The sequence below is a fragment of the Planotetraspora mira genome, from assembly GCF_016863275.1.
GTDB lineage: Bacteria > Actinomycetota > Actinomycetes > Streptosporangiales > Streptosporangiaceae > Planotetraspora > Planotetraspora mira.
In genome coordinates this window covers 1-55,259 of the sequence record NZ_BOOO01000050.1, presented here as the reverse complement: position 1 = coordinate 55,259, position 55,259 = coordinate 1, and the positions used below count along the sequence as shown (strand labels likewise).

Annotated in this window: 52 protein-coding genes and 2 pseudogenes (1 of these 54 running past the window's edge); 29 read left to right on the top strand and 25 right to left on the bottom strand. The window is 70.3% G+C overall.

The genetic code is table 11. The annotated features are described in order from the left end of the window. Positions 1–338, top strand: the 3' portion of a protein-coding gene (locus Pmi06nite_RS38790; RefSeq protein WP_203958236.1) for a TetR/AcrR family transcriptional regulator. 256 nt of this gene lie to the left of the window's left edge; 338 of the gene's 594 nt are visible here — the last part of the coding sequence; its start codon lies off the left edge, out of view; the stop codon is at positions 336–338. Here Pmi06nite_RS38790 and Pmi06nite_RS38785 read toward each other — a convergent pair. Further along, positions 325–1,548 carry an RNA polymerase sigma factor gene (locus Pmi06nite_RS38785; protein WP_203958235.1) on the bottom strand — a complete coding sequence of 408 codons (1,224 nt, stop codon included), beginning with the start codon at positions 1,546–1,548 and terminating at the stop codon, positions 325–327. The genes Pmi06nite_RS38790 and Pmi06nite_RS38785 overlap by 14 nt on opposite strands. 168 nt (positions 1,549–1,716) lie before the next feature. Between Pmi06nite_RS38785 and Pmi06nite_RS38780 the strand changes: the two genes are divergently transcribed. Then, positions 1,717–2,232, top strand: coding sequence for a P-loop nucleotide/nucleoside kinase family protein (locus Pmi06nite_RS38780; RefSeq protein WP_203958234.1), 516 nt, complete (start codon positions 1,717–1,719; stop codon positions 2,230–2,232). 80 nt (positions 2,233–2,312) lie between these two features. Next, on the top strand, positions 2,313–3,248 hold the full coding sequence (locus Pmi06nite_RS38775; RefSeq protein ID WP_203958233.1) for a hypothetical protein: 936 nt from the start codon (positions 2,313–2,315) through the stop codon (positions 3,246–3,248). 31 nt (positions 3,249–3,279) lie between these two features. Here the strand turns inward: Pmi06nite_RS38775 and Pmi06nite_RS38770 are convergent, their stop codons facing one another. After that, a complete protein-coding gene (locus tag Pmi06nite_RS38770; RefSeq protein WP_203958232.1) occupies positions 3,280–3,828 on the bottom strand; it encodes a dihydrofolate reductase family protein in 549 nt (182 codons plus the stop codon). Positions 3,829–4,055: 227 nt separating this feature from the next. On the opposite strand from Pmi06nite_RS38770, the gene Pmi06nite_RS38765 reads away from it, so the two are divergent. Beyond that, positions 4,056–4,709: a TetR/AcrR family transcriptional regulator gene (locus tag Pmi06nite_RS38765; protein ID WP_203958231.1), complete on the top strand. Its 654-nt coding sequence runs from the start codon at positions 4,056–4,058 to the stop codon at positions 4,707–4,709. A gap of 86 nt (positions 4,710–4,795) precedes the next feature. Beyond that, entirely contained in the window at positions 4,796–6,316 is a 1,521-nt protein-coding gene (locus tag Pmi06nite_RS38760; protein WP_203958230.1) for an MFS transporter, read from the top strand. Positions 6,317–6,449: 133 nt separating this feature from the next. Here Pmi06nite_RS38760 and valS read toward each other — a convergent pair whose 3' ends face one another. Continuing rightward, positions 6,450–8,963, bottom strand: coding sequence for a valine--tRNA ligase (gene valS, locus Pmi06nite_RS38755; protein WP_203958229.1), 2,514 nt, complete (start codon positions 8,961–8,963; stop codon positions 6,450–6,452). A gap of 359 nt (positions 8,964–9,322) precedes the next feature. On the opposite strand from valS, the gene Pmi06nite_RS38750 reads away from it, so the two are divergent. The 3 genes from Pmi06nite_RS38750 to Pmi06nite_RS38740 all read left to right on the top strand — a co-directional run bounded on the left by Pmi06nite_RS38750 (position 9,323) and on the right by Pmi06nite_RS38740 (position 12,888). Next, positions 9,323–10,519, top strand: a complete 1,197-nt coding sequence (locus Pmi06nite_RS38750) for an NBR1-Ig-like domain-containing protein (RefSeq protein ID WP_203958228.1) — start codon at positions 9,323–9,325, stop codon at positions 10,517–10,519. A 128-nt stretch (positions 10,520–10,647) separates the two neighbouring features. After that, on the top strand, positions 10,648–11,067 hold the full coding sequence (locus Pmi06nite_RS38745; RefSeq protein WP_203958227.1) for a hypothetical protein: 420 nt from the start codon (positions 10,648–10,650) through the stop codon (positions 11,065–11,067). Positions 11,068–11,187: 120 nt separating this feature from the next. Continuing rightward, positions 11,188–12,888, top strand: a complete 1,701-nt coding sequence (locus tag Pmi06nite_RS38740) for an NlpC/P60 family protein (protein ID WP_203958226.1) — start codon at positions 11,188–11,190, stop codon at positions 12,886–12,888. Positions 12,889–12,952: 64 nt separating this feature from the next. On the opposite strand, the gene asnB is transcribed toward Pmi06nite_RS38740, so the two are convergent. The 3 genes from asnB to Pmi06nite_RS38725 all read right to left on the bottom strand — a co-directional run bounded on the left by asnB (position 12,953) and on the right by Pmi06nite_RS38725 (position 16,735). Next, a complete protein-coding gene (gene asnB, locus Pmi06nite_RS38735; protein WP_203958225.1) occupies positions 12,953–14,791 on the bottom strand; it encodes an asparagine synthase (glutamine-hydrolyzing) in 1,839 nt (612 codons plus the stop codon). Positions 14,792–14,885: 94 nt separating this feature from the next. After that, entirely contained in the window at positions 14,886–15,752 is an 867-nt protein-coding gene (locus tag Pmi06nite_RS38730) for an ABC transporter permease (RefSeq protein ID WP_203958224.1), read from the bottom strand. Next, the gene (locus Pmi06nite_RS38725) at positions 15,749–16,735 is read right to left on the bottom strand and encodes an ATP-binding cassette domain-containing protein (protein WP_203958223.1); all 987 of its coding nucleotides are present in this window, start codon (positions 16,733–16,735) and stop codon (positions 15,749–15,751) included. Before Pmi06nite_RS38725 ends, Pmi06nite_RS38730 begins: the two co-directional genes overlap by 4 nt. A 67-nt stretch (positions 16,736–16,802) precedes the next feature. Between Pmi06nite_RS38725 and Pmi06nite_RS38720 the strand changes: the two genes are divergently transcribed. After that, positions 16,803–17,459 carry a TetR/AcrR family transcriptional regulator gene (locus tag Pmi06nite_RS38720; RefSeq protein ID WP_203958222.1) on the top strand — a complete coding sequence of 219 codons (657 nt, stop codon included), beginning with the start codon at positions 16,803–16,805 and terminating at the stop codon, positions 17,457–17,459. A 33-nt stretch (positions 17,460–17,492) separates the two neighbouring features. Further along, positions 17,493–18,983 (top strand): arabinosylfuranosidase ArfA, encoded by a 1,491-nt coding sequence (gene arfA / locus Pmi06nite_RS38715; RefSeq protein WP_203958221.1) that lies wholly within the window; start codon positions 17,493–17,495, stop codon positions 18,981–18,983. Positions 18,984–19,010: 27 nt separating this feature from the next. Here the strand turns inward: arfA and Pmi06nite_RS38710 are convergent, their stop codons facing one another. After that, the gene (locus tag Pmi06nite_RS38710; protein ID WP_239114494.1) at positions 19,011–20,423 is read right to left on the bottom strand and encodes a HAMP domain-containing sensor histidine kinase; all 1,413 of its coding nucleotides are present in this window, start codon (positions 20,421–20,423) and stop codon (positions 19,011–19,013) included. A 217-nt stretch (positions 20,424–20,640) separates the two neighbouring features. On the opposite strand from Pmi06nite_RS38710, the gene Pmi06nite_RS38705 reads away from it, so the two are divergent. Beyond that, a complete protein-coding gene (locus Pmi06nite_RS38705; protein ID WP_203958220.1) occupies positions 20,641–21,177 on the top strand; it encodes an NUDIX hydrolase family protein in 537 nt (178 codons plus the stop codon). Positions 21,178–21,181: 4 nt separating this feature from the next. Here the strand turns inward: Pmi06nite_RS38705 and Pmi06nite_RS38700 are convergent, their stop codons facing one another. Next, the gene (locus Pmi06nite_RS38700) at positions 21,182–21,640 is read right to left on the bottom strand and encodes a MarR family winged helix-turn-helix transcriptional regulator (protein WP_203958219.1); all 459 of its coding nucleotides are present in this window, start codon (positions 21,638–21,640) and stop codon (positions 21,182–21,184) included. A 58-nt stretch (positions 21,641–21,698) separates the two neighbouring features. On the opposite strand from Pmi06nite_RS38700, the gene Pmi06nite_RS38695 reads away from it, so the two are divergent. Then, a complete protein-coding gene (locus tag Pmi06nite_RS38695) occupies positions 21,699–22,100 on the top strand; it encodes a VOC family protein (RefSeq protein WP_203958218.1) in 402 nt (133 codons plus the stop codon). Between the two features lie 42 nt (positions 22,101–22,142). Here Pmi06nite_RS38695 and Pmi06nite_RS38690 read toward each other — a convergent pair whose 3' ends face one another. Next, positions 22,143–22,706 carry a carboxymuconolactone decarboxylase family protein gene (locus Pmi06nite_RS38690; protein WP_203958217.1) on the bottom strand — a complete coding sequence of 188 codons (564 nt, stop codon included), beginning with the start codon at positions 22,704–22,706 and terminating at the stop codon, positions 22,143–22,145. A gap of 138 nt (positions 22,707–22,844) precedes the next feature. On the opposite strand from Pmi06nite_RS38690, the gene Pmi06nite_RS38685 reads away from it, so the two are divergent. After that, complete coding sequence (locus Pmi06nite_RS38685; RefSeq protein WP_203958216.1) at positions 22,845–24,509, top strand: sensor histidine kinase; 1,665 nt, start codon at positions 22,845–22,847, stop codon at positions 24,507–24,509. A gap of 156 nt (positions 24,510–24,665) precedes the next feature. Here the strand turns inward: Pmi06nite_RS38685 and Pmi06nite_RS38680 are convergent, their stop codons facing one another. Continuing rightward, complete coding sequence (locus Pmi06nite_RS38680; protein WP_203958215.1) at positions 24,666–25,151, bottom strand: MarR family winged helix-turn-helix transcriptional regulator; 486 nt, start codon at positions 25,149–25,151, stop codon at positions 24,666–24,668. A 73-nt stretch (positions 25,152–25,224) separates the two neighbouring features. Between Pmi06nite_RS38680 and Pmi06nite_RS38675 the strand changes: the two genes are divergently transcribed. The 3 genes from Pmi06nite_RS38675 to Pmi06nite_RS38665 all read left to right on the top strand — a co-directional run bounded on the left by Pmi06nite_RS38675 (position 25,225) and on the right by Pmi06nite_RS38665 (position 29,255). Further along, positions 25,225–26,670, top strand: coding sequence for an MFS transporter (locus Pmi06nite_RS38675; RefSeq protein WP_203958214.1), 1,446 nt, complete (start codon positions 25,225–25,227; stop codon positions 26,668–26,670). A 76-nt stretch (positions 26,671–26,746) separates the two neighbouring features. Beyond that, on the top strand, positions 26,747–27,097 hold the full coding sequence (locus Pmi06nite_RS38670) for a DUF1801 domain-containing protein (protein ID WP_203958213.1): 351 nt from the start codon (positions 26,747–26,749) through the stop codon (positions 27,095–27,097). 115 nt (positions 27,098–27,212) lie between these two features. Next, positions 27,213–29,255: a catalase gene (locus Pmi06nite_RS38665; RefSeq protein WP_203958212.1), complete on the top strand. Its 2,043-nt coding sequence runs from the start codon at positions 27,213–27,215 to the stop codon at positions 29,253–29,255. Positions 29,256–29,291: 36 nt separating this feature from the next. Here the strand turns inward: Pmi06nite_RS38665 and Pmi06nite_RS38660 are convergent, their stop codons facing one another. Then, positions 29,292–30,179, bottom strand: coding sequence for a DMT family transporter (locus Pmi06nite_RS38660; RefSeq protein WP_203958211.1), 888 nt, complete (start codon positions 30,177–30,179; stop codon positions 29,292–29,294). A gap of 257 nt (positions 30,180–30,436) precedes the next feature. On the opposite strand from Pmi06nite_RS38660, the gene Pmi06nite_RS38655 reads away from it, so the two are divergent. Next, positions 30,437–31,696, top strand: coding sequence for an extracellular catalytic domain type 1 short-chain-length polyhydroxyalkanoate depolymerase (locus Pmi06nite_RS38655; protein ID WP_203958210.1), 1,260 nt, complete (start codon positions 30,437–30,439; stop codon positions 31,694–31,696). Between the two features lie 273 nt (positions 31,697–31,969). After that, positions 31,970–32,905 (top strand): sulfite exporter TauE/SafE family protein, encoded by a 936-nt coding sequence (locus tag Pmi06nite_RS38650; RefSeq protein ID WP_203958209.1) that lies wholly within the window; start codon positions 31,970–31,972, stop codon positions 32,903–32,905. 263 nt (positions 32,906–33,168) lie between these two features. Here the strand turns inward: Pmi06nite_RS38650 and Pmi06nite_RS38645 are convergent, their stop codons facing one another. Next, positions 33,169–34,425 (bottom strand): MFS transporter, encoded by a 1,257-nt coding sequence (locus Pmi06nite_RS38645; RefSeq protein ID WP_203958208.1) that lies wholly within the window; start codon positions 34,423–34,425, stop codon positions 33,169–33,171. Between the two features lie 118 nt (positions 34,426–34,543). Here Pmi06nite_RS38645 and Pmi06nite_RS38640 point away from each other — a divergent pair, with 118 nt between their 5' ends. Then, positions 34,544–35,644, top strand: a complete 1,101-nt coding sequence (locus tag Pmi06nite_RS38640) for an ROK family protein (protein WP_203958207.1) — start codon at positions 34,544–34,546, stop codon at positions 35,642–35,644. Between the two features lie 24 nt (positions 35,645–35,668). On the opposite strand, the gene Pmi06nite_RS38635 is transcribed toward Pmi06nite_RS38640, so the two are convergent. After that, on the bottom strand, positions 35,669–37,000 hold the full coding sequence (locus Pmi06nite_RS38635) for a phytase (RefSeq protein ID WP_203958206.1): 1,332 nt from the start codon (positions 36,998–37,000) through the stop codon (positions 35,669–35,671). Between the two features lie 105 nt (positions 37,001–37,105). Further along, the gene (locus Pmi06nite_RS38630; RefSeq protein ID WP_203958205.1) at positions 37,106–37,687 is read right to left on the bottom strand and encodes a TetR/AcrR family transcriptional regulator; all 582 of its coding nucleotides are present in this window, start codon (positions 37,685–37,687) and stop codon (positions 37,106–37,108) included. Between the two features lie 84 nt (positions 37,688–37,771). Between Pmi06nite_RS38630 and Pmi06nite_RS38625 the strand changes: the two genes are divergently transcribed. Both Pmi06nite_RS38625 and Pmi06nite_RS38620 read left to right on the top strand, forming a co-directional pair. After that, positions 37,772–38,965: an FAD-dependent monooxygenase gene (locus tag Pmi06nite_RS38625; protein WP_203958204.1), complete on the top strand. Its 1,194-nt coding sequence runs from the start codon at positions 37,772–37,774 to the stop codon at positions 38,963–38,965. Between the two features lie 176 nt (positions 38,966–39,141). Next, the gene (locus tag Pmi06nite_RS38620) at positions 39,142–39,753 is read left to right on the top strand and encodes a hypothetical protein (RefSeq protein WP_203958203.1); all 612 of its coding nucleotides are present in this window, start codon (positions 39,142–39,144) and stop codon (positions 39,751–39,753) included. 156 nt (positions 39,754–39,909) lie between these two features. On the opposite strand, the gene Pmi06nite_RS38615 is transcribed toward Pmi06nite_RS38620, so the two are convergent. Next, positions 39,910–40,560 carry a DsbA family oxidoreductase gene (locus Pmi06nite_RS38615; protein ID WP_203958202.1) on the bottom strand — a complete coding sequence of 217 codons (651 nt, stop codon included), beginning with the start codon at positions 40,558–40,560 and terminating at the stop codon, positions 39,910–39,912. A 14-nt stretch (positions 40,561–40,574) separates the two neighbouring features. Further along, entirely contained in the window at positions 40,575–40,748 is a 174-nt protein-coding gene (locus Pmi06nite_RS38610) for a hypothetical protein (protein ID WP_203958201.1), read from the bottom strand. Between the two features lie 75 nt (positions 40,749–40,823). Here Pmi06nite_RS38610 and Pmi06nite_RS38605 point away from each other — a divergent pair, with 75 nt between their 5' ends. Together Pmi06nite_RS38605 and Pmi06nite_RS38600 are read left to right on the top strand one after the other, a co-directional pair. Next, positions 40,824–41,213 carry a winged helix-turn-helix transcriptional regulator gene (locus Pmi06nite_RS38605; RefSeq protein WP_203958200.1) on the top strand — a complete coding sequence of 130 codons (390 nt, stop codon included), beginning with the start codon at positions 40,824–40,826 and terminating at the stop codon, positions 41,211–41,213. Positions 41,214–41,265: 52 nt separating this feature from the next. After that, a complete protein-coding gene (locus tag Pmi06nite_RS38600; protein ID WP_203958199.1) occupies positions 41,266–42,270 on the top strand; it encodes an endonuclease/exonuclease/phosphatase family protein in 1,005 nt (334 codons plus the stop codon). A 59-nt stretch (positions 42,271–42,329) separates the two neighbouring features. On the opposite strand, the gene Pmi06nite_RS38595 is transcribed toward Pmi06nite_RS38600, so the two are convergent. From Pmi06nite_RS38595 to Pmi06nite_RS38585, 3 genes are read right to left on the bottom strand one after another with little or no spacing between them, the layout of a single operon-like run. Beyond that, positions 42,330–42,926, bottom strand: coding sequence for a peroxiredoxin-like family protein (locus Pmi06nite_RS38595; protein ID WP_239114493.1), 597 nt, complete (start codon positions 42,924–42,926; stop codon positions 42,330–42,332). 35 nt (positions 42,927–42,961) lie between these two features. Continuing rightward, a complete protein-coding gene (locus Pmi06nite_RS38590) occupies positions 42,962–43,828 on the bottom strand; it encodes an SDR family oxidoreductase (RefSeq protein WP_203958198.1) in 867 nt (288 codons plus the stop codon). Then, positions 43,825–44,838, bottom strand: a complete 1,014-nt coding sequence (locus Pmi06nite_RS38585; RefSeq protein WP_239114492.1) for a haloalkane dehalogenase — start codon at positions 44,836–44,838, stop codon at positions 43,825–43,827. Before Pmi06nite_RS38585 ends, Pmi06nite_RS38590 begins: the two co-directional genes overlap by 4 nt. A gap of 227 nt (positions 44,839–45,065) precedes the next feature. Between Pmi06nite_RS38585 and Pmi06nite_RS38580 the strand changes: the two genes are divergently transcribed. After that, complete coding sequence (locus Pmi06nite_RS38580) at positions 45,066–45,947, top strand: RNA polymerase sigma-70 factor (RefSeq protein WP_203958197.1); 882 nt, start codon at positions 45,066–45,068, stop codon at positions 45,945–45,947. A 57-nt stretch (positions 45,948–46,004) separates the two neighbouring features. Here the strand turns inward: Pmi06nite_RS38580 and Pmi06nite_RS38575 are convergent, their stop codons facing one another. After that, positions 46,005–46,388 (bottom strand): DUF427 domain-containing protein, encoded by a 384-nt coding sequence (locus Pmi06nite_RS38575; protein WP_203958196.1) that lies wholly within the window; start codon positions 46,386–46,388, stop codon positions 46,005–46,007. A gap of 429 nt (positions 46,389–46,817) precedes the next feature. Between Pmi06nite_RS38575 and Pmi06nite_RS38570 the strand changes: the two genes are divergently transcribed. Next, on the top strand, positions 46,818–48,323 hold the full coding sequence (locus tag Pmi06nite_RS38570) for a glycosyltransferase family 39 protein (protein WP_203958195.1): 1,506 nt from the start codon (positions 46,818–46,820) through the stop codon (positions 48,321–48,323). 9 nt (positions 48,324–48,332) lie between these two features. On the opposite strand, the gene Pmi06nite_RS38565 is transcribed toward Pmi06nite_RS38570, so the two are convergent. After that, positions 48,333–49,325 (bottom strand): GlxA family transcriptional regulator, encoded by a 993-nt coding sequence (locus tag Pmi06nite_RS38565; protein WP_203958194.1) that lies wholly within the window; start codon positions 49,323–49,325, stop codon positions 48,333–48,335. 161 nt (positions 49,326–49,486) lie between these two features. On the opposite strand from Pmi06nite_RS38565, the gene Pmi06nite_RS38560 reads away from it, so the two are divergent. Continuing rightward, the gene (locus tag Pmi06nite_RS38560) at positions 49,487–50,134 is read left to right on the top strand and encodes an HD domain-containing protein (RefSeq protein ID WP_203958193.1); all 648 of its coding nucleotides are present in this window, start codon (positions 49,487–49,489) and stop codon (positions 50,132–50,134) included. 21 nt (positions 50,135–50,155) lie between these two features. Here the strand turns inward: Pmi06nite_RS38560 and Pmi06nite_RS38555 are convergent, their stop codons facing one another. Continuing rightward, positions 50,156–50,407, bottom strand: a complete 252-nt coding sequence (locus Pmi06nite_RS38555) for an SHOCT domain-containing protein (protein ID WP_203958192.1) — start codon at positions 50,405–50,407, stop codon at positions 50,156–50,158. A 251-nt stretch (positions 50,408–50,658) separates the two neighbouring features. Between Pmi06nite_RS38555 and Pmi06nite_RS42370 the strand changes: the two are divergent. Next, positions 50,659–51,147, top strand: a pseudogene (locus Pmi06nite_RS42370) (FAD/NAD(P)-binding protein); the annotation flags it as partial. 914 nt (positions 51,148–52,061) lie between these two features. Here the strand turns inward: Pmi06nite_RS42370 and Pmi06nite_RS38550 are convergent. After that, the gene (locus Pmi06nite_RS38550) at positions 52,062–52,928 is read right to left on the bottom strand and encodes a helix-turn-helix domain-containing protein (RefSeq protein WP_203958191.1); all 867 of its coding nucleotides are present in this window, start codon (positions 52,926–52,928) and stop codon (positions 52,062–52,064) included. A gap of 101 nt (positions 52,929–53,029) precedes the next feature. Here Pmi06nite_RS38550 and Pmi06nite_RS38545 point away from each other — a divergent pair, with 101 nt between their 5' ends. Further along, positions 53,030–54,031, top strand: a complete 1,002-nt coding sequence (locus tag Pmi06nite_RS38545) for an aldo/keto reductase (protein ID WP_203958190.1) — start codon at positions 53,030–53,032, stop codon at positions 54,029–54,031. Positions 54,032–54,038: 7 nt separating this feature from the next. Here the strand turns inward: Pmi06nite_RS38545 and Pmi06nite_RS38540 are convergent, their stop codons facing one another. Next, positions 54,039–54,353 carry a hypothetical protein gene (locus Pmi06nite_RS38540; protein WP_203958189.1) on the bottom strand — a complete coding sequence of 105 codons (315 nt, stop codon included), beginning with the start codon at positions 54,351–54,353 and terminating at the stop codon, positions 54,039–54,041. A gap of 85 nt (positions 54,354–54,438) precedes the next feature. Beyond that, complete coding sequence (locus Pmi06nite_RS42815; protein WP_275409650.1) at positions 54,439–54,570, bottom strand: hypothetical protein; 132 nt, start codon at positions 54,568–54,570, stop codon at positions 54,439–54,441. Positions 54,571–54,691: 121 nt separating this feature from the next. On the opposite strand from Pmi06nite_RS42815, the pseudogene Pmi06nite_RS38535 reads away from it, so the two are divergent. After that, a pseudogene (locus tag Pmi06nite_RS38535) lies at positions 54,692–55,259 on the top strand (hypothetical protein); the annotation flags it as partial.

The following is a 55,259-nucleotide window of genomic DNA, read 5'->3' as shown; positions in this document are numbered from 1 at the left end:
GGGCCGCGATCCTGGAACTCCTCCCGCTCGACGACGAACGCCGTTCGGAGGCCCGCATCGGCCTCGCCTTTCTGGCCCGATCAGTCGTCGCCGACGAACCGGCGGATCTGCTCCGCCAGGCCCTGCCGTACGTCATCGGCTTCTATGCCGAGCAGATCCGCGCCGCGCAGGAACTCGGCCAGGTGCGCGCGGACCTCGACGCGGGGATCGAGGCGGTGATCCTGTACACGATGGCCCAGGGGCTGGTGAACCCCGCCCTGATCGGCCACCTCTCCCCGGAGGAGGTGGTCGCGACGGTCGACTACCACCTCGACCGGCTCTTCCTCACATCCGGGTGATCGCGTCGCGGCGGCGGATCAGGAAGGCGCGCTCCGCGGCGTTGTCCGCGCGGGCGATCGCCGCCTCGTAGGCCCGCACCGCCTCCGCGGCGCGACCCAGGCGCCGGAGCAGGTCGGCGCGTACGGCGTGGAACAGGTGATACGCGTCCAGATCAAGACCGTCCACGAGGGCGAGCGCCGGCTCCGGGCCGTCCACCTCGGCCACGGCGACCGCGCGGTTGAGAGCCACGACCGGGGTCGGGGCGACCGTCAGGAGCAGGTCGTACAACTCGAGGATCTGCCGCCAGTCGGTGGCGGACGCGGTGTCCGCGTCGCTGTGGACGGCGTTGATCGCCGCCTGGATCTGGTACGGCCCGGGCCTGTCCCGGCGGAGGCACCGGCGGACGAGGTCCTGTCCCTCGGCGACGAGGTCGCTGTCCCACCGGCCGCGGTCCTGATCGGCCAGCAGGACGAGATCGCCGGCCACAGTGGTGCGGGCGTGGCGGCGGGACTCGACGAGCAACATCAGCGCGAGGAGCCCCATGGCCTCCGGCTCGTCGGGCATGAGTTCGGCCAGGAGCCGTCCCAGCCGCACGGCCTCGGCGCAGAGGTCCTCACGGACCAGACGATCGCCGGAACTGGCCGTGTAACCCTCGTTGAAGATCAGGTAGATCACGGCGAGCACGGCCTGGAGCCGCCCGGGGAGGTCGGCCTCCCTCGGGACCCGATACGGGATGCGCGCGTCACGGATCTTGCCCTTGGCCCGGACCAGCCGCTGGGCCATGGTCGGCTCGGGCACCAGGAAGGCCCCGGCGATCTCGGCGGTGGTCAGCCCGCCCAGGAGTCGCAGCGTCAGCGCCACCTGGGAGGCCGGGGCGAGCGCGGGGTGACAGCAGGTGAAGATCAGACGCAGCCGGTCGTCGTGCACGGGCCCCTCCTCGGCCGGTTCGTTCCTGGCGTGCAGCAGGGCCGCCTGTGCGTGCCGGTCCTCGCGGGACGCCTCACGCCGCAGGCGGTCGATCGCCCTGTTCCGCGCGGTGGTGATGATCCACCCCGCCGGGCTGGGAGGCGGGCCGTCGGAGGGCCAGCGTTGCACCGCCGTGGTGAAGGCGTCCTGGACGGCCTCCTCGGCGACGTCGATGTCGCCGAAGGCACGGACCAGCACGGCCACCGCCCGGCCGTACTCCCGGCGGAACACGCCGTCGATCTCCGAGGTGGACGGATGCGCCATGGCGGATGTCAGTCCTCCTTGTCCCCCTGGACGACCCCGCTTCCATCGGATGTGATCCTCCCGGACATCGGCGGGGCCCGCCTCTCACTGTCCATACGAACGGCCTGTGCCCGGATCGACAGTTCCGCCCGCCGGACGGGATCGCCGCCTCTCGGGCAGGATGTGCTGATGATGATCCTGCTGTCCGGGTTGCCGGGAACAGGCAAGAGCACACTGGCGCAAGCACTCGGCCGCGCGCTTCCCGCGGCGGTGTTCTCCGTGGACCCGATCGAGTCGGCCCTGCTGGCCGCCGGATTGCCACGAGGGTTCACCACCGGCCTGGCCGCGTACGGCGTGGCCCAGCGCATGGCCGATGACCACCTCGCCCTCGGCCAGGCGGTGGTGGCGGACGCCGTGAACGACGCCGATGAGGCGCGGGACGCCTGGCGCGAGATCGCCGCCAGGAACGACGTGCCGCTGGGCGTCGTCGAATGCGTGTGCTCCGACGCACGACTGCACCGGGAGCGCCTGGAAACACGCGATCGCGGGCTGGCCATTCCGGAGCCGACCTGGGACTCCGTACAGCGACGGCGGGGCGATTGGACGCCCTGGCCCGAACAGGCCATGGTGGTCGACTCGGCGCGGCCCCTGTCCGAGAACCTCGCCCGGGTCCTCGCGGCCCACCGGCCGACGGCCACGACGTAGGGGCGCCGTCGCCCAGGGCCTTTCCACACCGACTCTCCCGCCGGCCGGGTTTTGTCGGGGGCGTCTGGCAGGTTCAGCGCATGATCTTCTTCGTCTACCGCACCCCCTACGAAGGCCCGCTCAGCAAGAGGGTCCGCCGGCTGCCCGACGCCACCGTGCTCGGCTGGTTTCGCCGTGGGTGGGCCGAAGTGGTGACCGGCCAGAACCAGGCTGTCGGCACCTGGCTCGGGGCGGAGCTCGGCGGTGACGTGTACGGTCTGCACACGATCTTCGATCGGGCCCGCGAACACGGCCTCGCCGCGCCGGAGTCCTGGCAGGAACTGCGCGACCTCCTCCAGGAGCATCTCTACTTCGAGGGCGAGTTGCGTGTCGACGCACACAGCGTGCGGGTGCTGACCGACGACGACGAGGTCACGTTGCCGTACTTCTTCTTCGACGACACCCGCACCGGCGAGGTGGCGTACATGCTGCACGATTGGCCGCTGCCGTCCGACGCCGCCGAAGTGCCGGGCGCCGGCGCCACGCATGCCGTCCTGCTGACCTTCTACGACGGCGACAGCATCTGCCAGGAGCCGCCGTTCACCTTCCCCGGCATCCGCCTGCCCGGACTGGCGGCGCACCTTCGCACCACGACCGACGACCTGAAGAGGTGGCCGGTCGAGCTGCTGGAACTCCGCGCCCTGGTCGCCCCTGAAGACGACGACCTCGGCCCCGCGCTCGAACGACGCAACGTGTGGCCCTCCTTCGAGGACAGGCCGGCCGAGCTGTACGGCGAGCACGGCGAGGCGCACCGCTTCGCACTCGCGCAGTTGGCGGACCCCGGCGTGTTCTCCGGCCGGGATCCGGGCCGCACGCTCATGCGCAGCGACGAGCACCTGGCGCAGTTGTCGATCCACCTGAGCGGCTTCTTCGGGCACCAGCAGTGGTTCCTCTTCGACGACATGTGGATCGCCCGGCATGAGGACCTCGCGCGTTCGCTCCTGCGGTACGCCACGGCGTGGGACCCGTTCGAGTAGCGAACCGCCTGCCGGAGGACGCCCGCGCCGATCACTTCTCCGCGGGCTCGTAGATCAGGGAGAGCACACCGGTCTTGAAGGTCGTCGAAGAGGTGAGCTTCAGCGGGATCTGCTGCCCCTCCTCGAACAGCCGCTGCCCCTTGCCGACGGCGATCGGGTGGACCAGGAGACGCAGTTCGTCGAGCAGGCCGTGGCGGAGGAGCGATCGGACGAGCGTGGTGCTGCCGCTCATGCTGATGTTCTTGCCCGGCCGGTTCTTCAGCTCGGTGATCTGCTCGACGAGGTCGCCGCGGAGCAGCGTGGTGTTCTCCCAGTCGGCGGACTCGAGCGTGTTCGAGACGACGTACTTGCCGATGGTGTTGATGTATCCGGCGAACGGGTCGTCCTCGGCGGTCTTGCCGGGCCAGTAGGCGGCCCATTCCTGGTACATGACCCGCCCCATGAGGAGCGCGTCCGACTCCTCCATCTGGGCGCCGATGGCCGCGCCCATGTCATCGTCGAAGTAGGGGAAGTGCCACTGGTCAGGCGCCTCGACGACGCCGTCCAGCGAAATGAAGAACCCAGCGATGATCTTGCGCATGTCAGGTTTCCCGTCTCTCGTGGTGTGACATCACCTTCCCACCGACAACTTGAATCGTCAAGACAGTTTTTTCGTTCGGTGATGCGTGTGACACAGCTCATAACGGCCTCACGAAATAACCGGGGACGGTCTCCCTGTTTGCACGTACGTCACAGAAACGGGGAGAACTTCCCCACTTATGTACGACAGATGACGAAAGTCCATACAAGAGGTAACGGAGGGTCGCCGTGGGTGCCGCGAGCACGACCGTCGAGCGGAGCGGTGCTCCCCGGCTGCGGGCGGACGCGTCGCGCAATCGGGAGCGGATCGTGGCAGCCGCACGTGAGGCGTTCGTGGAGTTCGGCGCGGACGTGACCCTCGATGAGATCGCGCGGCGGGCCGGGGTGGGGAACGCCACCATCTACCGGCACTTCGCCGATCGCACGGAACTGATCCGTCAGGTGACCCTGGAGGTCATGAACCGAATCGTGAAGCTGGCGGAGTCGGCGCTCACGGACGAGCCCGACGCGTTCGAGGCGCTGCGGCGCTTCGTCCACGGCGCGGCCGACGAGCGGATCGGGGCTCTGTGCCCGATCCTGTCCGATGTCTGCCCGCCGATGCCGACGGAGTTCACGGACAAACGTGATCGTCTCGAACAGGCGGTGCAGAGCATCATGGACCGGGCACGCGACGCAGGGGTGCTACGCCCCGACGTCGGCCCCGGAGACGTCCTGATCGCGCTGCCGCAGCTCACCCGCCCACTGCCCGGCACCGGCTGCCTGAACCTCGGCCGGTTCATCGATCGTCACCTCGAGCTTTTCCTCGACGGGCTCCGCGCTCCGGCGCGATCCCCCCTGCCCGGCGCGGCCGCGACGTTCGAGGACCTTCGCGGCCAGAACTGACCACGCCGACCACCCTTCAGCTCTTCGTCCCTCATCTGTTGTCCACCTGCAATTTCGCCTTTCTTACATCGTTAGTGAGTATCTCCATGCCTGAAACGGCCCAGGTCCAGCCGGACCCGCGGCGCTGGAAAGCCCTTGCGTTCATCGCCATAGCCCAGCTGATGGTCGTTCTCGACGGAACCATCGTGAACATCGCGTTGCCCTCCGCCCAGGTCGATCTCGGCATCTCCGACACCAACCGCCAGTGGGTCATCACGGCCTACGCCCTGGCATTCGGCGGGCTGCTGCTCTTCGGCGGCCGCATCTCCGACCTGTGGGGACGCAAGCGCGCCTTCACCATCGGTCTCATCGGTTTCGCCACCGCCTCGGCCATCGGGGGCGCCGCGGCCAACGAGGCGATGCTGCTCGGCGCCCGCGCGCTGCAAGGTGCGTTCGGCGCGTTGCTCGCACCGGCCGCGCTTTCGCTGCTCGCGGTCACGTTCACCGAGGTGAGGGAGCGCGCGAAGGCGTTCGGCATCTACGGTGCCATCGCCGGCGGCGGCGGCGCCCTCGGTCTGATCCTCGGCGGCTTCCTGACCGAGTACCTCGATTGGCGCTGGACGTTCTTCGTCAACATCCCGTTCGCGGCCGTCGCCGCCACCGGCGCGGTCCTCGTCATCCGCGAGCCTGCGGGCAGCCGCAACAGCAACGGCCTGGACATCCCCGGCGTCATCCTGGCGACCCTCGGTCTCGTCTCCCTGGTCTACGGCTTCACCCGCGCGGAGACCGACGGCTGGACCGCGGGCGTGACCATCGGCCTGTTCGTCGGGGCCGTCGTGCTGCTCGCCGCGTTCGCGCTGGTCGAGGGCAAGGTGCGGTCTCCGCTCCTGCCGCTGCGTGTGGTGACCGACCGCAACCGCGGCGGCGTCTACCTGTCGCTCGGCCTGGCCATCATCGCGATGTTCGGCCTGTTCCTCTTCCTGACCTACTACCTGCAGGTCGTCAAGGGGTACTCGCCCGTCCAGACGGGCTTCGCCTTCCTGCCGATGATCGCCGGAATGATCACCGGTTCGACGCAGATCGGCGCACGCCTCATGACCCGGGTGCCGCCGCGCCTGCTGATGGCGCCGGGCTTCCTGACCGCCGCGATCGGCATGCTGATCCTGACCCAGATGCAGACCGACAGCTCCTACGCGGGCCTGGTGCTGCCCGCACAGATCCTGCTCGGCCTCGGCATGGGCACGGCGTTCATGCCAGCGATGAGCCTCGCGACGTACGGCGTCCAGCCGCGCGACTCGGGCGTCGCCTCCGCGATGGTGAACACCTCGCAGCAGGTCGGCGGCGCCATCGGCACCGCTCTGCTCAACACCATCGCCGCGAGCGCCGTGACCAGTTGGGTCGCCTCCCACGGCGCCCAGGCGGCCACCCTCGGCAAGGTCGGCTTCGCCAACGAGGCCGCGGTGCACGGGTACGCCACCGCGATCTGGTGGGCCGTGGGCATCCTGCTGGTGTCGGCGATCATCGCCGCCACCTTCATCAACACCGGGCGCCAGGGCGCCACCGTCGTGTCGTCCTCGAGCGAGGACGGCCAGCAGGACTCGTCGACGGTCCCGGTGATGGCGCACTGACCATGTTCCGTACGGCCCGGCCGTACAGGACATAGAGCCGTACAGGACATAGAACTGAGGGGCCCGGCATGAGCCGGGCCCCTCACTCGTTCATCCGGGGCGGGAAGCCGATGGACCGGCGCCTTCCTCCGGCTCAGGCCAGGACGACCTCGATCGCGAGGTCTCCGCCGTTCTCGGCCAGGACGAGATCCCCGATGTTGCCGGCGGCGCGCACGTCCTGCTCGCCCAGACGGACGAGACCGGCCCCACGCCCGCTGACGGTCACGCCGGAGACCTCGGCGCGCATCGACACCTTCGCCTCGGACTTCGCCTTGCGCACGTGCCTGAGCACCTCCCCCGCCGCCGACAACACGGCGGGGTCGCCCGCGCCGCGCTCCGGCGCCGGCCACGGCGCGCGGTGGACGGAGCCCTCACGCCACCACGACCAGACCTCCTCGGTGACGAACGGCATGAACGGGGCGAACAACCGCAACAACGTGTCGAGCGCCTGCCGCAGGGCCGCGCGGGCCGACGCGGCCGGAGCGTCGGCCCCGCCGTACGCCCGTCCCTTCACCAGTTCCAGGTAGTCGTCGCAGAACATCCAGAAGAAGCGCTCGACCACCTCGATCGCGCGGGTGTGGTCGTAGGCCTCGAAGGCGTCCGTCGCCTCGCGCACGACATCCGCCAGTTGCGCCAGCATGGACAGGTCGACCGGCTCCGTGATCTCCCCGTCGCCGTCGCCCAGCCCGAGCACGAACCTCGACGCGTTCAGGATCTTGATCGCCAGCCGCCTGCCGATCTTGAGCTGCCCGGCGTCGAAGGCGGTGTCCACGCCGTAACGGCCGTTGGCCGCCCAGTAGCGCACCGCGTCCGAGCCGTGCTGCTCCAGCAGGTCCATCGGGGTGACGACGTTGCCCTTGGATTTCGACATCTTCTTGCGGTCGGGGTCGAGGATCCACCCGGAGATCGCGACGTCGCTCCAGGGCAGGCCGCCGAACTCCAGGTCCGACCTGACCACCGTCGCGAAGAGCCACGTCCGGATGATCTCGTGCGACTGCGGGCGCAGGTCGGCGGGGAAGACCCGTCCGAACAGATCCCCGTCGGTCTCCCAGCGGCCCGCGATCTGCGGTGTCAGCGACGAGGTGGCCCAGGTGTCCATCACGTCGGGGTCGGCCATGAACCCGCCGGGCACTCCGCGCTGGTCCTCCCTGTAGCCGGGCGGCACGTCCGAGGTGGGATCCACCGGCAACGTCCCCTCCGGGGGAGTGATCGGCTCGTCGTAAACCGGCTCTCCGGCGGCGTCGAGCCGGTACCACACCGGGAACGGCACGCCGAAGAACCGCTGCCGGGAGATCAGCCAGTCTCCCGCGAGACCTTCGACCCAGTTCTCGTAGCGCACGCGCATGTGCCGCGGATGCCAGGACAGCTCGCGCCCCCGGTCCAGCATCCGCTCCCGCAGGCCCGCGTCCCGCCCGCCGTTGCGGATGTACCACTGCCGGGTGGTCACGATCTCCAGCGGCTTGTCTCCGCGCTCGTAGAACTTGACCGGGCGGGACACCGGCCGCGGCTCGCCGTCGAGGTCGCCGGACTCGCGCAGCAGTTCCACGATCCGCTCGCGCGCGCTGTGCACGGTCTTGCCCGCCAGTTCCTTGTACGGCTCGGCCGCCACGCCCGCGGGCGGGTCCGCGAGCAGCCTGCCGTCCCACCCGATGACCGGGCGGGTCGGCAGCCCCAGCTCCCGCCACCAGGTGACGTCGGTGACGTCGCCGAACGTGCAGATCATCGCGATGCCCGAACCCTTGTCCCGCTCGGCCAGGCGATGGGCGAGGACCGGCACCTCCACGTCGAACAACGGGGTGCGCACACTCGTGCCGAACAGCGGCCGGTAACGCTCGTCGTCGGGATGCGCGACCAGTGCCACACAGGCGGGGATCAGCTCGGGTCGGGTCGTCTCGATCCAGACGGGCCCCCGGTCTCCGCGGAAGGAGACGCGGTGGAAGGCGCCCGGCCATTCCCTGTCCTCCAGCTCGGCCTGGGCGACGGCCGTACGGAACGTCACGTCCCACAACGTGGGAGCCTCGGCCAGGTAGGCCTCGCCCCGGACCAAGTTCCGCAGGAAGGCCCGCTGCGAGACGGCCCGCGCCTCGTCGCTGATCGTCGTGTAGAGCAGCGACCAGTCGACCGACAGGCCGACCCGCCGCCAGACCGCCTCGAACGCCTGCTCGTCGATGGCGGTCAGCTTGTGGCAGAGCTCCACGAAGTTGCGCCGCGAGATCGACACGTCGCGCTTGCCCGGCTTCTCCGGCGGCACGAAGTCCGGGTCGTAGAGAAGCGACGGGTCACACCGCACGCCGTAGACGTTCTGGACGCGGCGCTCGGTGGGCAGGCCGTTGTCGTCCCACCCGATCGGATAGAAGACCGACTTGCCGTTCATCCGCTGGTAGCGGGCCATGAGGTCGGTATGAGTGAAGGAGAACACGTGGCCCACGTGCAGCGAGCCGGACACGGTGGGCGGCGGGGTGTCGATCGAGTAGACCTGTTCGCGCGGCTTCGACCGGTCGAACCGGTAGGTCCCCTCGGCCTCCCAGCGGGCTACCCATACCGACTCCAGGCCGTCGAGAGTCGGTTTCTCGGGCATGGAGGCGTGGAGCCGTCGCTGTTCGGTCATGCGTCAACGATAGGGCCCCGTCGCCACACCATCCCGTGCCATCGCCGAGTCGCGTCGCGATGTCTCCCGTGAACCTCCGGCGGTCTGACAGACGAGTCAGGAAGACCTCCCGGCCGTGCGGGCACCAGTGGGCGGCGATCGGCGTGAAGAGGCGGCGGAGCGGAACGGCCGCTCGATCGACTGAGCCTTACACCGTTGGCGGAATCGGCCCCGGTGCACGGCCCTGCGGACGCGTCCGGCATGATCGACACGACCTCTGACACGGCCCTTTCAAGCCGGTTTGATCGCTTAAAAGGCAGGGGCTAGATTCTCGGCGGTCGCGGAACACTTGTGATCGGACAGCCAGGACGGAGGCCGCTGTGCATGATGCGGTGTCAGGCAAGCGGGAACGTCAGGAGCGCTTCGCCAAGGAACTGCGGGGGCTGCGTGCGGAGGCGGGGAACCCGTCGTTCCGGGTGATGGCCGCCAAGTCGCGCACCGTCAGCCACGCGACGCTGCACGAGGCGGCCAAGGGGACGCGTTTCCCCAGTTGGCTGACCACGGAGGCGTTCGTCGAGGCGTGCGGCGGAGACGTCGACGACTGGCGGACGCGGTGGCGCGAGGCACTGGGCGAGCCCGAAACGGCCACGCCCGAACCACGCACACCCGAAACGGCCACGCCCGAGCCACGGACGGCGGCCGATGAGCCGGAGACGCCCTCGCACAAGCCGGAGAGCACGCCGGACGGCACCGCGGACGAGAGCGATGACCTTTCTGACGAGCCGCACGGCCAGGGAGGCGATCCGGAGGTTCCGGCGGACGGGCCGCACAGCCACGGGGGCGCCGCGGGACCACACGGGCACGGGGGCTCGGACGTGCCGCAGGCCGACACCCGAGAAGCCGCCCCGGACCTCCTGACGGGCACTCCGGCAGTCCCCATCGGCGAACGGGGATCCGGCGCACCGCCGGCCGCGACCGCGGACGCGACCGCGGCCGATCCGGTCCCCACGCGAAGGCGGCACCGGCGCGCGGCGCTGATCCTGGCGGGATGCACGGCGGTGGCCGCCGCCGGCACCGTGGCCTATCTGCAGCCGTGGCACGGCCAGAGGACACCGATTCGCGCCAAATCGAGTCCGCAGCCGACGACGACATGGGCGACGGCACCGGCGACACCGTCGACGACACCGGCGGCCGCGACACCGGAGTTGACGGTTCCCCGGATAAAGGGCGACCAGAGCCTGTTCGTGGCCGACGTCACGATTCCCGACGGCACCGTCGTGGAGCCCGGGCAGCAGTTCACGAAGACCTGGGAGATCGCCAATATCGGGACCGTCCCGTGGCACGGCCGCTTTCTTGAGCGCGTCGCGCTGCCCGCCGACAACGGGACGTGCTCCACGCCGAGCAAGGTTCCGATTCCGGACACGAAGCCGGGCACGCACGTGCGCATCAGCGTGACGGTCATGGCCCCCGACACTCCTGGCTCCTGCTGGGTCGGCTGGAAGATGGTCGACGGGGAGGACCGCCCGTTCCTCCCCGGCTCACGCCCGGTCTACTTCGTCGTCAACGTCGCGCAATGACGGGTGTCAGAGCATGTCAGAACCTGTAAGACGCGCTACCTGACAACGAAGATCGCCGCCCATGATGACTCCGACCCTTGACCGGCCGACAGACGGCCGGGGAGTCCATCGCCAGAAAGGCGGCACCTTTGAAGGCAGGACGTTTCGCGAAGGGCGCGATCATCGCGCTGCTGTGCGCTCCGGCGGTCGCCGGGATCTCGGGGACCGCCCACGCGGAATCGGCTCCGGGATGCAGCGGGACCACGCAGATCGGTTCGACCGCCTACATCACCTCGGGCGGCACGACCTTCGCGTCGGTGAAGCAGTTCAAGGGGTGCGGGAAGAACTGGGCCTACCTCTACGTGTGGGAGGGCTACCGGAGCACGCACAGCACGTGGGACGCGTGCGTCGCCGTCGGCACGCCCGGAAACAGCACCCTGAACGGCACCCAGTGCAGGACCCACACGACCGAGATCTGGTCACTCGGCACCAACACGCTGTCGGTGTGCACGCAGGCCATCGGCTGGATCCCCGACGGGGCGAGCGCCAAGACGAGCGAGCGCTGCTGACGAGGGCCTCCGGCGCCGGACGGTTCCCCATCGCGGCCGCCGGCGCCTCCCACGAGCACGCCCGCTCCCAAGCGGGCGACGTTCTCCGCGGCTGACGCCGCTCTTGTGAAAGGACCCCCCTTGAAGTCTGGACCTTCGCGGCTGCGCAAATTATGCGCACCGCTGGTCGGCGCGGCGACGTTGTTCGTCGCGCTGTTCGTGGCGCCCGGCGCGGCCGAGGCCGCCGTCGGGTCGCACTCCTACACGGTCACCGCGACCCTGGACGGGCGCACGGCCAAGGACCTGAACAACCACGCGTACCCCAACAAGTACGCGAACGGCAGCACCATCACGGTCACCTGCCAGGACAGTGGGCCCGACGCCTACGGGAGCACGGTCTGGGACCGCACCTCCGACAGCCTCTGGGTCCCCGACTTCTACGTGAAGACCGGGCACTCGGGCTTCACCGACGAGGTGCCCCGCTGCGTCAACGGCAACACGCCGGGCAGCGGCACCGGCCGGCCGTACACCGTCTCGGCCACCCTCGACGGGCGCACCGAGCGTGACGTCAACAACCACGCGTATGTGAACAAGTACCTGAGCGGCAGCGTCGTCTGGATCACCTGCCAGACCACGGGCCCCGACGCGTACGGCAGCAACCTGTGGGACCTCACCGACGACAACCTGTGGGTCCCCGACTTCTACGTCAAGACCGGCTACAGCGGCCCCACCCCGCAGCTTCCGCGTTGCGGCGGCGACGAGGTCGACCCGCCCGCGACCGGCCCGCACTCGTTCCCGGTGACGGCAACGCTCGACGGCCGCAGCGTCAAGGACGTCAACAACCACGCCTCCGTCGACCGGTACTTCGAGGGCCAGTACGTCGAGATCAGCTGCCAGGACAGCGGCCCCGCCGCCTACGGCAGCACGATCTGGGACCTCACCGCCGACGGCTGGTGGCTCCCCGACTTCTATGTCAAGACCGGCTACAGCGGCTTCTCCCCCGCCCTGCCCCGCTGCACCTCCGGGGGCGGCTCCACCGGCGGTCACTCGTACGTCGTGACGGCCACCCTCGACGGCCGTACGGCCAAGAGCCTCAGCAACCACGCCTACCCGGACAAGTACCCGTCGGGCAGCACGGTGACGATCACGTGCCAGGCGTACGGTGAGTTCACCTACGGCGGCTCGGCCATCTGGGACAAGACCACCGACGGGCTCTGGGTCGCCGACTACTACGTCAAGACGGGCACGGACGGCTTCGTCGCCGGCCTGCCGCGTTGCGACAACACGCCTCCGCCCGCCGGCGGCGACCCGTCCGGCTGGGACCCCGGCTCACCGGCTCCGCCGTCCTCCACTCACCAGGAGAAGGTCAACGCGGCGATCGCGGCCGCCCGCGCCGAGATCACCAACCACCCGCTGTACGCGTGGGGCGGCGGCCACGGCGCCCACCCGGGCCCGACCCGGGGGTACTGCGACGGCATCAACGGCTACGACGCCACGGGCGCGTGCGCCGCGGACAAGCGGATCGGCTTCGACTGCTCCGGGCTCATGCGCTGGGCCTTCTACCAGGGGACCGGCGTCGACATCGGTCCCGTGACGACCTACAACATGTACGACCACCGGCCGTCCATCTTCGCCTACACCATTCACCGGGTCTCCGACCTGCAGCCGGGCGACCTGATCCTCAGCCGCCCCGACGAGCACAACAGGCCCTCCCACACGGTGATCGTCTCGAAGGTGAGCGGCTCGACGATCACGATCATCGAGGCTCCGCGGACGATCATCCCCCTGCGGGAGACGACGTTCCCGACCGAGACCTTCATGGTCGCCTACCGCCTCGCGTAACCTCTCCGCGAACGATCGGGCCCCCGCACTCCGTCGAGTGCGGGGGCCTCGTCGTCTCCGTGCCCTACGACGTCGTGATGACCGGCCGGTACATCCGGAGCCAGAGGGACAGGTCGAGGGCGCGCTCGAACAGGCGGCGGGCGAGAGGCACGACCCGCGGGTCCTTCGCGTCGACGGCGCGGCGCAGGCCGTCGCGGTCGATGAGCCCGAACACCGGGTCGGCCGGGTCGGCGAGCAGGTCGCGCGCGTTGCCGCGCATCGTGGCCGTGTACGCCGGATCCTGCGTGGACGGATAGGGGCTCTTCGTCCTGTCCACCACCGACTGCGGCAGCAGGTCGGCGGTCGCGCCGCGCAGGAGGCTCTTCTCGCGCCCGTCGTACGACTTGAGCGCCCAGGGGACGTTGTAGACGTACTCCACGAGCCGGTGGTCGCAGAACGGCACCCGCACCTCGAGGCCCACGGCCATGCTGGCGCGGTCCTTGCGGTCCAGCAGGACGCGGACGAACCGGGTGAGGTAGAGGTAGGAGATCCGGCGCATCCGGTGCTCGAGGTCGCTCTCGCCGTCCAGCCGCCCGACCCCGGCGACGGCCGTGCCGTACGCGTCCCCGATGTAGCGGCCGAGGTCGAGCGCGCGGCTCAGGCCGGGGTCGAGGAAGGTGCGCGGCCGTGAGCCGCCCGCGAAGGACGCCAGCCAGGGGAAGGTGTCCGCCTGCCTGACCTTGGGATCGAAGAACTGCCGGTATCCGCCGAACACCTCGTCGGCGGACTCCCCCGACAGCGCGACCGTCGAGTGGCGGCGGACGGCGGAGAACAGCAGATGGAGGGAGGCGTCCATGTCCCCCAGCCCGACGGGGGCGTCCCGGGCGCGGATGACGTCGGCCCGCGTCCCGGGATCGGCGAGAGCGGCGGAGCCGAGCACGATGTCCTCGTGGTCGGTGCCGGACAGCTCGGCGACGTCGTGCACGTAAGGGGCGTCGCGTGTGGCGCGGTGCGCGGTGGCGACGAAGTTCTCCTCCTGCCCGGCGAAGTCGACCGCGAAGCTGCGCAGCCTCTCCCCCGTGCCCGACAATCGCCGGGCGGCGATCGCCGTCAGGGCCGAGGAGTCCAGCCCGCCGGACAGGAGCGTGCAGCGCGGCACGTCGGCGACGAGCTGGCGGCCGACGATGTCCTCGAGCAGGTCGCGGACCCGGGCGACCGTCGTCTCCCGGTCGTCGGTGTGGGGCGCCGTCCTTAGGGACCAGTACCTGTCGACGCGGATCCCGTCGCGGCCGACGCTGACGACGGTCCCCGGCTCGACCTCGCGCATGCCCTTCCAGATCGCGAGACCGGGCGTCCTGACGAAGGCGAACATCTCCCTGAGCCCGTCGAGCCCGACGGCCGTCTCGGCGAGCGGGTTGGCGAGGATGGCCTTGGGTTCGGAACCGAACAGCACCCCGTCGGATGTCGGGTGGTAGAAGAGCGGCTTGACCCCCATGCGGTCGCGGACCATCACCAGCGTGTCCCGCCGGCCGTCCCAGATCGCGAAGGCGAACATGCCGTTCAGGTGCTCCGCCACCGCCTCGCCCCACTCCAGGTAGCCGTGCAGCACCACCTCGGTGTCGGACGTCGTGCGCAGCGTGTGACCGCGCCGCAGGAGCTCGCGCCGCAACTCGGCGAAGTTGTACGTCTCGCCGGAGTAGACGAGCGCGACGTCGCCCTCGGGGGTGCGCACGCTCATCGGCTGCCGTCCGCCGGGCAGGTCGATGATCGCGAGACGGCGGTGGCCGAGAGCCGCGTGCCCGGCCACCCAGGTCCCGTGGTCGTCCGGCCCCCGGCGGGCCATGGTCAGGGTCATCGCCTCGAGCGTGGGCAGCGCCTCCCCCAGGTCACGCTCGAACGACACCCAGCCCGTGATTGCGCACATGTCGATCCCTTGTCTCGTCCGTCTCGTCGAGGTAGGCCGCGAGGGCGTCGTCGTCGACCTCCGCCTCCGCGTGCTCGGCGGAGACCTGGCCCGCTCAGTCCGTCTTGCTGAACTCCGCGATCGCGATCGCCAGCAGGACGGCCCCGATGGCCGCCACGACGCCGACCTCGAGCAGGGTGGGCACCCGCCAGCTCCCCCAGGTCATGCCCGCGTCGAGCCGCTGCCGTACGGCGGGATCCAGCGTCAGGTGGGAGAACACGATCCGCCTGATGGGGTCCACCGCGTAGGCGAGCGGGTCGATGCGGTTGAGCACGGTCAGCCACCCGGGCAGGTTCGACGCCGGGAAGACGGCGCCGGACAGGAAGTACAGCGGGAGGATCAGCATCTGCGTGAGCGCCATGAACGACTGCATCTGCTTGATCCGGGCGGACATCATGACCCCGAAGGCCGTGATGGTGAACGCCAGCAGCAACTGGATGCCGAACACGCCGAGCACGAGCCCCGGCGCGTACGGCACGCCGACCAGGCCGGCGATGCAGATGACGATGACGCCCTGGAAGGCGGCGACGGTGGCGCCGCCCGCGCACTTGCCGATGACGATCGAGCTGCGGCGGACCGGCGCGACCAGCATCTCGCGCAGGAAGCCGAACTCGCGGTCCCAGACGATCGAGGCGGCGGAGGCCATCGCGGTGAACAGCACGGCCATGGCGAGGATGCCCGGGTAGAGGAACGTACGCAGGCTGAGGCCGCCCGTGCCGCCGGACGTCAGCTGCGACAGGCCGGTGCCCAGGACGAACAGGAACAGGAACGGCTGCACCAGCGAGGTGAGGATACGCAGCCGGTCGCTGAAGAACCGGATGAGCTCCCGCTGCCAGACGATCTTGATGGCGCGCAGCTCACCGGCGAAGCTGCGGCGGGGAACCCGGATCCGCGACACCGGCGCGGTCTGGACGGCGGTCATCGACGCACTCCTCGGAACTTCGCCATGGTGTCCCGGCCACGCTGGCCGGCGGTCGCCTCCGCGTCACGCATGGTCTTGCCCGTGTAGGACATGAACACGTCGTCGAGGCTCGGTCGGGCGACGTTGACGGCCCGGATCGACAGGGGGAACTCCCCGAAGAGCGTGGGGACGAACTTCTCGCCCTGCTCCACGAAGAAGGTGACGGCGCCCTCGGACGCGGTCGCCTCCAGCCCGAACCGCTCGGCCAGGACGGCGATCGCCTTGTCGTTGTCGTCGGTTTCGATCCGGACGCGGTCCTTGCCCACGCCCGCCTTCAGCGCCTCGGGGGTGTCGAGGGCGATGATCTGACCGTGATCCATGATCGCGATCCGGTCGCAGTTCTCGGCCTCGTCCATGTAGTGGGTCGTCAGGAAGATCGTGATCTCCTCGGCCTGCTTGAGCTCGCGGATGTAGGCCCAGATGGAGCTGCGCGTCTGGGGGTCGAGGCCGACGGTCGGCTCGTCGAGGAACAACACGCGGGGCGAGTGGAGCAGGCCGCGGCCGATCTCCAGCCGCCGTTTCATTCCACCGGAGAACGTGTTCACCTTGCTCGCGCGCCGGTCCCACAGGCCGACCATGTCGAGCACCTGCCGGAGCCGGGCCTCGAGTTCGCTCTTCGGCACGCCGTACAGACCGGCGTGCAGCCGGAGGTTCTGCTCGGCGGTGAGATAGCCGTCCAGGGTGGTGTCCTGGAAGACCAGCCCGATGTTGCGGCGCACCTCGTCGCGCTCCCGCACGATGTCGTGCCCGGCGACGCTCGCGGTTCCTCCCGTCGGGGTCACGAGGGTGCACAACATGCTGATGGTCGTGGACTTCCCTGCGCCGTTCGGGCCGAGGAAGCCGAACGTCTCGCCGCTCTCGACGGTCAGGTCGATGCCCCGCACCGCGTCGAAATCGCCGTAGCGCTTGGTCAGGCGGGTCGTGGCGACCGCCGGTTGTGTCATGTGATCTCCTGATTTAAGTACTCCAAGTGTAATAATGCTCTTAGTGTAGTCAAATCGGGAGCAAGGTATGAACCGCTACGCTGTGCCCATGCGACCGGGCGGGCTGCGTGAGATGAAGAAGAGCCAGACGCGTCAGCTCATCGCCGACACCGCCGCCTCGCTCTTTCGTGCCCGGGGCTTCGACGACGTGACGGTCGACGAGATCGCCGCGGTCGCACAGGTGTCGAAGAAGACGGTGTTCAACCACTTCCCCACGAAAGAGGACCTGGTCTTCTACCGGGCGGAGGAACGTGAGGCCATGTCACTGGCCGCCGTCAGGGAGCGGGCTCCCGGCGTCTCGATCCTCGACTCCTTCCGGCAGTTGTGCCTGTCGCAGACCCGGCTCGTGGCGGGCATCCGGCGGGACCAGGCGCACCCCCGCGGGTTCTTCGACCTGGTGAACGCCAACCCGTCGTTGCAGCGGAAGATGTACGAGGTCAACGCTCATCTCGTGAGCACTCTCGCGGAGGCCGTGGCGGCCGAGGCCGGCGCGGATCCCGACGATCCCATCCCGTCGATCGTCGCCTCGACCCTGATCGGCGCGCAGCGTGCGCTGTACCGCCGGCTGCGTGAGCGGGTGGCCGCGGGCGACGACGACGAGGCGGTCGAGCGGGCCCACCACGACGACGTCCGCCGGGTCTTCGACCGGCTCCGCGACGGCCTCGGCGACTATCCGCCCCGCTGAACCCTCCGCGTCCCCCCACAGAGGAGTCTCACCGTGCACGAGGCACATCTCACGATCGACCCCGCGTTCCTGGTGGCACCGGTACGGCGTCGCACCTTCGGCACGTTCGTCGAGCATCTCGGCCGCTGCGTCTACACCGGCGTCTACGAGCCGTCCCATCCGACCGCCGACGAAGACGGCTTCCGCCGCGACGTCCTCTCCCTCACCAGGGAGCTCGGCGTTTCCACGGTCCGCTACCCGGGGGGCAACTTCGTCTCCGGATATCGCTGGGAGGACGGTGTCGGGCCGATCTCCGGGCGGCCGCGACGGCTCGACCTGGCCTGGCACAGCACCGAGACGAACGAGGTCGGCGTCGACGAGTTCGTGCGCTGGTGCCGTAAGGCCGGGGTCGAGCCGATGATGGCGGTCAACCTCGGCACCCGCGGCATCGCCGAGGCCCTCGACCTACTGGAGTACTGCAACCACCCCGGGGGCACGGCGCTGTCCGACCGTCGCGTCGCCAACGGGACGGCGGAGCCGCACGGCATCAGGATCTGGTGCCTCGGCAACGAGATGGACGGCCCCTGGCAGACGGGCCACAAGACGGCCCGCGAATACGGCAGGCTCGCCGCCGAGACCGCCCGCGCCATGCGCATGGTCGACCCCGGCCTGGAGCTCGTCGCCTGCGGCAGCTCCGGGTCCTCCATGCCGACCTTCGGCGCCTGGGAGGCCACCGTGCTGGAGGAGGCCTACGACGTCGTCGACTACATCTCCTGCCACGCCTACTACGAGGAGAAGAAGGGGGACCTGGGGAGCTTCCTGGCCTGCTCGACCGACATGGAGTACTTCATCTCCTCGGTCGTCGCCACTGCCGACCACGTCGGGGCGAGGCTCAGATCCCGCAAGAGGATCGACGTCTCGTTCGACGAGTGGAACGTCTGGTACCTCAGCCGGTTCCAGTCGGCCGGGCCGCCGGAGGACTGGCCGATCGCTCCGCCGCTGCTGGAGGACCACTATCACCTGGCGGACGCGGTGGCCCTCGGCGGCCTGCTGATCACCCTGCTGCGCAACAGTGACCGGGTGACCGCAGCCTCGCTGGCCCAGTTGGTCAACGTCATCGCGCCCATCATGACCGAGCCGGGCGGGCGGGCGTGGCGGCAGACCACCTTCCATCCGTTCGCCCAGGCGTCCCGGTACGCGGCGGGCGACGTGCTGCGGGTCGAACCGGTCTCACCGCTGTACGAGACGGCCGAGTACGGCGAGGTGCCGCTGCTCCACGCGGTCGCCACCCACTCCGAAGAGGGCACGACCCTATTCGCGGTCAACCGGTCGACCGACCGGCCGCTCTCCCTCGTCATCGACGCCCGGGCTCTCGGCGACGCCCGGATTGTCGAGGCCACCACCCTGACCGATCCCGACGTCTACGCCCGCAACACCGCCGACGCCCCCGGCCGGATCGCGCCCCGCCCCAACCCGGACATCGAGCACGACCCTCTGCGCGTGTTGTTGCCCCCGGTGTCGTGGAACGTCATCCGCCTGGGCTGAGACGCCGCCCGGCTGTGAGATGCGGGCCTATGCCCCGGCGAGAGGCAGCCGGAGCAGGAACCGGGCGCCGCCGCTGGGCGACTCCACCGCCTCCAGGGTGCCCTGATGGGCGTGCGCGATCTCGCGGGCGATCGCCAACCCCAGGCCGGTGCCGCCGTGGTCACGGCTGCGGGCCGTGTCCAGCCGGGTGAAGCGCTCGAAGACGCGCTCCCTGTCGGGCTCGGGGATGCCGGCTCCGTCGTCGTCGACGGCCAGTTCGGCGAAAGGCCCGTTGCGCCGCACGCTGACCTCGACCAGGCTCCTGGTGTGCCGCTGAGCGTTGTCGAGCAGGTTCTTCAGCACACGGGCGATCTGGACGGTCACGGCGGTGACGGGAACGCCCGGGTCGATCCGCAGCCGGATCGGCAGGCGGTCGAGCCTGCCGGAGACCTCACCCCGGACCAGTTCGCTGAGGTTCAGCTGAGTCTTGTCGGCGGCCCCGGCGGTTCCCACCCTGGCCAGGAGGAGCAGGTCGGTGATGATCGCCTCCAGCCGGTCGACGTCCACCAGCGCGCTGTCGAGCAGGGTGTTCAGGTCGGTGTCGTCCGGATGCAACTGCCCGATCTCCAGCTCCGCACGCAGGCCCGCGAGAGGGGTGCGCAGCTCGTGTGAGGCGTCGGCGACGAACTGGCGCTGCCGGGCGAGGACGGCGTCCATGTGCAGCTTGGCGTCCTCGATCCGGCCCAGCGTGGCGTTGACGGTCCTGGCGAGACGGGCGATCTCGTCCCGGCCCGGAGGCTCGGGCACCCGGCTGCTCAGGTCGTTGCCGTTGATGGCGGCGAGGTCGTTGCGAATGGCCCGGACCGGCTTCAGCGTGCGGCCGGTGATCTTCCAGGTAGCCCAGGCGGCCAACAGGACCAGCGCCGCGTCCTGGACGCCGAAGAGCCGGCCGAAGATCCCGGTCGAGGTCATACCGGCCGCGAGCCGGCCCGCGTAGACCACCGGCGAGTTCGCCGCGCCCTGGACCCGGAGCGCGGACAGACGGACGCAGCCCAGATGCCTCGAGGTGCAGGTCTGCACGTCCTCCTCCGGATCGCCCGGCTTCGGCCAGGCCGAGCTCAGCGGCGGCATCCCCAGGGCGTCCTTCGAGGCGTCGATGACGCGGTGGTTCGGCGCGACGACCTGGACCAGATCGACGCCGGCGACGTGCGGGACGACGGGGTCGCCCAGCTCGTGAAGCCTGTCGGCCGCCGCTGTGAGGTCGGCCTGTTCCCGGACTTCCAGCCAGAGTGCGTCTCCGATGGCCTGGCGCCCGACGGCGCCCTCAGCCGCGCCCGCGGGAAGCAGGAGGAGCACCGCGAGGAGTGTGACCAGCGCGGTGAGACGTCCGCGGATCGACTGCGGGCGCAGGTGGCGCAACACCCTCCGCAGCCGGCCGCTTCCAAGGGACTTACTGGTCACGGCGCGCTCCCTTCCGGCGAATACCGTATACAACTACCCGGATACTGTATCCAGGTTCCACGATCCCCTCTGTGTGGCCGCGTTGTCGTTACCGCCAGCCACCATCCCCCGCCGCCGCCCTCAAAGGCTTCGCCACAGGACGCGCCGGGAATGCCACGCGCGCTGCGCGTTCCGGCAATGCCGGAGTCAAGCGCGGGAGGCCGGGTACCATCGATCAATGACCGAAATGACCGAAACCACGCCCGGCTGGCTCAGTCCCGACGAGCTCGAGTCGACCCGCGCGCGGATGCCGATCCTCTACGTCGACGCGGTGCCCGTGCGGGTCGACGACACGGGCGTGGTGACGCATGTCGGCCTGCTGCTCCGCATCGGATCGGACGGAACGGTCAGCCGTGCGCTCGTGTCCGGGCGCGTCCTCCACCACGAGCGTGTGCGCGACGCCCTCATGCGCCACCTGGAGAAGGACCTCGGCCCCACGGCGCTCCCCCGCATCCCCGCCTCGCCCCAGCCGTTCACCATCGCCGAATACTTCCCGACCCAGGGCGTCACGCCGTACCACGACCCCCGGCAGCACGCCGTGTCACTCGTGTACGTCGTCCCCGTCGCGGGCGACTGCCGTCCCCGGCAGGACGCTCTCGACCTGGTCTGGTTCACGCCGGAGGAGGCCGCGTCGCCGGTCGTGCAGCAGGAGATGACCGGCGGCCAGGGCGTCCTGCTGAAGCAGGCCCTGGCACACGTCAGCTGCCTGTCCTGACTCCTCACCCCGCGGTCTGGGAGTGGATCCGGGCGTAGACCTTGCGCAGCATCTCCTGCAGTTCCGTCCGCTCGGCCTGGCTCAGCGGCGCCAGGAGCTCGTCTTGAACCCTTCGAGCCTCCGCGTCCAGCTCGGCCAGTAGGGCACGGCCCGCGGGAGTGAGGCTGACCGCGACGCGGCGTCGGTCGGCGGCATCGCGGACGCGATCGACATGACCGGCCACGGCCAACTCGTCCACCACCTTCGCCACGTCACTCGGGTCCAAGGACAGGCGATTCGCCAGCGCCCGCTGGACGTGCGGGCCGAAGTCGGCCAGCGCGGCCAGCACCGCCATGTGCCAAAGGCGGAGCCCGCGCTCGGCCAGTCGATCCGCCAGCCTGCCGCGTGCGGCCTTGCCTGTCAGGGACAGCAGGTAGGTGCTCAGGCCGAGCAGGCTGGGCGGCGCGCCATCAGACGTCACCATGACCCTATTGTAGGGCGAGCCCTATAGTGGGTTCACACCTACTATTTGGAGGAGCCTCATGGACGCCCTGCACCCCCGCCTGCTCGTGACCCGCTTCGCCGAGTGCTTCGAGTTCTACGACGCCGTCCTGCCGCGACTGGTCGGCGCCACGTTGACGAGGGGCGGCCCTGCGGGGCCGTACGCCGGCTGGGACGTCGACGGGCAGGGCCTGCTGTCCCTGTTCGACGCCGACGCGATGGCGGCGGCTGTGGGAGACCTCGCCGCCGCCGGCTCTCCCACGCGGGACGGCGTGATGTTCGTCTGCCGGGTCGACGACGTGGATGCCGCGCTGGCCCTCTGCCTCCGCCACGACGCGAAGCCGGCCGCCGACGCCGCCGACCGCCCGCAGTGGGGGCCGAACCTCCGCACCGCCCACGTCCGCGACCCCGAGGGCGTCCTGATCGAGTTGCAGTCCTACTGAGCACGACTTCGAACGGGCCGCCGCGCCGCCACGTTCGAATCGTCAGGCCGGCCCTGCCGCCGGACCGCCCAGCGAGCTCAGGTAGCCGAACCGGACGACCCGTTCGGCCATGAGCTCGTAGGCGGCCGGGTCATCGGGGGTGAACGCGGCCAGGCCGTCCACGTAGCGGTTGAACATGCAGAAGGCGGCCGCGATCAGCACCACGTCGTGGATCTCGACGTCTGTGGCCCCTTCCGCGCGGGCCGCGGCCACGTGCTTGTCCGAGACGGACTTCCCGCTCTCCCGCACCACGGCGGCGATCTCCAGCAGCGCCTTCATCTTGGCCGAGATCGACGCGGACGACGGGTCGGCGCATACCTGCTCGACCGGCTCCGTCCCTTCCGGCAGTTGCGCGGCGGCGAAGGCCGCGTGCGAGGAGTAGCAGTACCGGCAGTCGTTCTGTGCGGACACGTATGCCGCGATCAGCTCCCGCTCCCCGCGGGACAGCGGGCTCTCACCACGTAGCAGCACCTCGGCCAGCTCGCTCAGCGGACGCGCGGTCTCCGGCCGGTAGCGGAACAGGCTGGTGATTCCCGGCAGATCGTTGCCCAGGGGGATGTGCGCCATGAAAGCTCCTCAAAGGTCTGGGGACGTAATGGTCCAGGGGGCAGCCTCCGCGATCATCGCGACCCGGTCAACCCTCGCCCCGCACTCCGGCGGACGGAGCGGGTTGTACGAGTCCGGGGTGCGGATATCTTTGCCCCCATGCACGGGAGCGCCGACATCGGACCGCTGGACCGGCCGGACGCGGTGCGGGTGCCTCCCGACGACCCCGGCCGCGGGCGGCACCGGCTCACCACTCAGGCGCAGGTCTATGTCCTGCTGAGCGTCATGACCGTTCTCGTGCTGATCTGCGCGGGAATCGGCGCCTGGCTGCTCAATCAGACCGCAAGCGTGTCCGACGAGTTGGTGGACCGCATCGCTCCCGCCCGCACCTCGGCCGCCCGGCTGCAGAACGCGCTGATCGACCAGGAGACCGGTGTGCGCGGGTTCCTCCTGACCGGCCAGCCGGCCTTCCTCGAGCCCTATACCGAGGGAGTGGCCACAGAGCGGGACGAGGCGGCGCAGATAACCGCACTGGTCGGCGGTCGGCCGGACCTGGTCGCGGATCTCACCGCCATACGTGAGGCGGGCGCGGAATGGCGCCGTACGTACGCGGCGCCGAACATCGCCGCCGTACAGGCGGGCGGTCATCCCGACGACGCGCAACTGGACGCGGGCAAACGCGCCTTCGACCGCATCCGCACCCTGTTCCAGGCCCAGACCGATCACTTCGACCAGACCCGGGCGCACGCCCGGGCCGACCTCGTGCGGATGCGGAACCTGCGCGACTGGGCGTTCATCGCGATGCTCGGCCTGTTCGTCCTGACGGGCCTGGCCTTCGCCGTCCTGTTCCACCTTTCCGTGGGCCGGCCCCTGCGTGCTCTGCGCGCCGCGTCGCGGAAGGTGGCCTGGGGCGACTTCGGCCACCACATCCCCGCCCAGGGCCCGGCCGACCTTCGCGACGTGGCCCACGACGTCGAACTCATGCGCCGGCGAATCGTCGAGGCGCTGCACGAATCGCAGGAACAGCGGGCGGCGCTCACCGAGCAGACGGCCCACCTGGACGCCCAGACCGTCGAACTGCGCCGCTCCAACGCCGAACTGGAGCAGTTCGCCTACGTGGCCTCCCACGACCTGCAGGAACCCCTGCGCAAGGTCGCGTCGTTCTGCCAGATGCTGGAACGACGCTACGCGGACAAGCTGGACGAGCGCGGGATGACCTACATCTCCTTCGCCGTGGACGGCGCCAAGCGCATGCAGGTCCTGATCAACGACCTGCTCACCTTCTCCCGCGTCGGCCGCCTCAACGACGCGCGCGTGCGGGTCGCCCTCGACGACTCCCTGAACACGGCGCTGGCCAACCTGGCCGGCGGGATCGAGGAGTCGGACGGCCGGGTCGAACGCCCGGAACGCCTGCCCGAGATCGTCGGCGATCCGAGCCTGCTGACCATGTTGTGGCAGAACCTCATCGGCAACTCCATCAAGTTCCGCAGTCCCGACCGTGCGCCGGTCGTCCGCGTCGACTGCGCCGAAGAGCCGGACTCGGGTCTGTGGCGGCTGAGCGTCACCGACAACGGAATCGGCATCGGCGCGGCGTTCACCGAGAAGGTCTTCATCATCTTCCAGCGCCTGCACACCAGAGAGGCCTACGGCGGCACCGGGATCGGCCTCGCCCTCTGCAAGAAGATCGTCGAGTTCCACGGCGGTCGGATCTGGATCGACACGGACTACACGGACGGCACGCGCATCCGCTTCACGCTCCCCGCACCCGCCCCGGCCGTGCCCGACGACGACGCCGTATCCGCCCTGGAAGGAGATCCCGCGTGACCGCCGTCGTCAAGCTGCCCCGCCACCGCTGACGGGGGCTCAGGCCGTGCAGCCCGCCGGGTCCTGGCTGACCGTGGTCCGCTGCGAGCGCGCGAGCGGCTGAACCGGCGCCGTCGGAGGCCGCGCGGAGACGGGCTGCGGCCGATGCGCTCGCCTTTACGTTGTAGATTTTCCATTCCCCTCGCGCAACCGCGCGATCTCCTCGGCGGTCCCCGTCCCCGACCGCCTGAGGAAGTCGGCGATCGCGGCCAGTTCCCTGTCGTCGTAGCGGGCGAGGATCTCGTCCACCCGCCCGGTCATGGGCGCGAGGTCGGCGAAGGCCTCGCTCTCGCGCTCCGGCACGAGCCGGAGGATGACGCGGCGCCGGTCGGCGGGGTCCTTTTCCCTCCGCACGAAGTGAGCACGCTCCAGGCGGTCGACGATCCCCGTCACCGCACCGGTGGTCAGGCCGGTCAGCTCGGCCAGCCGGCCGGCGGTGATCGGGCCGTGCCTGTCCAGGAGGTCGACGCAGCGCGAGTCGGTGGCGCTCAGGCCGAGCCGTTCGGCCACCGCATGACTGAGGAGCACCGCGTAGGCCGTGAACGACCGCAGCCCCTCGTGGACGTCGCGCAGCACCGCGTCACGCCCCGGCGTTGACACCATCACGCAAATCCCCTTACCTTGCTAAGAAGTTTAGTTCACTAAGCTAAATCTCTTCGAGCAGTGAGGATATGGTATGGACTCCAGGCGCTGGCCGGCGTTGGCGGTCATGCTCATCGCCGCGTACATGGACCTGCTGGACACCACGATCGTCACCGTCGCGCTCCCCTCGATCCAGCGGGATCTCGGCGCGAGCGACGCCGCCCTGCAGTGGGTCGCCGCCGGATACACCCTGGCCTTCGCCCTCGCCCTGATCACCGGCGGCAGGCTCGGCGACGTCTACGGCCGCAAGACCATGTTCCTGACCGGCATCGCGGGCTTCACCGCCGCGTCCGCCCTGTCCGGCCTGGCGGCGGGGCCGGGCATGCTGGTGGCCGCCCGTGCGGTGCAGGGCACGGCTGCGGCGATCATGATTCCGCAGCTCCTCACGGCCATCCAGGTCGGTTTCCGCCAGGCGGAACGCCCCAGGGCCTTCGGCCTGTACGGCATGGTGCTCGCGCTCGGCGGGGTCAGTGGTCCGCTGCTGGGAGGCCTGCTCACCGAGGCCGACCTCTTCGGCTGGGGATGGCGGTCCATCTTCCTGATCAACGTGCCCGTCGGCGTGCTCGCACTCGCTGGGTCCGCCGTCCTCATGACGGAGTCAAGGGCGCACCGGCGGCCACGGCTCGACCCGCTCGGCACGGTGCTCGTCACCCTGGGACTCCTCGCCCTCGTCTACCCCCTCATTCAGGGGCGTGAGCTCGGCTGGCCGATCTGGACCTTCCTCGCCATGGCGGCGTCGGTTCCCCTACTGGCCCTGTTCTGGGTGCACGAGGGACGCCGAGGCCGCGCCGGCGCCTCCCCTCTGGTCGACCCGCGACTGTTCCGTTCGCGCCCGGTGATCGCCGGACTGCTGGTCGCGCTGGTCTTCTTCGCATCCACCGGCTACTTCTTCGTCCTGACACTCCACCTGCAGGCGGGACTGGGCTTCGGCGCCCTGCGAACGGGGCTGGCCTTCCTGCCGTTCGCCCTCGGTGTCATCGCCGGTTCCGGCGCCGCGGCACGTCTGGTCCCCCGGCTCGGCCGTACGGTGGTCACCGCCGGCGCGGTGGTGGAGGCCGCGGGCATCCTCGGGATGATCCTCGTCGTCGGCGGGGCGGGCGACGCCCTGGAGGCCTGGCACCTCGCTCCCAGCCTGGTCCTCGCCGGCCTGGGGCTGGCCCTGGTGTCGGCCACCCTCGTGACGATCACCCTGTCCGGCGTCCCCACCGACCACGCCGGGTCGGCGTCCGGGCTGGTCAACACCACCCTTCAGCTCGGCTCCGCCGTCGGCGTCGCGGCACTCGGCGCCCTGTTCTTCGGCCTGCTGACTCCGGAACACGGGTACCAGCCCGCGCACTACGCCGACGCGAGCGCCCACAGCCTGCTGCTCGCCGCGGGGCTGGCGGCGCTGTCCTGCCCGCTGAGCCTCCTCCTCCCCCGGCACGCCCTGGCCGGGGCCGGCCCCGGGGCCTCCTCGCCCGCGCGCAGTTCTGTTCCGTAACCCGGCGAACGCGTTGCGCCTCCTCACCACATCGTGATCAAGTGACTCTCATCGGCAAGCAACGGAGGTCCCACCCATGCCCAACGAAGCCGTCGACGAGTTCGTCAGGACCAGGGTCCTGCCCGAACACCAGAGCATCGTCGGCACGCTCCGCGAGCTCATGAAGGAGAACGCTCCCGGCGCGGAAGAGGTGATCAGCCGGGGCTCCCCCGCGTGGCAGGGGAGGAAACTCCTGGCGATCATCAGCCCGAGCAAGACGCACATCACCTTCGCCTTCGCCAGGGGCGCGGAGTTCGACGACGAGTTCGGCCTGCTGGAGGGCTCCGGCAAGACCACGAGGCACGTCAAGATCAAGAAAGCGGACGCGGTGAACGCCGACGCCCTGCGGAACTACATCGGGCAGGCCGTCCGGCTGGACGAGGAGTAGGACCCGCCCCCGGGATCGAGGACCCAAATTACCCCGCCATGGATCGCTCCCCGCCGTTTTCCGAGGTCGGGCGGGGTACGGGTGCCTAGGAGAGCTCGACTCTGAGGGGGATCCCGTGGCCGACGGCAATGACGAGAAGCAGCGGCAACTGGACAGGTACCGGGTCGATTCCGAGGGCAGCCGTCTGACCACCGACCAGGGCGTGCGGGTCGACGACACCGACAACTCGCTGGCGGCGGGCGAACGCGGCCCGACGCTCCTGGAGGACTTCCACTTCCGCGAGAAGATCACCCGGTTCGACCACGAGCGCATCCCGGAACGCGTCGTCCACGCGCGGGGGGCCGGCGCGTACGGGTACTTCCAGCTCTACGAGTCGCTCGCCGAGTTCACCGCCGCCGACTTCCTGTGCGACACGTCGCTGCGCACGCCGGTCTTCGTCCGCTTCTCCACGGTGGCCGGGTCGCGCGGCTCCGCCGACACCGTCCGTGACGTGCGCGGGTTCGCCACGAAGTTCTACACCCGCCAGGGCAACTACGATCTGGTCGGCAACAACATGCCGGTCTTCTTCATCCAGGACGGCATCAAGTTCCCCGACTTCGTGCACGCGGTCAAGCCCGAGCCGCACAACGAGATCCCCCAGGCCCAGTCGGCGCACGACACGTTCTGGGACTTCGTGCAACTCCAGCCGGAGATCACGCACATGGTCATGTGGCTGATGTCCGATCGGGCGATCCCCCGTAGCTTCCGCATGATGCAGGGCTTCGGCGTGCACACGTTCCGCCTGGTCAACGCCGACGGGCGGGGAACATTCGTCAAGTTCCACTGGCGTCCCGTGCTCGGCACCCATTCCCTCGTCTGGGACGAGGTGCTGCGCATCCAGGGCAACGATCCCGACTTCAACAGGCGGGACCTGTGGGAGGCCATCGAGCGCGGCGCGTTCCCCGAATGGGAGCTCGGCCTGCAACTCGTCCCCGAGGAGGACGAGCACGGTTTCGACTTCGACCTGCTCGACGCCACGAAGATCATCCCTGAGGAGATCGTGCCGGTCCGGGTGGTCGGCCGGATGGTCCTCGACCGGAACCCGGACAACTTCTTCGCCGAGACCGAGCAGGTGGCGTTCCACACCGCCAACGTCGTGCCGGGGATCGACTTCACCAACGACCCCCTGCTGCAGGCCAGGAACTTCTCCTACCTGGACACCCAGCTCATCCGCCTGGGCGGGCCCAACTTCGCGCAGATCCCGGTCAACCGGCCGGTCGCCCCCGTGCACAACGACCAGCGCGACGGCTACAACCAGCGGATCATCCACCGGGGCAGGACCAGCTACGCGCCCAACTCCATCAGCGGCGGCTGCCCGATGTCCGGTGTCCTGAGCGGGGACATGGAGGGCGTTTACCGGCACTACCAGGAACGCGTGGACGGCGCCAAGATCCGCAAGCGCAGCCCCAGCTTCGATGATCACTACAGCCAGGCGACCCTCTTCTGGAACAGCATGTCCGGCTGGGAGAGACGGCACATCGTCGAGGCGTTCCTGTTCGAACTCGGGCACGTGGAGCGCCGGTACATCAAGGAGCAGGTCGTCCAGCGGCTGGCCAACGTCGACGGCGACCTGGCCAGGCAGGTCGCCGAGGGGCTCGGCATGCCCGCCCCCGCCGTGACCACGCCCAACCACGGGAGGACGTCCCCGGCGCTCAGTCAGGCCAACGCTCCGCGCGACTCGATCGCCACCCGCAAGATCGCGTTCCTGGTGGCCGACGGCGCCGACCTGGCCCGGGCGGGCCAGGTCCGGGCGGCGTTGGAGGAGAAGGGTGCGGTCTGCGAGATCGTCGCGCCCCACGAGGGACAGGTCGGCTCGGTCACCGTGGACAGACAGCTCAGCGCGGTGTCCTCCGTGCTGTACGACGCCGTCCTGCTCGTCGGCGACGGGGATCTCAGCGAGAACGGCCACGCGGTGCACTTCGTCCGCGAGGCCTTCAAGCACGGCAAGGCCATCGGCGCCCTCCCGGGCGGCGAGGCCTTGCTGGAGGCCGCCGCGTTGCCCGGCCGCCAGGGCGTCATCGGCTCGGAGACCACCCGAGACGAGTTCACGGCGGCGTTCGCGGCAGCGATCGCCGAGCACCGCACCTTCGACAGGGACGTGGACTCGGTCGCCGCCTGACCCCGGACACGCTCGCGAGGGAACGGCTGACAGCGGTCATCGGCATTCGGGGTCGGGGCTCTCGACCGGGCTCCGCTCCGACTTGGCCAGGAACGGCGACCGGCCGAGGACGACGATGCCCGCGACGAGTGCGATCAGGCCGAGAATCTCCCCCGCCAGCGCGCCGGGATCGACGCGCAGGTGCTCGCTGAAGATCACGACCCCGAGCACGATCCCGGTGATCGGTTCGGCTGCGGTCGTGGCCGGCAGGGAGATCCGCAGTGGCGCGGCGTCGAACGCGCTCTGGTTGAGCAGGATGCCCACCACGGCGACCACCGCGACCATGTACGGCTGCCACGTGACCGCCAGGGCGTGCGGCCCCTGCGCGAGCGTGAGCAGCGAACCGCGGGTCAGGGCGTCCTGGAGGCCGTACAACATGCCCGCCGCGGCGGCCAGCAACATCGCCTTGGTCTGCAGGTCGACCCGGAGCGCGGCCATGACCAGCGCCGCCGCCGCCATCAGGACGATCAGCACGGTGAGCCAGACGGGGGACCCGGGCGCCGGCGCGTCGCCGCCGTGCGGCTGCCCGAAGGCCAGGAAGACGGCCACCCCTCCGCTGACCAGCACCGCGCCCAGCCATTCCACCCAGCCCAGGCGCTCCTTGTAGACGACGGCCGCGGCGCCGAGCGCGAAGATGAGGTTGGTCGCCAGGAGCGGCTCCACCCGCGCGATGTCGGCCCGTTGCAGGACCAGTGCGCCGAGGATCTGGCCGCCCACCATCGCTCCGACCCCGCACAACCAGAGGGGCTTGCGGATGAGGTCGAGGAGCAGGTGCAGGCGCAACATCTCGCCGAGCGGCTCGTCGTAGGCGGCGTGCTGCTGAGCCACGAAGCCCAGTCCGAGCAGACAAGCCGCCGCGAGACCGATGAGCACTGTACTGATCATGGAAACCTTCGTCGTCGCCGGTCGCACGCGACGGTGCGACCGGCTCGCAGTGTCAGAGCCGGTACCCGGCCGCACCCGTGGCCACCCCCACGGGAGGTTCACGAAAGCGTCATGTCTTGCCGTTCACGGAGGGCGGGCACGCCAGTCAGAACCATGACATCGCGGCGAAAAGTGTGTTTCGCGAACATGTCGGAACAATTTCCCGAGCTCTACCGTGCGCTGAAAGGACCAGTGATCCAGGTCACAAGGAGCCCCCCATGGCGACACCCCTCCCAGCGCGACCGTCACGAGCGGTCCTCACTCTGCTGGCCGTCCTCCTCGGACTGTCCGGCCTGCTCTGCACGGCCCTGAACGCGACCCCCGCGAGGGCGGCGTCGCTGGTTCAGGTCAGCTCCTTCGGCGGCAACCCCGGCAACCTCGCGATGTACGGCTACCGCCCCGACGGCCTCGCTACCGGCCGCCCGCTCGTGGTGCTGCTGCACGGGTGCACCCAGAACGCCTCCGGCTACTTCGCCAACTCGGGCTGGCGCAAGTACGCCGACCAGTGGGGCTTCGCCCTCGTGGTGCCGCAGACCAGCAGCGCCAACAACTCGTCGAGTTGCTTCAACTGGTTCGAGACCGGCGACACCACCCGGGGCCAGGGCGAGGCCGCCTCCATCCGCTCCATGGTCGCCTACGCGGTCGCCAACTACGGAAGCGACCCCTCGCGGATCTTCGTCAGCGGCCTGTCGGCCGGCGGGGCGATGACGGCGGTCATGCTGGCCGCCTACCCGGACGTCTTCGCCGGCGGATCGATCGGGTCCGGGCTGGCCTACCGCTGCGCCTCCAGCCTGATCCAGGCGTCCAGTTGCCAGTACAGCGCCACGAGCAGGACCCCGCAGCAGTGGGGCGACCTGGTGCGGGGCGCCTACTCCGGCTACTCGGGCCCCTATCCGCGCGTCGCCATCTGGCAGGGCCAGTCGGACTACACGGTCACCCCCGCCAACGGCACGCAGTTGCGCGATCAGTGGACGAACGTGCGCGGCGTCTCGCAGACTCCCACCTCCACCCAGTCGCTGACCGGCGGCACCTCACTGAAGGTGTACGGCGACGACGCCGTCCGGCTGTACGAGATCGCCGGGATGGGCCACGGCCTGCCGGTCGACCCGGGCGGCGCCCCCGACCAGTGCGGAGCCACGGCGGCGTACTTCCTCGACACCATCTGCTCGGCCTACCACGACGCGCGGTTCTTCGGCCTGGACGGCGGAACCCAGCCCACCCCGCCGCCGACGGCCACTCCCACCCCGACCCCCACCCCCACCCCCACGCCGACGCCCACGCCCACGCCGACCGGGCCCGCGGTCTGCGTCCGGGCCAGCAACTACGCCCACACCACCGCCGGCCGGGCACACCAGTCCGGCGGCAACACCTTCGCCAACGGCTCCAACGACGCCATGGGCCTGTGGAACACCTTCACCGTCCACGCGCTCAAGCAGACAGGCCCGAACTACTGGGTCCTCGCCGACAGCGAGTGCTGAAGCCGTAGGACGTCCCGGCCGGGGATCCACCCGGCCGGGACACACGCTCACGGAGCCACCTCACGGTCCCGGCGAGAAGGCGACGCGGGATCCCGGGGGCTCAGGAGAACTCCCCGTGTGAAGCCACCGGCTCGGGGAACGGTGGCCCATCAACGGCGCATCAGGCCCGACCAGCCCTTTCCCAAGAAATCCGAAACGTGACTTGACGGATACGAAGGGTGCAATTAACGATAATTCCTACTCTGACGATTGAGATAGTGGGAAGGGGATGTGGTGCGTTCGCTCATTCTGCTCGGACTGGTGGGTTTCGCCGCCCAGCTCGTCGACGGCGCCCTCGGCATGGCGTACGGAGTCACCTCGACCACGCTCCTGCTCGCCATCGGGACCAACGCGGCCGCGGCCTCGGCCACCGTCCATCTGGCGGAGATCGGCACCACCCTCGCCTCAGGTGTCTCCCACTGGCGTTTCGGCAACATCGACTGGAAGGTCGTCGCCAGGATCGGCGTGCCGGGAGCAGCCGGCGCCTTCGCGGGCGCGACGTTCCTGTCCAGCCTGTCCACCGAGGTGGCGGCGCCGATCATGTCGATCATCCTGCTCGCCCTCGGCCTGTACGTCCTCATCCGCTTCACCACGTTCGGGCTGCCCCGCGGGAACCTGGGCAAGCCGCTGCGCAGGCGTTTCCTCGCCCCTCTCGGCCTGGTCGCCGGATTCATCGACGCCACCGGCGGCGGTGGCTGGGGGCCGGTCGGCACCCCGGCCATCCTGGCGAGCGGGCGGCTCGCGCCCCGCAAGGTGATCGGATCGATCGACGCCAGCGAGTTCCTGATCGCCATCGCCGCCAGCGTCGGATTCTTCTTCGGCATCGGCTCGGAGAACATCGACTTCGCCTGGGTCGGCGTGCTGCTGCTCGGCGGCGTGATCGCCGCGCCGATCGCGGCCTGGCTGGTCCGCCACATCCCGCCGCGGATCCTCGGATCGGCCGTGGGCGGTGTCATCATCCTGACCAACGTCCGCACCCTGCTGCGCAGCGACCTGATCGACGCCCCCGGCGGCGTACAGGCCGCCGCCTACATCGGCATCGCGGCCGTCTGGGCCGCCGCGATCGCCTACTCCTGGCGCGAGTACCACCGCGACAAGGACACCGAGTCGGTCGAGGCGGTCGAGGCGGAACTCGGACGCCGCGCTGCGGGAGACGCCACGACCGCCTGACCGGACCGGCCGCCGCCCTCAATGGTCAGGCCGCGCGGGAACCCGTCCCCGTTCCGTGTCCGCGCATCTCCCGTGCGACGCTCGCCTGCCTCCATTCGGCGTTCGCGCCGCCGGCCGAAGGGATCTGTTCAGCGGCCGTGCCGATCGCTCATGCAGTCTCGGCCTTTTCGTTTCTCATGGAAGCCGTGCGAGATTCCAGCTCCGGTCTCCTGCGCGACGAGTGGACGGCCAGCCGCGGGCCATGTCGGCCGGCGTACGGCGGATCAGCGGCCCTTCGTGGGCTCCGGGAGCGGCGTCGTCTCCCCCGTCGCCGTCGTCGCCCGCCTGGCGGACGACTCCAGCGCGAAGCTGACGCCCGCGAGCGCGAACCCGGTGAGGCCGAGACCGACGCCGACCCAGCTGGGAGCGACATAGCCGAGGCCGCCCGCGATCACCACTCCGCCCAGCAGCGCGCCGAGGCTGTTGGCGATGTTCATCGCGGACTGGTTGACGGCCGCGCCCATCATCTGCGCGCCGGGGGCCACCTGGATCAGGCGGGACTGCATGGCGGGGCCGAGGAACAGGCTCGCGGCGCCGACCAGGAAGGCGCCGAGGAACAGCCCGGCCGGCCAGTGCGCGACGAGCGCGAACACGACCATGGAGACGATGAAGGCGAGGAAACCGGTGAGCATGGCCCGGCGCAGGTCGCGGTCCGACGCCCAGCCGCCCGCGGCGTTGCCGATGGTCATCCCGAGGCCGACCGCGACGAGGACCCAGGGGACCGTCGACGCCGACAGGCCCGCGACATGGGTGGTCACCGGTGCGATGTAACTGTCGATCGCGAAGAAGCCGCCGAAGCCGATCGACGCGATGCCCGCGACGAGCCAGACCTGCGGCGCGCGGAAGGCGCGCAACTCGCTGCGGGCCGACCCGTTCGGGTGGGCGGCGACCGACGGCACCGTCGCCAGCACGGCGAACAGCGTGAGCGCGAAGATGACGGCGATGATGAGGTAGGCGACCCGCCATCCGGCCGTCTGGCCGATGTGGGTGATCGCGGGCACGCCGACGACGTTGGCCACGGTCAGGCCGCCGAGCGAGACCGCGAAGCCCTTGCCGTGGCTGCCCGGGCCCATGATCGAGGCGGCGACCAGTCCCGCCGCGCCGAAATAGGCCCCGTGCGGCAGCGCGGCCACGAACCGGGCGGCCAGCACGAGCCCGAACGTCGGGGCGGCCGCCGAGGCCGCGGTGCCCACGATGAAGATCACCAGAAGGCCGAGCAGGATCTTCTTGCGCGGCAGGCGCGCGGTGAGGGCCGCGAACAGCGGGGCGCCGATGACGACGCCCAGCGCGTACACGCTGATCATCCAGCCGGCGTGCGCGACGGCCTGAGACGTGGACCGCGCGTAGAGCGTGGGCAGCAGGCTCCGCGCGATGTCCGGCAGCAGGCCCATCGCGACGAACTCCGTCAGGCCGATGGCGAAGCCGCCAAGGGCGAGCGCGAGGAGCGCGGACCAGCGCTGCGACGGGGTGAGGGGGCTCATGCGAAACCTTCGTGATCGGTGGAGCACTACCCCGCCTCGCGTCGTCGGAGGGCGGCTGAGGCGCTCGTGGTCAGTGCGCCTCTAGAATAGCAACGCTGTTGCGTAATACCCTGGCAGGGTGGAGAAGGCAGCCGACCTGGACTACCTGCGCGACTACAACGACGCGCTGGTGGTCGCCATCGCCCGCCGTTCCGGCGTGTTCGACCGCGCGACGATCGCCGCCGGCACGGGCCTCACGCCGCAGGCGGTCTCCAAGGTGGTCGCGCGCCTCCTCGCGGCCGGTCTCGTGGAGCCGGACGGCGTGCGGCGCACAGGTGTCGGCAAGCCGACCACCGTCTACCGCCTGATCCCGACCAGCCGCTACGCCATCGGCGCGCACGTCGCCCGCCGCACGCTCCGGCTCGTCCTGACCGACCTGGTCGGTGAGGTGCTGCGGACGATCGTCACCCCCCTGCCCGAGGACTTCACCCCGCAGCACCTGCTCGACGCCCTCGCGGAAGGCGTCGCGACACTGGCCGACGGATGCAGGGCAGGTCGCCTCGTCGGCGTCGGAATCGGCATGGTCGGCCCGCTGGACCACGCGGAAGGCGTCGTCCGCGACGCGCACCGGCTGCGGCACTGGCACGATGTGCCGCTCCGCGACCTGGCCGCCGAGCGCCTCGGGATGCCGGTCCTGCTGGACAAGGACGTCACGGCGGGCGTCACGGCCGAGGCGTGGCGCCGCGGCACGACGTTCCGCGACGCCGTATTGATCATGGTCGAGTCCGGCATCGGTTCCGGCCTGTGGCTCGGCGGCAGCGCCTATCGGGGCGCGCACACGAACGCCGGCGAGTTCGGTCACATGGTCGTCCAGCTCGACGGTCCGCGGTGCGTGTGCGGTCGGCGCGGCTGCCTGGAGATCGTGCATGACCAGGCCCGCGCACGCGGAGACGTCGACGCGGCCGCCCGCGTCCTGGCCGTCGGCGTCGTCAACCTGCTGCAGGCGATCGACGTCGACCACGTGGTGCTCGCCGGTGCGGACCTGCTCCCCCACGCCGACGCCTACCTGGGCGCGGCGCTGGCGGCCGTCCGCGCCGAGGTGCCCCGCGTCGACTGGCTCACCGCCGAGGTCACGACGTCCTCGCTCGGCACCGACGTGATCGCCGCCGGTGCCGCGATGGAGGTGCTCAACGAGGAGTACGGCCCGCTCACCTCACCCCGGACGGCCGCACACGCGTGAGCGGCCGTCCGGGCAGGAGCGGCGTCAGCCGCGAGGGTCGCCGCTCCTGGTGTCCACGTCCAGATCGAGGCCGCGGGCGATGTCGTCCCACTTCACGTACTTGAAGTCGGTGTTCTCCCGAACCTCCCCGTCGGGATCGAGCGCCGCGGGGGTGTTGGCCCCGTCGTGGGTCACGAACAGGCCCTTGGGGAACCTCCGGCCGAGCGGCACGTTGACCACCATCGCGCCGTCGCTCGCCTGCACCCCGTCGACGCCGCCGTGGTCGCCGACCCGGAACGAGCCGATGTAGTCGTTCCCGCCGCTCCTGCCGTAGACGGCGAACGTGTCGTCGCCCTGGCTGGAGGCGATCAGGTAGCCCCTGCCGTTCTTGCCGTAGTAGACGGTCAGGCCCTCCGCGTCCGCGGACAGATGGCGCCCGCCGAAGCCGGGGTCGGTTCCGGGTGCGCACTCCTCCGTGTCCGCGTCGTAGGTGGCCGGCACGCCGTACTCGCGGACGCGGTCGATCAGCGCCGGCCGGCCGGTGAGGTCCGCGGGAATGCGCCAGATGCCGACGTCCTCCTGGGCCGCGTAGAGCGTGCCCGTCTGCGGGTCGACGACCATGCCCTCGACCTGTGGTCCGACCCCCGGCTCGTCGCACGGGGTCCAGCGGCTGCCATTCGGCAGGGCGAAGCTCGACGGCAGGTCGATGGTGCGGACCAGCGTGTACCCGACCTTCCCGTGAGGCGCGTCGGTGAGCTTCAGCAGTGCGAGCCGCGTGGTGTGTCGCCGGCTGACCACGACGTACGTCCCCGAGGCCCGCTTCCAGGTCGCGAGACCGTAGACCGTCTCGGCGTCGTTCACCTCCGCCTGCGTCTTGTTGAAGACGAACGGCGCGGCGGGGTCGGTGACATCGGTGAGCGGTGCCTGGCCACGCGCCGCCTTCGCCGGATCGACGCGGTAGACGCGCAGCTTGTCGGAGCCGCGATCGGAGGCGACGAGGAGGTCCGACCGCCCACCGGCGGAGGGGCGGCCGTAGACGACGTCCACGTTGTTCAGCCGTCCCGGCTCGTCGTCCTCACCGGGCGCGGCCGGCGCGGGAAGGTGCTGGAGTTGCCTGCCGCCCAGGTCGTAGACGTACAGGCCGCCCTCCTTGGCGGTGGTGGCGACCACGCTGGCCTCCGCCGAGGTGGGGTGGACCCAGATCGCCGGGTCGTCCCCGTTGGCGTTGCCGCCCGCCTCGTCGTCGTACAGCGCGGGGGTCTCGACCCGTGGGCGCACCGTTGGCAGATCCGTCGCCGCCGCCGGAAGGGGGGCGGCGAGCACACAGATCGACAGCGCGGCGGGGGCCAGTGCGGTCAGTCCGGTCAGGGGGCGCATCGCACTCCTCGTGTTCAGGGGATGTCGCCCGATCCTCCGCAGGCAAACGGAACATGCGATGAACCACGACGAAATTTCCGCCCAAAGTCGTCGAGCAAGGGCCGATCAGGCCTGCGCGAGACCGGCCGTGATCGTGCGCACCGCCTCGACGAGGTCCTGGGCCGAGGGCGCGCCCTCGGGATCGACGAGCCACTGTGCCGCCATGCCGCCGAGCAGCGCCTGGTGGAACGCGCCGACGGCCAGCGCCTTCTTCTCGTCCGCGACCGGGTCCAGGCCGTCGAAGAGGGCCGCCAGCCCCAGCCGGGCCTGCCGGTTGGCGGACGCGAAGGCCTCCCGCAACTCGGGCATGCGCTCCATCTGGGCGATGAGCTCGAACTGGATGGCCCACAGGGGTCTGAGCCTGGCGAAGGACTCGATGATCCGCGCCCACGTCTCCTCGAACCGCTGCATGGGCGTCGTTCCAGACGACGCCCCTCCGGCGAGAGCGTGCTCGAGTTCGCTCCCCCACTCCTCCATCGCCTCGAAGAGGGCCGCGTTCAGCAGGGCCTTCGTCGACCCGAAGTGATAGCCGATCGACGCGAGGCTGGTGCCCGAGGCCGCCGAGATGTCACGGGCGGTGGTGCCCGCGTACCCCTTCTCCATCAGGCACCGGCGGGCTCCGGCGAGCAGATCTTCCCGATTTCCCATGGTCATCAGCCTAGCGCCTTCTTGAACAGATGTCTTGAACAATTGTCCTAGACAAATTTCTGAGACGTTTGTACAGTCGGAGACATGACAAACGTTCTGATCTCCGGCGCGAGCGTCGCCGGCCCCACCCTCGCCTTCTGGCTCCGCGAGCACGGCTTCACCCCCACGGTGGTGGAGCGCGCGCCCTCATTGAGGGAGGGCGGCTACAAGATCGACATCCGGGGCGCGGCCCTCGACGTCGTCGGCCGCATGGGATTACTCGAAGAAGTGCGGCGGCGCAGCACGGACATGCAGGTCGCGCGCTTCGTCGACGTGAACGGCAAGCAGATGGCGACCATGAGCGCCCAGTTGTTCGGCGGCAGGGAGGGCGACGACGTCGAGGTCATGCGTGGCGACCTGGCCGAGATCCTCCACGAGGCCACCAAGGACGACGTGGAGTACATCTTCGGCGACTCCATCACCGCCCTGGAGGAGCGGCCGGACGGCGTGCACGTCACGTTCGAGAACGGCCCGGCGCGGACGTTCGACCTCGTCGTGGGCGCCGACGGCCTGCACTCCAACGTGCGCGCGCTGGCCTTCGGCGAGGAGTCCCGGTTCATCCACGACCTCGGTCACCACATCTCGATCTTCACGGTCCCGAACCACCTCGGCCTCGACCGCACCGAGATGATGCACCCGGCCCCGGGCCGGAGCGTCGGGATGTACAGCACGCGGCAGAGCACCGACGCCAAGGCGATGTTCCTGTTCACCTCGCCGGCCGACCCCTATGACCGCAGGGACGTCACCGAGCAGAAGAAGCTCCTGGCCAAGACCTTCGCCGACCAGGGATGGGACGTCCCGCGCCTGCTCGACTCCATGTGGGACTCGCCGGACTTCTACTTCGACTCGATGAGCCAGGTGCGCATGGACCGCTGGTCGTCGGGCCGGGTGGTCCTCGTCGGCGACGCCGCCTACGGCCCCTCCCCCGCGTCGGGACAGGGCACGAGCCTCAGCCTGGTCGGCGCCTACATCCTGGCCGGCTCCCTCGCCGCCGCGGCCGGAGACCACGCGGCCGGGTTCGCCGCCTACGAGAACGACATGCGGCCCTTCGTCGAGGAGAACCAGAAGCTCGCCGCGAACAACCTCAAGGGGATGGTGCTGAAGTCGGCGGGCCAGATCCGGTTCCAGATGGGGATGTTGCGGCTCATGCCGCACCTGCCGGGCAAGGATCGCATGATCAAGCGGGTCACCGAGCCGATCCGCAAGGCCGCGACCGCGATCACCATCAGGGACTACTGAGCGATCGAGACCGCGGAACGTCACAGAAAAACATCGAACGCCCACATGACCCTGCGGCCACCACGTGTCTCCAGCACCATCCCTGTGACGAGATCCGCGAGGACATGAAGAGGACGGGCATCGGTGTGGGCGAGTTCTTAGCAGTCTCAGCGTTCAGAAGCGATCATCCCGACCGAGTGCTGGACACCGTCCGGCAGTTCTTCGAAAAGTACGGCACGCACGCGAATCGGATCGAAGGCGACGATGCGGAAGGGGACGACGTGCTCGTCTTCCGATCCGTGAACGGGTGGGTCGTGGTGGCATGGCCCCAGTACTTCTCTGACGTTCCAGCGGCCGAATTCATCTCCGGTGCTTTGGGAGTCCTGGCGAGCACGGTGCGGATCCACGACGGCGACTACTGGAGCCACACCCTGTTCCGCGACGGACAGGTGCTGGATCGGTTCGCGTCGATGCCCGACTACTTCACCGACGACCCCGCCGAGGTGTCCAGGCTCGCCCGTGAATGGGCCGGCGATCCCTCCATCGTCTCCGAGGCGGTCGGGCGCCCGGTGGACGATGTGGCGCCGTACCTCGTCCACATCGTGCTCGACGACGATGGATACGCCACCGCGGGTGGGGGCAAGGCGGTCGCCGACGACTCGTTCGACCGCGAGGTCCCCTGGGTGTTCACCGACTTCTGGCGTCGTCTGGGGATCGACTACCCGAACGACCTGACGGACTTCACGGAGCGGCTCCGCCTGGCACCGGGCTGGGACGGCAGGCTCCCGACAGGCGACGCGGAACTGTGATTCGCCTCGGCGCCCGGCCATGCCCGTCAGCCCCGGGACGCGGGACGCCGGGACGCGGGACGCCGGGACGCGGGACGCCGCCCACGACCATGTCTCGTGGCCGGTGCGGCGGCCTCACACGGCCGCCGCCCCGGCTTCGCGAGGCCCGGGACGTCGTCAGCGGGCCGGGGTGTCCTCGTGTTCGTAGGCCGTGCGGAGCGCGGACAGGAACATCTCGACGGGCTGGGCCCCCGAGACGCCGTACGCGCGGTCGAGCACGAAGAACGGCACACCGTTCGCGCCGAGCATCCGGGCCTCGCGGATGTCCTCCTCGACGTCCCGGGTGTAGTCGTCTCCCTCCAGCACCCGCCGCGCCTCATCGGCGGGGACGCCCACCTCGGCGGCCAGCCGGACGAGCGTGTCCACATCGTCGAGCGTCTCACCCTCGATGAGCTGGGCCCGCATGAGCCGCTCGTGCGTCTCCGCGCCCAGGCCGTGCGCCTTCGCCAGATGGGTCAGGCGGTGGGCGTCGAACGTGTTGACCGAGATGGAGTGCTCGAAGTCGTACTCGAGCCCCTCCTCCGCCGCCAGCGCCTTCACCCGGTCGGTCATCGCGCGGATCTGCGCCGTCGAACCGCCCATCTTCTCGGCGAGGGCCTTGTAGACCGGCTGCCTGACGCCCTTGGGGTGCGACGGATCCAGCTGGAAACTGCGCCACTCCACCTCGACGTCGCCGGCATGCTCGAACCCCTCGAGCGCCCGCTCCAGCCGCCGCTTGCCGATGTAGCACCACGGGCACACGACATCGGACCACACTTCGACCCGCACTGATCTCTCCTCGCTCACCAGCAGGTTCCGTCCGAGCACGCCTCGGCGTCCCCGGCGCCCAGCACCACCAGCCCCGGCGCGTGCGACACCGGCCGCGTGAGTGGCCGCGCCCCATCGGACGTCTCGGGAGACGTCTCGGCGGCGGGGACCTCCGGTCGCGGAGCCTCCTGCGAGGCGGGTGCGCTCATCGAGCCCTCCTGGTTACTTATTGTGTGTAACACCATCATGAGTCACAATAACGGCGATCGTAAGGAGGCACTTCCATGTCACCCACGCACACGGATGTGCCTGTCACCATCCAGCTGACGGACGACTGCCCCATCCGCGACGTCCTCGACCGGGTCGGCGACAAGTGGAGCGTGCTGATCGTGGTGCTCCTCGGGCAGCGCACGCACCGCTTCAGCGAGCTGAGCCGCGCCATCGAGGGCATCAGCCAGCGCATGCTCACGCACACTCTGCGTGCGCTCGCCCGCGACGGGCTGGTCAGCCGGACGGTGCACGCGAGCGTGCCGCCACGCGTCGACTACGAGCTGACCGAACTCGGCCGGACGTTGCTGGGCCCGCTCACCGCGCTGGACGAGTGGGCCAACGCGCACCGCGACGACATCCGGGCCGCCCGCGAGCGCCACGATCGCGAGACCGCCGCGACCTGAACCACCCTAGGATTGCCCAGCCGAGCATGATCGAGCCGATGGGGAGTCCCGGGTGACAGTGGTCGCACAGCAGGACGGCTCGCCGGTCGGCTCTGAGCTCCGCCCGAGGCGTCGGGTGAGCGTGCTCGCCTGGCTGACGGTGGCGCCGTTCGCCATCTGGGCCGTGCTCCGATCGATCCCCGCGGACGTGCACTTCCGCTGGGTGCAACTCGTCGGCTTCACGCCTTACGTCGCACTGGCGTCGGCCGTCGCACCGATCGTCGCGCTGGTCTCGCGCCGGTGGACGGCCCTGGCCGCGAGCCTCGTCGTCACCGCTGTGCTCGCGGCCTGCGTGCTGCCCCGGGCGACGGCGTCGGACGTGGACGGAGGCGGGCCGTCGCTGCGAATCCTCTCCTCCAACCTGATGATCGGCGCGGTGCCCCCGTCCGCCCTGGTCGATCTCGTACGGAGTCTCCGTCCCGATGTGCTGACCCTGCAGGAGCTGACCCCGGCCGCCGCCGCCGGGCTGGACGAGGCCGGGATCGGCACGCTTCTGCCGTACAAGGTGGATCGCTCGCGGCCCGGCACCGGCGGTTCCGGGATCTACACCCGGTTCCCCGTCACACCGGGCCAGGCCATCGACATCGGCGGCTTCGGGCAGGCGCGGGCCATCGGGACCGCGCCTGACGGGAAACCGGTCGAGATCGTGTCCGTGCACCCCTGCGCGCCGCGCTACCAGGACAGGTACCAGTGCTGGGCGGACGGCCTGGCGGCGCTCCCCTCACCCGCCGGATCGAGACGCGTCCTGGCCGGCGACTTCAACGCCACCCTCGACCACGCGCGGGTCCGCCATCTGCTGGACGAGGGGTACTCCGACGCCGCCGAGGTCACAGGGAACGGCCTCACGACCACCTGGCCGTACCAGCCGTGGCACTTCAACGGCTTCGGCATCCCCACCGTGACGCTCGATCACGTCATGGTGAGCTCCGGCGTGGCCGTCAGGGATTTCAGCGTTCACACCGTCCCCGCCACCGACCATCGGGCCGTCTTCGCGGAGTTGGGCCTCACCGCCGGGTGAGCTCCTCCCGGAAGATGCCGGATATCAGGGCCACGCCCCGCCTTGCGCCGCCCACTTGGTCAGTTTGAGCACTGTCCTGCCAGACGCAGGAGCTCGTCGACCGACCACTGGTCACCGGCGTGCCTGCCGTACTTGACGGCCCGAACCCGTCCGTCGGGGCCGATGAGGAAGTCCGCCGGCAGGCCGAGGACGGTCTGCCCCCCGGTCGAGAACGGCGTCCCGCCGGCGCGTATGCCGCGGATCACGACGGAGTAGGTTCGCGGCTTCAGCGGGGCGGTCCAGGCCCGCGGGTGCAGGACGGCCCGCGGGGACGCTTCCACACCGAACTCGGCGTACAGCTTCTTGTCCGGGTCCGCGACCGCGGCGAAGGGGAGCTCGCCCTGGTGAGGCAGCATGTCCTCCGTGGGAGAGTGGAACACCGCGATCTCGCGGATGCCCGCGGCGGCGATCTCGTCGTGTCGCCGGGCCACGGTCCGGAGGTGGACGTTGCAGATGGGGCACCCTGCGTAGCGCCGGAACTGCAGGTGGACGAGGGACCCGGGGTCGGGCAGGAGTACCCGCTCCGACCGGATCGACGTCAGCTCGCGCGGGGCGACCATGTCACCCGGAGCGAAGCGGCTCGGCTGGGCGGAGCCTGGCTTCGATGAGGTGTTCATGAGACCTTCCGATCTACTCGGGGATGTTCTACGGGTCAGGGCCGGAACGCGTCCGCGTGCTCGGCCGCCCACTCGGCGAACGTGAGCGCCGGGCGGCCGGTGACCTTCTCCACGACGCCGGTGACGGTGGTGCCGAGTTCGTTGGGCGTGCCGTACAGCCGGAGGAGCGTCTCCACGAGCTCCGCGTCGCCCAGCCCGGGAGGGAACGCCTGGAAGAGGAGCCGCTCGGGCCGCCCGCCCTCCGCGACCCACTCCTGCCGCGTCTGGTCGGGCGTGAGCTCCTCGAATCTCAGGTCGCGGCCGGTCGCCTCGGCGAGCATGCGGACCTTGTCGCGAGGAGTCACCACCTCCGGCCCGGTGAGGTGGTACGCCTGCCCCGAGTGGCCGTCCTGGGTTAGCGCCGCAGCGGCCACCGCGCCGATGTCGGACTCGTGGACCGGGGGGCTCTTCCTGTCGCCGTACGGCTCGCGGACGACGCCGGTGCTCCGCAGCGGCTCGCCCCAGTCGGTCAGCGTGTTGGCCATGAACTCCACCGGCCGCAGGAGGGTCCAGTTCAGTGCACTGGCCTGTACGGCGGGCTCCAGGCTGCCCGTCTCCCAGCCACCGAGGACGGTGACGCCGCGGACTCCGGCCCGCAGGGCGAGGTCCACGATCTCCTGCCCGTTCCCCAGGGGCCGGTATCCCCTGCCGAAATTGATCAGGTGGGCGGCGGCGACGCCGTCGAAGGCGGGCTCCAGCGTGGCGGCGTCGGCGAGGTCGCCGGCGACCACCTCCACGCCTTCGGGAAGACGGGCGGTGGCGGGGTGACGGGTCAGCGCCCGTACCTTCTGCCCGGATGCGAGCAGGTGGCGGACCACCTGGCGGCCGACGGTGCCGGTGGCTCCGGTGACGAGAACGGTCATGCCGATGCTCCTTCGCTGGGACGGGTCGTGCGGATGAAGTCGTCGATGACGGCGGCGAGCCGAGGCCCCTGGTCCTCCTGGACGAAGTGGCCGGCGCCGGTCACGGTGGTGTGCGGACGCCCCTGCGCGCCGGGAATGCGCTCGCGCATCGGCTTGTGGGCCTGGCCGAGGACGTGGTCGCGGTCGCTGAACGCGCACAGGAACGGTGTCCGCAGGGTTTCCAGCACCTCCCACGCCTTGCGGTTCGCCGGGGCGGCCTCGTCGTCGGGCGAGATGGGGATGAGCAGGGGGAAGCGGCGGACGCCCTGCAGGTGGTCCTCGCTGGGGAAGGGCGCGTCATACGCGGCGCGCACCGCGGGGTCGATATCGGTGACGGTCCCCCTTTCGACGACCGCTCCCGGCTCGAACGGGTGGGCACGCTGGCTGAACTGCAGCCACTGGACGTAGAACGGGCCCATGTCCCCCTGGTCACCCGTGTGGAGGACGGTGTTGGTCGCCACCACGCGGCGGAACCGGTCCGGGTGCTCGGCCAGCAGGCGCAGCCCCAGCAGGCCGCCCCAGTCGTGGCACACCATCGTGATGTCCCGCAGGTCGAGCCGGTCGAAAAGGGTCTCCCGCAGCCAGTCGACGTGGCTCTGGTAGGTGTACGCGAAGGGGGACGCGGGTTTGTCGGAACGGCCGAACCCGATGAGGTCGGGGGCGACGCAGCGGTGTCCCGCCGCCACGAGCGGCGGTATGACGTTCCGGTAGAGGTAGCTCCACGTCGGTTCTCCGTGCAACAACAGGATCGTCTCGCCGGAGTCTTCCGCCGGATCGCCCGGGCGCTCGTCCAGATAGTGCACGCGCAGCCGGGTGCCTGCGGCGTCGCCGGCGTCGATCTCGACGTAATGCGGCTCGAACGGATAGCCGGGCAGGTCCTCGAACCGCGCGTCCGGGGTCCGCAGCACGTCCATGCGCCGCGATGTCGCCGCGGACGCGCCGGCACTGCCGTCCGATGTGTTCACCGTCATGATTTGTCTCGCTCTCCTGATCGGCCCGCCGCATCGTCCGCGGCGAGCGGGTCGCATCCTGAGAGAGCCTTGGACAGCCGGAGTGTGACATCGGCGTCCGAAAAGTCGTCGAGACGTGCACGGCTCAGCGTTCTGGATGAGATCCGGGTCACAATTCGCGGGCGGATGTCACACCGGGACCGCCCGTGCCTCTCTTAGGAGGCATCCGCACCACTGAGGAGACCGCGATGCCCGACACCTCGCAGGACGGCGCGACACGCGTGTTCGCCGACCATCGTGAGCTGCTGTTCTCCATCGTCTACAACATGCTCGGCAGCGTCGCCGACACCGAGGACGTGCTGCAGGAGACCTGGTTGTCGTGGGCGTCCAGAGACCCTGACCGGATCGGCAACCCGCGCGCCTATCTGGTTCGGATCGCGGTGAACCAGGCTCTGGCCCGCCAGACCGTCCTCACCCGGCGCCGCGAGACCTATGTCGGGCAGTGGCTGCCGGAGCCGCTCGTCGCCTCGGGCGACGCCGCCGACGACGCGCTGCGGTCGGAGTCGGTGTCGATGGCGCTCCTGGTGGTCCTGGAGACCCTGACCCCGCTGGAGCGGGCGGTGTTCGTCCTGCACGAGGTGTTCGGCTACGCCCATACCGAGATCGCCGGCATGCTCGGCCGCAGCCCGTCCGCGGTCCGCCAGCTCGCGCACCGCGCTCGCGAGCACGTCCAGGCCCGGCGTCCCCGCTACGAGGTCGACTCCCGCACGCAGCAGCGCGTGACCGAGCGGTTCGTCGCCGCCGCGTTCGGCGGCGACCTGGACGCACTGCTGGAGATCCTGGCTCCCGAGGTGACCCTGTGGACCGACGGCGGAGGCAAGGCGACGGCGGCGGGCCCGCGGCCCGTCCACGGCCGTGACAAGGTCGCCCGGCTGCTCGTCGCCCGCACCGCCCACCCGTTCGAGGGGCTGGACATCCGCTACCGGCGGGTCAACGGCGACCATTCCGCGGTGGTGTTCGTGGACGACGCGCCCTTCGCCGTCCTCGTCGTCGACCTGACCCCGGAGGGCGACCAGGTCCGCGACATCTACACGGTCACCAACCCCGACAAGCTCACCCGGATCCGCTGAACACCGATCCTGAACGTGCCCAGGCGGCGTCGCGCCCGCCTGGGCACAGGTGAGAGGTCAGGCGGCGGCGCGAACGGTGATCTCGTCGACCCGATCCGGGTAGAAGGCGACATGGTCCTTGATCGCGGCCACCGCGGGATAGGGATCCTCGTAGCGCCACACGGCGTTGACCGCCTTCTCCCCGCCGGAGGGGATGCTGTAGTAGCCGCACTCGCCCTTGTAGGGGCAGTAGGTCGTGTGGCCGGTGCGTTCCAGCAACTCGAAGTCGACGTCCTCGACCGGGATGTAGTGGACCGGAGGGTAGGACGCCTCGCGCAGGATCAGCGCGCCGCGCGTGGAGGCGACCACCCGCCCGCCGACGGAGACGACGATCTCATCGGTGCTGGGCTCGACGGTGATCGGATGATCCGGGCCGGGCACTCTGACGTCTTTGCTGGTCATATGGTCCTCCTCGGTCGGAATCTATTCGGCCTCGATCGATCACACGGCGACGGTCTCATCCCGCACGGCCACATCGAGGTCTTGGACCAGTATCGGCGGGACGCCGGTCTCCGTGCCGAACCGGTGGCAGGCGAAGCGGATGCCCTCCGCCTCGGCGTACCGGGCCGGGCGGCCTGATCACACCAGACAGTCTGTCTATCCGGTCAATCGCCGGGACGTTCGGGGGCGAAGTGCGTCATCCCGGTCTCCTGACCCGCACGGACTTCACGACGTCCAAGAGAACAGGCCATGCGCGGGGCCGGCGCGGCGCACGATGGGAGGCGGACACGGTCCCGCGGCAGGTGAGGGGACCCGCCTGAGCCGTACGAGGCGTGTCCAGGCGGAGGGGGGTCCTCGCCTGCCGGGGGCCGCGCTCGGATCGGGGGGTTCGTGAGCATCGACGCGTTGCGGGGACGGCCGGCCGTCGTCATCCCGGCGGTCGTCGCGCTGGGTGCGGGCATCTGGGGAGTCGACCGCGGGTCGATGTGGCATGACGAGGCGACGTCGTTCACCGTGGCGCGCCGGTCGCTGCCTGCCCTCTGGGACACGCTGGGCCATATCGACGCGGTCCATGGGCTCTATTACCTGCTGCTCCATCCACTCCTCGCCCTGGTGAGCGGCCCCGAACTCGGAGAGATCGTGCTGCGGGTCCCGTCCGTGCTGGCCACGGGCGTCGCCGCGGCCGGCGTGGCCGCCGTCGCGGCGCACACGGCCTCGTCCTGGACGGGCCTGCTCGCCGGCCTGGTCTACGCCACGACCCCGGTGGTCAGCTACTACGCCCAGGAGGGACGGTCTTACGCGATGGTCACCGCGGCCGTCGTCCTGGCCACCCTCTTCCTGGCGAAGGCGGCGTCCGAACCGCGGCGCCCGCGCTGGTGGGCACTGTACGGCGCGGCCGTCGCCGTCGGGTGCCTGCTCAACGTCTTCGCCGTGTTCGCTCTCCCCGCCCATGCCGTGACGCTCCTCGTGAGCCGGACAGGCAGGGCGGCGCTGGGCCGGTGGGCGCTCGCCTGCGCCGCCGGCCTGGTGCCCGCCGCCCCGCTCGCCTGGGTGAGCAGCGAGCAGCGGGGACAGGTCGGCTGGCTCACGAGGCCCGGCTGGGAGTCCGCGGGAGACCTGGTCACCCGCTTCGCCGGGACCGGGGCCCCGCTCGTGATCACAGCCGGTCTGGTCGTCCTCGCCTTCCTGCCGCGCCGCCCCGCGGAAGACGCCGCACCGATGACTGCGCGGCCATCCCTGCTCGCCCTGGCCGCTCCCATGGCGGTCCTCCCACCGGCGGCGTTGCTCGCGGTCTCCCAGGTCAGGCCCTTCTACCAGGACCGCTACGTCCTCTACTCAGTCGTCGGGGTGGCGTGGCTGGCCGGCGCGGGACTCGCGGCCGTCGGACGGCTGAGCAGGTGGAACGCTCCCGGCGTCGTCGTCGCGTGCGCGCTGCTGGGCACCACCGCCGTCCTGGCCCTCCCGTCCCAGGCCGACGTCCGCCGGATCGCCAGCCGCAACGACGACCCGGCAGGCGCGGCGCGCGTCATCCGGGAGGGCGCCCGGCCCGGTGACGCCGTCCTGTTCCTGCCGATGGGCCGGCGCATCGTCGCCGACGCGTACCCGGAGGACTTCACCGCGGTCCGCGAGGTCGCCTTGACCCGAACCGCCGCCCAGACGGGTGCCCTGATCTCGCAGGAGATCCCGGCGAGCGAGGTCGCGGCCGCGCTGGACGGCGTGCCGCGCGTATGGGCGATCCAGCGCTCCCGCATCAAGGACTCCCGCCTGAGCACTCCGCAGGATCTGGCCAAGCTCCGACTGCTGCGTGCCGACTACCGCCAGGAGGCCCGGACCCGTGTCCACGGGTACGTCATCCGTCTGTTCGTCAGCGAAGCGGCCGGTCCGTCCGGGCGATGATCAGGCCGATCAGACACCGGCGTGCGCCGTACCGGTCGTGCGGAAGCGGGCCGCGTACGCCGACGGAGTGGTGCTCAGGTGGCGCGCGAAGACCCGTCGCAGGGTCTCGTCGCTGCCCAGCCCGCTGCGCCGGGCCGTGGCGGTCACACTCTCGCCGCGCTCCAGCATGATCCGGGCGGCCTCCAGGCGCATGGTCTCCACGTAGGCCGCGGGGGTCGTGTCCGCCTGCTCCCGGAACAGCCGGGACAGGTGGCGGGGGCTCACTCCGGCGTTCCTCGCCAGGGCGCGCGGGCTGTGGTCGGCCGCCGGGTCGGCCGCGATGGCGTCCAGGAGCGGGCGCAGGATCGGGTGGCCCGTCGCGGAGGTGCGGGAGGCGACGGAGAACTGCGACTGACCCCCGGGCCGCTGAAGGAAGACGACCAGGTCACGCGCGACCCTGCGGGCCACCTCCGGCCCTTGGTCCTGCTCCACCAGGGCCAGGCACACGTCGATTCCCGCCGTGACTCCCGCCGAGGTGAGGATCGGCCCGTCCTGCACGAAGATGGCGTCCGGGGTGACGGTGGTGTCCGGATGACGCCGGGCGAGGTCCGCGGCGTGCTCCCAGTGCGTCGTGGCGCGGCGGCCCCGGAGCAGGCCGGCCGCCGCGAGAGCGAACGCCCCCGTGCAGACCGCCGCCACCCGCTGAGCCCTGCCGGCCAGCAGCCTCACCTGTTCGACGAGGACGGGACGCTCCTCGAGCGTGCCGAGGTCGGCCGGACCGGGAACCACGAGCGTGTCCGCGTGATCCACGCGCGCGGACGGAAGGTCCGCCGATATGCGCAGGCCGGTGGAGGTGGTGACGTCCCGCCCGTCGGGGGTGCAGACCTCGACGGTGTACGCGCGGGCGCCTCCGGAAGCGGTGGCGAAGACCTCCAGCGGCGCGGCGACGTCCATCAGCCGCACCCCGTCGAAGGCGAAGACGATCACCCGGTGCGGGGGGCGATCGGCGAGTCGGTCGTGCATTTCCCCAGGGTACGGCGGGGCTCCGCCCCCTCCTGAGGTCGTGTCCCTATCTGTGGGGTTTCGGTCCCGGAAGACATGGCCGGGGTCTCCGGCCGACCGGCAGGGTGGAGACATGGACCGAGGCCGGACACGGCCTTCCTCTCCAGAGCAGGAGTTCGACCATGAAGGTTCAGGAGCACGCCGTCGCCGGAGTGACCGTCCCGGACACCAGGCTTGCCGCCGAGGCGACCGAGTTCGTACGCGACGCCGCCGGCGACCTGATCTACCACCACTCCCGCCGCGTCTACTGGTTCGGCAGTCTGCAGGGCCACAACCGGAGGCTGAGCTTCGACCCGGAACTCCTCTACATCGGGGCGATGTTCCACGACCTGGGTCTCGGCGAGGAGTTCCGCGGGAGTGGACGCCGTTTCGAGGTGGACGGCGCCGACGAGGCCCGTCGCTTCCTCCAGAGCCGCGGCGTCCCCGAGGACAGCATCCGGCGGGTGTGGACGTCGATCGCGCTGCACACCACGCCCGGCATCCCCGAGTACATGGAGCCGGAGGTCGCCCTGGTCACCGCCGGTGTGGAGTACGACGTCCTGGGAATCGGCTATGCGGACATCCCCGAGGGCAGCCGGGCCGAGATCGTCGCGCTGCATCCGCGGCCGCAGTTCAAGCGGCGCATCCTCGAGGCGTTCACCGAGGGCATCGCTCCCAGGCCGGAGACCACCTTCGGAAACGTGAAGGCGGACGTCCTCCAGCACTTCGTTCCCGGGTTCACCCGCGGCGACTTCGTCGAGATCATCAAGAACTCGCCCTGGCCCGAGTGACGACACGGCCCGCGTCGCGGGTCACGAGCCGTCGCGGCCGCAGAGATGGGGCACGCCGCGGAGGACTTCCCGATCGTGGCGGTACTCGTCATCGTCGATCTCTCCGGCGACGAACCTCTGGAAGAGGACGTCCTCGGGAGTCCTCGCCCGGCGGCCTCTGGCCTTGAACCGGAGCGCCGCCCCGACGCCGCCGACGACGGCCACCCAGAACAGGACAGTGAGGAGGAGGAAGAGAGCTTCCTCCTCGCCGGTCGCGATTCCGTACAGATACATCTGGCTGTCTCCCCGATCGACGCCCTGGTGTCTTCACACCAGTGGCCGTACCCCCATGTTCATCCGCGCGGCCCGGCACCACCAGGGTGCGTTTTGCCTGGGTGTGGCATTACCTGGGTGCGGCGTTGCCCCCTTTGGGCGCCGTGTCCCGCAAGACGATCTCTGCTCGCGGGGATCGCTCCGTCAAAGCTTTCCGCACCTCACAGCAATTACCTATTTAGCCCATAGGAATTGAGGGTTACTGTGGACGTGTGGTGGATTCCTCAACTACTCAGGGCCGTCTCCCCGTGGTCGCGATCGTGGGAGGCGGTGCGAGCGGCACCCTCGCCGCGGTGCACCTGCTTCGCCAGGCGGTGTCCTCCCGCACGCCGATGCGGGTGGTGCTGGTCGACCGGTACGGGCGTCACGGGCTGGGGCAGGCCTACGCGACAGACGACCCCGGTCACCTCCTCAACGCCTGCGCGGACAAGATGAGCGCGATCGCCGACGACCCCGGCCATCTCCTGAGGTGGGCGCGGCGGAACGGACTGGACGTCGCGGGCTCCGACTTCCTGCCCCGCATGGTCTACGGACGCTATCTGCGCGATGTCCTGGCCGCCGCCGAGAGCCAGGCGTCCCACGGCGCCCACGTGACGCGCGTGACCGCGGAGGTCTCCGCCATCACGCGGTCGTTCCCTTCCGCCGCCCCCGTGGTCCACCTGTCCGGTGGCGGGCGGATCGACGCCGACGCCGTCGTCCTGGCCACAGGGAACTCCAGGCCCGCGCCCCTGTCCCAGGTGGTGCGGGACGTCCAGGCCCGTTACGTCGGCGATCCCTGGGCGCCGGGCGCGCTCACCGGGATCGGGGACGGGGCTCCGGTCCTGGTGGTGGGAACCGGCCTGACCATGATCGATGTGGCGATCACCGTGACCCGGTCACGGCCGGGCACGAAGGTGTACGCCCTGTCCCGGCACGGCCTGCTCCCCCGGGCCCATCGATGTCCCGCCGGCCCGCCCATCCCGATGTCGATACCCGACGACGCGACGCGGCTCGCCGATCTGCTGGCCGCCGTACGGGCCGCCGTCAAGTCAGGCGACGGCGACTGGCACGCGGTGATCGACGGCCTTCGCCCGCATGTCCCCGCGTTGTGGGGACGGCTCGGCCTCGACGACCGCCGCCGCTTCCTCGGCCTGGTGGCCCGTTACTGGGAGGTCCACCGGCACCGCATCCCTCCTTCCACCGCCTCCCTCATCGCCCGGCTGCGGATGACGGGCCGCCTGGAGGTCGTCCGCGGCCGCCTCGCCGGGACCACGGCCGCCGACGGCGAGGTGATCGCCCACGTCGACGAGGACGGGACGCCCCGCGACCTCCGCGTCGGATGGGTGGTCAACGGCACGGGCCCCTCCTCCGACGTGACCCGCGATCCCTTCCTGTCCGGCCTCTTCGCCGCCGGTCTCGGCCGGCCGGATCCGCTGGGGCTGGGCCTGGACGCCGACGACGCCGGCGCGGTTCTGGACGCCGGAGGGCGGCCCAGCGAAAGGATCTTCACCCTGGGTCCGACGCTGCGTGGCACCCGGTACGAGACCACGGCGATCCCGGAGATCCGCACGCAGGCCGCCGGCCTGGCTCCCCGCCTCATCACGGCGATCAGGAGCGGGCGGCGCACGGACGCCGGTCAGTACGCCGCCGTGTCGTTGTCCTTCCGCCATTCGGCTTCCGCGCCCGCGTCCTGGGCCGCGGTCCAGCTGGCCAGCACGGCCAGACGCTCCGCGGTCGGGGAGCCGGGCTCGGCCGTGTAGGCGATCAGGGTCTGCTCGTCGTCGTCGGCCAGCGCGAGCCGTTCATAGGTGAAGACGAGTTCGCCGACGGTCGGGTGGTTGATGCGTTTGAGGCCCTGCGTCTTCTCCCTGACCTCGTGATCCGCCCACAGGGTGCGGAACTCCGCGCTCTTGATGCACAGCTCGCCGATCAGCGCGGTGAGCCACTGGTCGCCGGGGTGCCTGGCCGCCTGCAGGCGCAACTCGGCGGCGACGGATTCGGCGTCGGCCGCCCAGTCCGGGAAGAACGTGCGGGACTCCGGGTCGAGGAAGAACTGACGGGCCCGGTCGCGGGAACGAAGGTCGTCGGTGAGGCCGAACACGGCGACGCCGAGCGTGTTCGCGGTCACGATGACCATCCGGTAGTCGACGACGATCGCGGGTGTGTCGCGCATGCTCTCCAGCAGATGCCGCACACTGCGGCGGATGGGCTGCCTGCCGCGTCCGGTGGCGCGGTGCGGCCGCGCGAGATCGTGCAGGTAGGCGTGCTCCGTGGGGTCCAGGCGCAGCGCCCGGCTGACCGCGTCGAGCACCGCGTCGGACACCTGCCGGCCGCGTCCCTGTTCCAGGCGGATGTAGTAGTCGGTGCTGACGCCGGCCAGTTGGGCGACCTCTTCGCGGCGCAGGCCGGGGACGCGGCGCCTGCCGTAACCGGCGAGACCGACGTCCTGGGGACTGAGGCGGGCGCGCCGCGACCGAAGGAAGTCGCTGAGCTGGGCATTCATCCGTCGAGTCTAGGCGCGATTCCCGCGGCCGGAGTGGTTCTGCCAGGCCTATGTTGAACGTGACCCTGGCTGCCGGCGCCGGCCGGCGGCAGCTTGGGGGCATGAACGAATTCACTCTCGACAAGGTTCGGCTCTGCGCCGGCGGCCCGATGGTGGGACGGCAGGGTTTCGGCGCCATGGGCATCAACACCGCCTACTACGGCCGCACCGACGCGTCCGAGGCCCGGGCCACGCTGGAACAGGCCCTCAGCCTCGGGATCACCTTGTTCGACACGGCCGACGCGTACGGCAACGGCGCCAACGAGGAGTTCCTCGCCCCATTCCTCGCCGCTCACCGCGATGACGTGACGATCGCCACCAAGTTCGGCCTGGACAACGAGAAGCCGGGGATCTTCAACGATCCGGCCTACATCCGCGCCGCCGCCGAGCGCAGCCTGCGGCGGCTGGGCGTGGATCACATCGACCTCTACTACATGCACCGGCGCGACGTGAGCGTGCCGATCGAGGAGACCGCCGGCGTCATGGCGGAACTCGTCACGGCCGGCAAGGTGCTGCATCTGGGCCTCAGCGAGGTCACGGCCGACGAACTGCGGGCGGCGCATTCCATTCACCCGATCGCGGCAGTGCAGTCCGAATGGTCGCTGTTCAGCCGGGACATCGAGACCGGCGTCGTCCCCGCCGCCGCCGCGCTCGGGACCGCGCTGGTGCCGTACTCGCCGCTGGGCCGCGGCGTCCTCACCGGCGCCGTTCCCTCCCTCCAGGGCCTGGAGGCCGGCGACGTCCGCCACGCGATGCCGCGTTTCGCCGGCGGGAACGACCGTGCCAACCACGATCTGCTCGCCCCGCTGCGTGAGATCGCGGCCGCGCACGAGGCGACACCCGCGCAGATCGCCCTGGCGTGGCTGCACACGCGGCAGGACGTGTTCGGTCTGCCCGTGGTTCCGATCCCCGGCACCCGCAGCCGTGGCCGGGTGATCGAGAACGCGGGCGGCGCGCTCATCACCCTCGCCGCCGACGAACTGGCGCGGCTCGACCCGCTCGCCGCCCAGGTGGCCGGTGACCGGTACGCCGACATGAGCTTCACGTCAGCGGGCCGTGAATGAACACGGCCTAACGGGGCAGCGACCGTTCACACCCGCACGGGCAGACCTGGGCGGGCTGATCCGCCCAGTGCAGAGCGATGAACGGGTCGGAGCAGGACGGGTGGTGCACACGCTCCCGGGTCACCCGGTAGGACGCGACGGCCTCGGGATCGTCGGGCGAGCGCCGTGGGACCGGAACCGCCAGCACCCCGATGTCCTGGTCGATGTGGGTGAGCACGCCATGACAGGGACCGCCCAGGCAGATCGCGTTGTGCGCCGGCGGAGTGTTCACGCGCGCCCGGCCCGTCTCGGGCCCGCCGGCCCGGTGCGGTGGCGTGCGCACCCCGGCGGTGTGACTCCTCGCTGATCCGTCACCTACTCACCATACGCTCGCAGATTCAGGCCTCAACACCGAGATGCCTTCGCAATCACGCGAGTATTCGCTCGATCTCCATCTCACCTGAGAGAAGCCACATCGGACGGCGCGACGCCTCGGGGCCGATGAACAACATTTGCACGATTTTCATAGTTTTAAGGGCTTTAGGTAATGCGATGGTCACGCATTCCTCGTTTTTGTGGCTGTTTTTCGGCCCTGGGCATCTTGTACGCCATGAACCTGGGTGCCGTTGGTCGTTCTCTTCAAGGAGCGGCGGATTCAGCGATCACGACAGGAGGCAGCCGGTGTTACCGCATCTGTGCGCCCGCTCGATCCAGGCGCGCTTCACACTGGTCGCCGGAATCATCTCCCTGCTGGCTTTCATGATCATCGGGGGTGGCGCCGACCTGGGCGTCCGCAACCGGGTCGAGAACACCATCTTCAAGGAGACCGAGGGGGTCGCCACCGAGTGGATCGGGTCCCTGCAGTCCAGCTCCGCGTCCCCGGCGACCATCAGGACCGGCAGGTCCCGGATCGATCTCATCCAGCTCGTCGACGACCAGGGCAAGATCGTGGCCGCGAGCCCCGCGGCCGCACGCAGGCCGCGCCTGAGCGCCGTCCAGCCCCCGGTCCATGATCGGATCGACCATCGCACCGAGTGCACCACGCGTGACGGGTGCGTCGTCCTGACCGCCGTCCGGGTCCCTCCACTGGAGACGCAGGTGCTCTGGCAGGGGCAGCCGCACTACATGTACGCCGGCATGGCCCAGCCGCCGCTTCTGGCCTCCAACATGCTCGAACTCCTGACGGGCTCCGCGATCCTGGCGGCGGCGGCGCTCGCGGCCTGGGCGACGTGGTGGGTGGTGGGACGCA

Coding starts and splice junctions, on each gene's coding strand:
- Pmi06nite_RS38785 (WP_203958235.1), bottom strand. CDS start 1,548: ATGGCGCATCCGTCCACCTCGGAGATCGACGGCGTGTTCCGCCGGGAG.
- Pmi06nite_RS38780 (WP_203958234.1), top strand. CDS start 1,717: ATGATGATCCTGCTGTCCGGGTTGCCGGGAACAGGCAAGAGCACACTG.
- Pmi06nite_RS38775 (WP_203958233.1), top strand. CDS start 2,313: ATGATCTTCTTCGTCTACCGCACCCCCTACGAAGGCCCGCTCAGCAAG.
- Pmi06nite_RS38770 (WP_203958232.1), bottom strand. CDS start 3,828: ATGCGCAAGATCATCGCTGGGTTCTTCATTTCGCTGGACGGCGTCGTC.
- Pmi06nite_RS38760 (WP_203958230.1), top strand. CDS start 4,796: ATGCCTGAAACGGCCCAGGTCCAGCCGGACCCGCGGCGCTGGAAAGCC.
- valS (WP_203958229.1), bottom strand. CDS start 8,963: ATGACCGAACAGCGACGGCTCCACGCCTCCATGCCCGAGAAACCGACT.
- asnB (WP_203958225.1), bottom strand. CDS start 14,791: ATGTGCGCAATCACGGGCTGGGTGTCGTTCGAGCGTGACCTGGGGGAG.
- Pmi06nite_RS38730 (WP_203958224.1), bottom strand. CDS start 15,752: ATGACCGCCGTCCAGACCGCGCCGGTGTCGCGGATCCGGGTTCCCCGC.
- Pmi06nite_RS38725 (WP_203958223.1), bottom strand. CDS start 16,735: ATGACACAACCGGCGGTCGCCACGACCCGCCTGACCAAGCGCTACGGC.
- Pmi06nite_RS38720 (WP_203958222.1), top strand. CDS start 16,803: ATGAACCGCTACGCTGTGCCCATGCGACCGGGCGGGCTGCGTGAGATG.
- Pmi06nite_RS38705 (WP_203958220.1), top strand. CDS start 20,641: ATGACCGAAATGACCGAAACCACGCCCGGCTGGCTCAGTCCCGACGAG.
- Pmi06nite_RS38700 (WP_203958219.1), bottom strand. CDS start 21,640: ATGGTGACGTCTGATGGCGCGCCGCCCAGCCTGCTCGGCCTGAGCACC.
- Pmi06nite_RS38695 (WP_203958218.1), top strand. CDS start 21,699: ATGGACGCCCTGCACCCCCGCCTGCTCGTGACCCGCTTCGCCGAGTGC.
- Pmi06nite_RS38690 (WP_203958217.1), bottom strand. CDS start 22,706: ATGGCGCACATCCCCCTGGGCAACGATCTGCCGGGAATCACCAGCCTG.
- Pmi06nite_RS38685 (WP_203958216.1), top strand. CDS start 22,845: ATGCACGGGAGCGCCGACATCGGACCGCTGGACCGGCCGGACGCGGTG.
- Pmi06nite_RS38680 (WP_203958215.1), bottom strand. CDS start 25,151: ATGGTGTCAACGCCGGGGCGTGACGCGGTGCTGCGCGACGTCCACGAG.
- Pmi06nite_RS38675 (WP_203958214.1), top strand. CDS start 25,225: ATGGACTCCAGGCGCTGGCCGGCGTTGGCGGTCATGCTCATCGCCGCG.
- Pmi06nite_RS38670 (WP_203958213.1), top strand. CDS start 26,747: ATGCCCAACGAAGCCGTCGACGAGTTCGTCAGGACCAGGGTCCTGCCC.
- Pmi06nite_RS38660 (WP_203958211.1), bottom strand. CDS start 30,179: ATGATCAGTACAGTGCTCATCGGTCTCGCGGCGGCTTGTCTGCTCGGA.
- Pmi06nite_RS38655 (WP_203958210.1), top strand. CDS start 30,437: ATGGCGACACCCCTCCCAGCGCGACCGTCACGAGCGGTCCTCACTCTG.
- Pmi06nite_RS38645 (WP_203958208.1), bottom strand. CDS start 34,425: ATGAGCCCCCTCACCCCGTCGCAGCGCTGGTCCGCGCTCCTCGCGCTC.
- Pmi06nite_RS38635 (WP_203958206.1), bottom strand. CDS start 37,000: ATGCGCCCCCTGACCGGACTGACCGCACTGGCCCCCGCCGCGCTGTCG.
- Pmi06nite_RS38630 (WP_203958205.1), bottom strand. CDS start 37,687: ATGGGAAATCGGGAAGATCTGCTCGCCGGAGCCCGCCGGTGCCTGATG.
- Pmi06nite_RS38625 (WP_203958204.1), top strand. CDS start 37,772: ATGACAAACGTTCTGATCTCCGGCGCGAGCGTCGCCGGCCCCACCCTC.
- Pmi06nite_RS38610 (WP_203958201.1), bottom strand. CDS start 40,748: ATGAGCGCACCCGCCTCGCAGGAGGCTCCGCGACCGGAGGTCCCCGCC.
- Pmi06nite_RS38605 (WP_203958200.1), top strand. CDS start 40,824: ATGTCACCCACGCACACGGATGTGCCTGTCACCATCCAGCTGACGGAC.
- Pmi06nite_RS38595 (WP_239114493.1), bottom strand. CDS start 42,926: ATGAACACCTCATCGAAGCCAGGCTCCGCCCAGCCGAGCCGCTTCGCT.
- Pmi06nite_RS38590 (WP_203958198.1), bottom strand. CDS start 43,828: ATGACCGTTCTCGTCACCGGAGCCACCGGCACCGTCGGCCGCCAGGTG.
- Pmi06nite_RS38585 (WP_239114492.1), bottom strand. CDS start 44,838: ATGACGGTGAACACATCGGACGGCAGTGCCGGCGCGTCCGCGGCGACA.
- Pmi06nite_RS38580 (WP_203958197.1), top strand. CDS start 45,066: ATGCCCGACACCTCGCAGGACGGCGCGACACGCGTGTTCGCCGACCAT.
- Pmi06nite_RS38575 (WP_203958196.1), bottom strand. CDS start 46,388: ATGACCAGCAAAGACGTCAGAGTGCCCGGCCCGGATCATCCGATCACC.
- Pmi06nite_RS38565 (WP_203958194.1), bottom strand. CDS start 49,325: ATGCACGACCGACTCGCCGATCGCCCCCCGCACCGGGTGATCGTCTTC.
- Pmi06nite_RS38560 (WP_203958193.1), top strand. CDS start 49,487: ATGAAGGTTCAGGAGCACGCCGTCGCCGGAGTGACCGTCCCGGACACC.
- Pmi06nite_RS38555 (WP_203958192.1), bottom strand. CDS start 50,407: ATGTATCTGTACGGAATCGCGACCGGCGAGGAGGAAGCTCTCTTCCTC.
- Pmi06nite_RS38550 (WP_203958191.1), bottom strand. CDS start 52,928: ATGAATGCCCAGCTCAGCGACTTCCTTCGGTCGCGGCGCGCCCGCCTC.
- Pmi06nite_RS38545 (WP_203958190.1), top strand. CDS start 53,030: ATGAACGAATTCACTCTCGACAAGGTTCGGCTCTGCGCCGGCGGCCCG.